Genomic DNA, 55,714 nt, shown 5'->3' with positions numbered 1-55,714 from the left:
GTACGTGCTGGCCGAGGCGTTCGACGACGATCCGTTCCTGGTGCTGGCCTGGCGCGGCCGGGACCGTGACCAGCTGCTCGACGCGCTGCGCGGCACCCCGGAGCCGGACGAGGACGCGATCGACCCGTTCGCGGTGGACGAGGAGCCGCTGGACGCCCGGCTCGCCGACTACTACGTGCCGGCGATCAGCCTGGGCCGGTTGCGGGAGCGCCCGGCGCGCGGCGCCACCCCGCCGGAGCTGCTGCTGCGCGCGCTCGACCCGCCGCCGGTGAAGGTCCGGCACATCCCGCTGGTCGACGTGCTCCGGTCGGCCTATCGCGACCTGGGCAAAACGGACGATTGAGGCAGGGCCGCGTCCATCGTGAACCGATCGTGGGCGAGTCCACGATGGACGCGGCGGGATGCACGCTACCCGGAATCGGCCGGTTTCGCCTACCCCAGAGTTTCCGCGCACTTGCTCGGAGTGACGGGCATAGGGTCAGGACATGAGTGAGATGAGCTACCGCCGGCTGGGCGACTCGGGCCTCGTGGTGTCCGTGGTCGGGATCGGCTGCAACAACTTCGGCCGCAAACTGGACGCTGACGGAACCCGCGAGGTCGTGGACGCCGCCATCGACGCCGGCATCACGCTTTTCGACACCGCCGACATCTACGGCACCCCGCACGGGACCTCGGAGGAACTGCTCGGCGCCGCGCTCAAGGGCCGCCGCGACGAGGTGGTGCTGGCCTCCAAGTTCGGGATGGACATGGAGGGCCTCAACGGTCGCGACTTCGGCGCCCGCGGCTCGCGGCGCTACATCACGCGCGCCGTCGAGGCCTCGCTGCGGCGGCTGGAGACCGATCACATCGACCTCTACCAGATGCACGAGCCGGATCCGGCCACACCGATCGACGAGACCCTGGCCGCGCTGGACGATCTCGTCCGCTCCGGCAAGGTGCGCTACCTGGGCAACTCGAACTTCTCGGGATGGCAGATCGCGGACGCGGACTGGACCGCCCGGACCGGCGGCCAGGCGCGGTTCATCAGCGCGCAGAATCAGTACAGCCTGCTCCACCGGCAGGTCGAGGCCGAGGTGATCCCGGCCTGCGAGCAGTTCGGCCTCGGGTTCCTGCCGTTCTTCCCGCTCGACTCGGGCCTGCTCACCGGAAAGTACCGGCGCGGCGAGAAGCCGGCCGCCGGCACCCGGCTCGCCCAGGACCGCTACCAGCGCTGGCTGGACGCTGCCGACTGGGACACCATCGAGGCGCTGACCGCGTTCGGCCGCGAGCGCGGCCACAGCCTGCTCGACGTCGCCATCAGCGGCCTGGCCTCCCGCCCGGGCGTGACCAGCGTGATCGCCGGCGCGACCAGCGCGGAGCAGGTCCAGGCGAACGTGGCGGCCGGCTCCTGGGAGCTGAACGCGGCCGACATCGCCGCGCTGGACACGCTCCTCGACGGCTGAGAAGGGATCACTCGACGACGGTCACGATCCGGCGGCGGCGAGCCATTCGGTACGCCAGAGCGCCCAGGCCGAGCAGCATCGCGCCCACGCCCGCGACCAGCCCGGCCGGCGCACCGGTGATCGGCAGGCCGCCGCCGGCGCCACCCGCGGCCACCTCGACCGTGACCGCTGCCGTGTCGTTGCCGCTACGGTCGTCCTGTACGCCCCCGTCGACCGTGACCTTGCCGCCGCCGTGCTCCCCGTCGAGGATCTCGCCGGTGAAGGCGAACAGCTCCTGCCCGCCCTTGGCCAGCTCGCTGAAGAGGATGCAGACGTACTCGCGTCCGGCCGGCGCCCCGATGTCGCCGTCCAGGACGTCGTAGGGAGACGTACCGGGGACACATCGCTCGTCGATGCTGGTCAGCTCGATCCCGGCCGGAATGCGCACCCGCACGTACGGCAGGTTGTCCAGGCTGGGCGGAACCATGCCGGTCGGGCCGAGGTTGCGCGCGCCCACCCGGGCGGTAGCCCGCTCGCCAACCGCTCCCCGGAAGGACCCGCCCACGGCGGCGCTGTCCGCCGCCGACCTGGGCACCGCGACCGTGAAGTCGGTGAAGTTGTCGTCCTCGTTGAGGTCGGGAACCGCATCCGGTTCGGCGGCGGCCGCCGTGGTGGCGAGCGCCTGCAGCTTGAGCGCCGAGCCCTTGGCGCCGGCAGTGCGGGCCGCGAAGTCGAAGACGTACCGGTCGGTGAGCCCGACAGCCGCGGCGATCACCGGGTACTCGAAGGGTCCGGCCGCGTCCGGGGCCACCCGTACCCGAAGCGGCGTGGCCTCCGGCAGTGCGAAGCTGCCGCCGGCCGCCAGCGGCTCGTTGAACACGCACACGACCCCGCCGAAGTCCTCGTCGGTGTCGCAGTTGCGGTAGTCGAGGAGCGGGGTCACCGCGCCGTGACCGGAAAGGACCACCAGGCCGACGGCCTTCACGGCCTCGTTGCCGGTGTTGCGGACGACGAACGGCACGTCGGCGGTGTCGCCGCGGCCCAGCTTCAGGTTCTTGATGTCGCCCATCTCGAGGTCGGCGCCACCCTTGGCGGTACGCACGATCGCCGCCGAGGTGGTGAAGTTCACCACGCCGCCGACGACGGTCGTCAGCGCCAGCTCCGCTGCCGGCGATGTCCCCGCCGGCTTGACCGTGAAGCGAAGGGCACGCCGCTCGCCCGCCTTCAGGGCGCCGATCGCACAGGTGGCGCCGGAGCACCCGTCCGGAGCGGTGAAGCCCAGGTCGGCCGGCACCGGGTGCTTCTCATCGCCGAACCGCAGCACGACGTCCTCGGCCGCGCCACCGATGTTGACCACCTCGACCTTGACCGTCTTCGACCGGCCGTCGATCACGGTCACCGTCTCCGGGGCCAGGACGGCGACGAACGGCGTGTCGAGCAGCGGCTCGTCCGCTCGCGCGGGCAGAGCCGGCCAGGTGAGGGCGAGACCGGCGGCCACCGCGGACACGGTGACACGGCGGAGGAACGGACGCAGACGCATGGGTACCGACTTCGGTTCGGGGAAAGTCCGGGCAGCCTAAGTGCTGCTCTCGGCAAGATCGAACCGGTCGAACGGCCAGTCAGACGTCGGCGAACAGCGGGCCCTCGTCGGGCAGAGCGGGCACCTCACCCCGGTCCGCCGCGCGCCGGGCGAACTCCCGGACACCGGCGATCTGCCGCTCGCCGAGCGAGAAGTCCAGGGCCCGGAAGTAGTTGGCGAGCGTGGCCGCGTCGAACGGCTCCCATCGGGCCGCCGCCTCGGCCACCTCGTCCAACTCGCCGAGGCAGAGGTCGCGGGAGCGCTGGAACGCCTCGTGCACGTCCTTTACCAGGCCGGGGTGCGCGGCGGCGAACTCCCGGCGCACCGCCCACACGGCGAACACCATCGGCAGGCCGGTCCACTCCTTCCACGCCTCGGCCAGGTCGATCACCTGCAGGCCGAGGGCGGGTGCCTCATACATCGCCCGCAACGCCGGGTCGCCGATCAGCACACCGGCGTCGGCCTCCATCAGCATCTGCGACAGGTCGGGTGGGCAGCGGAAATACTGGGGCTCCGCGCCATATCTCTCGGCGAGCAGCATCTGCGCCAGCATCACCCCGGTCCGCGACGTGGACCCGAGCGCGACCGGCCGCCCGTCCAGCTCCGCCGGCGGCCGCGTCGACACCAGGTTGACCGACAGCACCGGCCCGTCACTGCCGACCGCCAGATCCGGAAGAAGCAGCAGTTCCTCGCTGTGCCGCAGGTACTCCACCAGCGTGATCGGCCCGATGTCCAGGTCACCCGCCACCAGCGACGCACTGAGCCGCTCCGGCGTGTCCTTGTACAGATCGACGTCGAGCAGAGCACCCGACCGCATCAGCCCCCAGTAGATGGGCAGGCAGTTGAGGAACTGAATATGCCCGACCCGGGGCCGACGGACGCTGTCGCTCATGCAGCGACGGTATCTCCGCCCCACCAAACCCGCTGGTCCGAGCCCCCCAACGTGGCTTACGTCGCAGTCCGCAGACGTTCCACGGGCTGCCCGGTGACCTCGGCGATGAGGTCGAAGTCCTTGTCGAGGTGGAGCACCGCGAGACCCGCGCACTCGGCAGCAGCCGCGATCAACAGGTCAGGTATCGACGGAGCACGATGGCGGCCTTGATCGGCCAGGATCATCTGCACCTCCACGGCCCGTTGCTCAGCCGCGGGGGTGAGAAACTCGACCGGCATCATCGCCAGCGGCGGCCGGCGGGAGGCGGTGCGCAGCTCCGGGCCGGACCGAGCCGAATATCCGACCTCGAGCAGCGTCATGCTGGTGACACGCACCAGCCCTCGCCCGATCCGAGCCGCCCACTCCTCCGCGTCCACGCAAGTGGAGAGCCGAGCCAGGGCCGACTTGTCGATCAGCCAGCCGGTCAGCGCCACGCCTCGTCCATGAGGTCCTCGTCGGCCAACCCGGGGAAGTCCGTTTCGAATCGCGCCAGGTCAGCGACCGTGACTTCGCGGCTCTCGCGGGGAAACGCCTGGGCGAGCCGGCGCCGCAGGTACTCGCTGCGGGAGAGCCCGAGCCGCCGGGCTTCGGCGTCCAGCGCCGCGACGACCTCTTCGGGAACGTCGCGAATCAGCAGGTCCATACGCATGCCTCCTTGATATCGCATGATATCTGCGACTGGCGGACCCGAGGTGTGCCGTTAATTCGGTGGACAGGGGGTGACGGGGGCGTAGCGTGGAGGGTCGCTCTTGACGGCCGTGGTGAGCATGCACCGCAGCGGACGTTCCCGCGCCGCGTGGCGGCCTAACCGCCTCTCGGATACGCGAGCAGCAGCCTTCGATCAGCCTGTTGGGGATGAGCCGTGCCCGTATCGGATCTGGACACCGAGTTAGCCGCCGAACGCAATCACCTCCACGAGTCACGGGCCGCGCTGCGCCGGATGCGCGACCGGGCCCAGTCGCTCTTCGCCACCGGTGACAAGGTCGCCGGGGACGCGTACACCGCTGAGCAGCTGGGCCGGCACATGGCCCGCCGGGTCAAGGAGCTGGCCGACGACCCGGACACGCCGCTGTTCTTCGGGCGCCTCGACATCGAGGAGATCGCCTATCACGTGGGGCGCCGGCACGTCACCGACGACGCCGGCGAGCCGATGGTGCTCGACTGGCGTGCACCGCTGTCGCGCTCGTTCTACCGGGCCAGCGTGCGTGACCCGCAGGGCGTCGCCACCCGGCGCCGGTTCGGGTTCGTCAAGGGTGAGCTGACCAGCTTCGAGGACGAACATCTGGATCGCGGCGAGGAGCTGGGCACCAGCAGCCGCATCCTGACCGCGGAGATCGAGCGGCCGCGCGTCGGGCCGATGCGGGACATCGTCGCGACCATTCAGCCGGAGCAGGACGAGCTGGTCCGGGCCGAGCTGGCCGATTCGATCTGTGTGCAGGGCGCGCCGGGCACCGGTAAGACGGCGGTGGGCCTGCACCGCGCCGCGTACCTGCTGTATCTGCACCGGGAGCGGCTGCGCCGGTCGGGCGTGCTGATCGTCGGGCCGAACACGGCGTTCCTCTCCTACATCTCCGCGGTGCTTCCCACGCTCGGCGAGGTCGAGGTGCAGCAGTCCACGCTGGAGGAGTTGGTCGGCCGGGTGCCGGTCAAGGCCGCCGACACGGCGCCGGCTGCGTTCGTCAAACATGATGTACGCATGGCGCAGGTGCTGCGAAAAGCCCTGTGGAACCGGATCGGGAAGCCGGCCGAGCCGATCATGGTGTCGGACGGTTCATACCGGTGGCGGATCGACACCGAGCCGCTGCGGCGAATCGTCGACGAGGCAAGGCGCGAGGGCCTGCCGTACTCGGTCGGCCGTGATCGCGTCCGCGCCCGCGTCGTGGGCCTGCTGCAGCGCCAGTCGGAGTACCGGACCGGCAACTCACCGAGCGAGTCCTGGCTGCGCAAAATGAGCAAGATCGCGCCGGTGACCGAGTTCCTTGACGCCGCCTGGCCGGCCGTCACACCCGAGTCGCTGGTCGCGGACGTGCTGACCGATCCGTCGGTGGCCGGCGACCTGCTCACCGACGAGGAGCAGGAGGCGATCCGCTGGGTGCGGCCGCCGAAGACGGTGAAGTCGGCGAAATTCACCACGGCCGACCTGCTGCTGCTCGACGAGGCGGCCGGGCTACTGGAGCGGGAGAACAGTTTCGGTCACGTCGTGGTCGACGAGGCGCAGGATCTGTCACCCATGCAGGCGCGCGCCCTGGCCCGGCGCAGCGAGCACGGCTCGATCACGCTGCTCGGTGACCTGGCTCAGGGCACCGCGCCGTGGGCCACCACGGACTGGCGGGAGATCCTCGGTCATCTCGGCAAGCCGGACGCCTCGGTCGTGCCGCTGACCGTCGGTTTTCGCGTACCCGAGGCTGTTGTGACCCTGGCCAACCGCCTGCTGCCGGCTCTCGGTGTGAACGTGCCCGAGGCCGTCTCCCTGCGTCGCGACGGTGATCTCGCCGTCGTCGGTGTGCCGGATCCCGCCGACCTGGACGCCCGGACGCTGGCCGAGGTAACCGCCGCGCTGGGGCACGAGGGTTCGGTCGCGGTGATCGCGGCGGACACCGCGGTGGACCGGCTGCGTGGTCACCTCACGGCCGCCGGGATCGAGCACGCGACGCCGGACGACGTCGAGGCCGAGGCGCGGGTCATGGTGGTGCCCGCCACCATCGTCAAAGGCCTTGAGTACGACCATGTCATCGTCCATGAGCCGTCCGACATCGTGGCGGCCGAGCCGAAGGGCCTGAACCGCCTTTACGTGGTACTCACGCGCGCCGTCACCAGGCTTTCGGTATTGCACTCCAAGCCGTTGCCGGACGCCCTTACGATCTCTTGATGCCACGTATCGGAGTGATGTTCGACCGCGACATTTCCCCTGAAGAGCTCCCCGGTTTCGCCGCCGCCGTGGAGGAGGCGGGCGCGGACGATCTGTGGGTGGTGGAGGACCTCGGCTGGACCGGCGGGGTCAGCGCCGCCGCGGTCGCCCTGGCCGCCACCTCCCGGCTGCGCGTCGGCATCGGCATCGCGCCGGCACCGCTCCGCAGCCCCGCCCTGTACGCCATGGAGATCGCCACGCTGGCCCGGCTGTATCCGGGTCGGGTGGTGGCCGGTCTCGGTCATGGCGTGCCGGACTGGATGCGCCAGGTCGGCGTCGCGGCGAAGTCACCGCTGTCCCTGTTGGAGGAGACCGTGACCGTCGTCCGCGGCCTGCTGCGCGGCGAGACCGTCACCGTCGTGGGACGCGAGGTGCAGGTCGAGGGGGTACGTCTCGTGCACCCGCCCGAGGTGATCCCGCCGGTCGTCACCGGTGTGGTGCGCCCGCGCTCGCTGGAACTCTCCGGCCGCGCCGCCGACGGCACGATCCTCGTCGAGGGTCTCAGCCCGGCCCAGATCACCGAGGCGATCGGGCACCTGCGCCGCGGCGGCGCCGGTGACGAGCACGAGGTGATCAGCTTCGCGTTCCTGCACATCGACGACGACCCGGACCGCGCCGCGAAGACCAGCCGCGAGGCTCTGGCCATCCAGTCAGGCTTCCTGGGCGTGCCGATCGAGGAGGTTTTCGCCCTGGTCGGCGCCGCCTCCGACATCCCCGCCAAGGTCGAGACCCTCGTCGAGACGGGGGTGCACACGGTCGTCCTGCGGCCGTTCGGCACCGACCTGCTCGGCCAGGTGCGCACGGCGCTCGCCGCCCTGCGCCGCTGACCACATCTCTCCGCGCGCGGTCACTGGGTCAGACCGGTGACCAGCGCGATCAGCTCCTTCAGGATGCCGATGACGCCGCTGACCACGCCGACCATGACGGCGATGTTCTGCAGGCTCCACCGGCCGGGCGTCGCCGGCACGGCCGAAGCCGTGGCGACCGCGGCCTCGGCCGGCCGGCCCTCCGAGGACGCGACAGGCGAGGGAGCAGCAGGCGAGGGAGCAGCAGGCGGAGGTGAGGCCTGCGGAGGCGCGGCAGGCGGAGGTGCGGCCTGCGGAGGTGCGGCCTGCGGAGGCGGGACCGGCCGGGACTCGGTTTCGGGTTCCGGTGATGCCGATGGTGGAGAAGGGGTCGGGTCGGCGCCGGGTGGAGCGGGCTCGGTCGGTGGGGAGGTGCGGCGGAACAGGGTCCAGCCGGCCACGCCGAGGGAGCCGAGCGCTCCACCGGCCACGCTGAGCCAGACCAGGACGCGGTGGGCGGTCGTGCCGTAGACCGGGAAGTTGCGATATCCGACATATGCCGTTACGACGGCTCCCGCCGCTGCGGCCAGGGCCACGAGCCAGCCCGGACGCAGCACCGCCAAGCCGCAGACCAGGGCCAGGGACGCGCAGGCTGTGGAGAAGACCTCCAGGACGTCGTGTTCCGTGCTGCCGAACCCGAACACCGTCGTCCATGTCATGACGAGTGTGATCATGGCGAGCAGCCCGAATGCTCCGGCCAGGGCGGCCAGGTGGAACCCGCCGCCGACAACCAGGGCCAGCAATCCCGCGGCGGCCGCGATCAGCAGGGCCCGGTCGACGGCCGGGGACCAGGCGCTGGGCAGGACGTACTTGATGTCCTGCCACTGGTAGATCGCGAAACCCAGAGCAGCGACCAGGGCACCGGTCAGGCGCAGAGCGAGCGGGCCGAGCCCGTGCGAGGCGACGAGCAGGGCGCCGGTGATCAGCAGCACGGTGATCGCCGCCGCCAGGCCGTTGTCGGCACCCGCGTCCTCCAGCCGCTGCAACAGGACGAGCAGGATGAGCCCGGCGACCAACCCGGCCGTTCCCACTTTCACCTGCCGCCCCACCGGTTCAGGATGACCGGCGTCCGCGAGTGATCACATCGGACGATCGGGGTGGAGGGGCTTCACCCAGCGGGACCAATCGGGCTGGCGGCGATAGCCGTGCGCGGCCCAGATGCGGTGTGCGGCCTCGTTCTCGTCGAGGACCATCGCGTCCGCCCGGGTGCCGCCGAACCGGCGGAACCGCTCCTCGGCCGCCGCGATCAGCAGGCCGCCGATGCCCTCGCGGCGGCGAGCCGGTGCGACCGCAAGCCGGTAGAGGTGGCAGCGCCAGCCGTCCCACCCCGCGATGACCGTGCCCACGATCTCGTCGCCGTCGACCGCGACGATCAGCGAGTCGGGATCCCGACCGTGCAGGGCGGAGATCGCCGCCGTGGTGTCCGCGGGACGGCTGTCGTTCTCCGCCGCCACCTGCCAGAACTCGAGAATCGCGGTGAGTTCGCCCGCCGTCGCCGCCCGCAAGATCACGCCTGCAGCCTAGTGCCGACTAACTTTATGGCACAAAGTTCTTTGACTTTGCGTCGTAAAGTCGAGTCATGACATCGACCGACGACGACTCCGCGTTCGACGATCCCGCCGAGGCGCTGCGTGTGATCCAGCGCGAGCAGACCAATGTGGAGCGCGAGCTCACCCCCGACCCCCGGTTGACGTATTGGCCGTGGGGCATCGCCTGGCTCGTCGGGTCCGGGCTGCTCTTCCTGCGGTACGGCCCGGACGGCCGCGTCCTCGTCGACATGCCCGACTGGCTGCCGCTGCTGGTCTTCTCCAGCCTGTTGATCGCCGCTGGCGTGATCACCGGCGTCGTCGGCGCCCGATCCGGCCGTCAGGTCACCGGCCCGTCCAGCCGTCAGGGCACGATGTACGGCTTTGCCTGGTCAGCAGGATTCACCGGGCTGGCCATCTCGTTCTCCCGGCTCAGCGACGTGGTGCCGGACGAGATGCAGGGCATCCTCTGGGGCGGCGGCATGGCCGCGTTCGTCGGTGCCATGTTCATGGCCGGCGCCGCGGTGTGGAACGACCGGACGATGTTCGTGCTCGGCGCCTGGATCAGCGTGGTCAACATCGTCGGCGTCCTCTTCGGACCCGGATGGCACGCGCTGGTCGTATCGGTCGCCGGTGGCGGCGGTCTGCTGGTCGCCGGTTTCGTGGCCAGGGCGCGGCTTCGGTGAGCGACGAGACGCTGCCGGACCTCGATCCGGTGATCCACGCCCAGGCCCGGCTGCGCGTCGTCTCCGCCCTCTCACAGCTGGGCGACGGCGACCGGATCGCCTTCCCTCGGCTCCAGGAGATCCTGCGGATGACCGCCGGCAACCTCTCGGTCCACCTCCGCAAGCTCGAGGAGGCCGGATACGTCGAGGTCACCAAGACACACCGCGGACGCACCCCGGCGACCCTGGTCCGCCTCACCCGGCGCGGCCGGCTCGCCTTCGACGACTACGTGATCGCCCTGCGCACCCTGCTGGAACCGAGCGAGACACCGGGAGAGACATCGTGATCAAGGCCCGCGCCGAGAACGTGACGCGCCGTTACGGCGACACCCTCGCCCTCGACGGCGTCGACCTCGACGTGCGCGCCGGCGAGCTGGTCGGCCTGCTCGGCCCGAACGGCGCCGGCAAGAGCACCCTGGTCAGCCTGCTGACCGGCAACCGCCGGCCGACCTCCGGCCGGGTCGAGCTCTGCGGTGGGGATCCGCGCGATCCGGCCAGCCGCCGCACGCTGGGCGTCACACCCCAGGAGACCGGGCTGCCCGCCTCGCTGCGCGTCGGCGAGGTCGTCGATTTCGTACGCGCCCACTACCCCAACCCCCTCGACCGGGACGAACTGCTCGACCGTTTCGGACTGACCGACCTGATCCGGCGACAGACCGGCGGTCTCTCCGGCGGTCAGAAGCGCCGCCTCGCGGTCGCGCTCGCCTTCGCCGGCCGCCCCGAGATCGTTTTCCTCGACGAGCCGACCACCGGCTTGGACGTCGAGGCCCGCCGCGCCCTGTGGGACGGGGTGCGCGCCTTCCACGACGAGGGCGGCACCGTCGTCCTGACCAGCCACTACCTCGAGGAGATCGAGGCGCTGGCCCGTCGCGTGGTGGTGCTGGCCGGCGGGCGGGTGCTCGCCGACGACACCGTCACCTCGGTACGCGGACTGGTCGGCATGCGCCGGGTCAGCCTGACGCTAGCCGTACCGTTGCCTGATCTTGAAGGTCTGGTGAGCACGGACCGTGAGGGTGATCGCCTGCATCTCCTCACCGCGGATGCGGATCTTCTCGTCCGTGCGCTCGTCGCGCAGGACGTCGCCTTCCGTGACCTGGAGGTTCGCCCCACCTCGCTGGAAGAGGCGTTCCTGGCCCTGACCCGCTCCCCCGCCGCAGCCTGAAACGGAGCGTCATGTCATCTCTCGCCCTGACCCATGCCAAGTTCCAGATCCTCGAGGTCTTCCGGATCCCGATCGCGGTGATCGGCAGCGCGTTCTGGCCGGCCGCCTCGATGGCCGCGTTCGTGGTGCCGTTCACCCGGGACAGTCCGGAGGCCGCCACCTATGCGACCGCCTCGATGCTGACGTTCGCGGTGATGAGCACCAACCTTTTCCAGTACGGAATCGGCGTCTCCGAGGACCGCGCGCAACCCTGGGATCCATTCGTCCGCACGCTGCCCGCCGGCGCGGCACCCCGCTTCATCGGCCGGATCCTGGCCGGGCTCCTGATGATGGCGGTGTCGCTGACCCCGGTCGTGCTGATCGCGAAGCTGTTCACCGAAGCCTCCCTGCCCCCGGCCGAGTTCCTGGTGATCGCGCTCATCTCGCTGCCGTTCATCCTGATGGGCCTGGCGATCGGCTACTCGCTGCCGCAGAAGGCGGCGATCGTGGTCGCCCAGGTGCTGTTCCTGCCGCTCGCGTTCGGCGGCGGACTGATGACACCGCCGGGTGGCGCGCCCGGATTCGTCGAGGACATCGCGCCTTTCCTGCCCACCGGCGGGGCGGTGCGCCTGATGTGGTCCGCCGTCGGCGGTTACGCTCCGGAGTTCTGGCCGACCGTCGCGCTGGCCGGGTGGACCGCGGTGTTCGCCACCTTCGCGGTGTGGGCCTACCGGCGGGACGAGGGTCGTCGGTTCGGCTAGAACAATGACAGTTTCATTCGGTCCGGGGCATGTAAATGCGACGATGCGACCATGACCGTTCGTTCGCCCGGCGAGGCCAACTGGGTGGATCTGGCCACCGCCGATCTCGACGGGGCCATCCGGTTCTACACGACGTTGTTCGGGTGGACCGCTGAGGTCTCCGGCGACGACTTCGGCGGTTACACAACGTTCATGCTCCGTGGGCTGCCCGTGGCCGGCGCGGGCCCGCTGTTCGGCGAGGGCCAGCCAACCGCGTGGAGCACCTACTTCGCCGCCGACGACGCGGACCGGGTCGCCGGCCGCGTCGAGGCCGCCGCGGGGAAGGTGCTGGTTCCGCCGTTCGACGTGATGGACCAGGGGCGGATGTCGGCGTTCCTGGACCCGGCCGGTGCGCCGTTCAGCGCCTGGGAGCCGGGGATGATGCGGGGCGCGGAGATCTTCGACGTGCCCGGCGCGCTGACCTGGGCCGAGCTGAACACCCGTGACCTTGAGGGCGCCATCGGGTTCTATGGCGCGGTGTTCGGCTGGACGTTCCGGGAGGCGCACGTCAGCGGGTACCCGTACGTGATCTGTGACGGAAACCGCAGCTCGGTGGCCGGCATCCAGCTGATGGTCGGCGGCGCCTGGCCGGACGATCTGCCGGCGCACTGGCTGATCTATTTCGCGGTGGCGGACTGCGACGCGGCGGCGGAGCACGCCTATGCGCTCGGCGGCCGGATCGTGCGGCCACCCACGATGATCTCGGTGGGCTGCTACGCGCTGATCGAGGATCCGCAGGGCGGCCGGTTCGCAATCCTGGCCCCCGCACGCTGAAAAGGCCGCCCCGGAGGGCGGCCCTTTTCGTCAGCGTTCGTCAGCTTGTCGTCAGCCCAGGAGGGTGGGCAGCTTCTCGAACAGCTGCGTGGTGTACGTGATCATCTCCCGCAGCATCCAGTTGCCGGTCAGCAGCAGCGCCGCACCGATCGCCACCGCCTTCGGGACGAACGAGAGCGTCGCCTCCTGGATCTGGGTCACCGACTGGAACAGAGAGATCGCGAAACCAACCGCCAGAGCGGTCAGCAGCACCGGCGCCGACATCTTCGCCGCGATGCTCATGGCCTGCAGTCCGAGCTCCACCACCATCGTGTCCGTCATGCCAGTCAGTTCGGGGACTTGAGAAATCCGCGGAGTGCTAAACGGGCGCATGCCGGTTGCCGTCAGGTTGCCGGGATCATCCCCGGACCGCGACGACCAGCGGGCCGTGATCACCAGCGATCACCCGGACCTTGACCCGGTAGTGCTCCGCCAGGATCTCCTCGGTGAGCACCTCGGCCGGCGCGCCCGCCGCGACCACTCGGCCGCCGGCCAGCAGGACCATGCGGTCGGCGTACTCACCGGCGGTGGAGAGGTCGTGCATGGTGGCGAGCACGGTCAGTCCGCGTTCGGTGCGCAGGTGGTCGACGAGCTCCAGCACCTCCTGCTGGTGGCCGATGTCCAGTGCGCTGGTCGGCTCGTCCAGCAGCAGGACACCGGCTCCCTGCGCGAGGGCGCGTGCCAGGAAGACCCGCTGGCGTTCACCGCCGGAGAGCGTGTCGAGACGGCGGCCGGCGAACGGGCTGAGATCGAGCGCGGCCAGCACCTCGTCGACGGCGTCCAGGTCGGTGGCCGACTCGCGGCCGAGTGCCGGGATGTACGGGGTACGCCCCAGCAGCACGTAGTCGAAGACCAGCATCCCCGGCGGCACGACCGGTGACTGCATCACGGTGGCGACGGCCTTGGCGCGTTCCCGCCGGTGCATCCGGTCGACCGGGAGGCCCTGCAGGCGGATCGTCCCCTCGAACGGCAGCAGACCGCCGATCGCCCGCAGCGCGGTGGACTTGCCGGCGCCGTTCGGCCCGATGACCGTGACCCACTCACCGTCGGCGACGTCGAGATCGACCCCGTCGACGATGAGCGACCCGTCGAGCCGCACGGTCAGGCCCTCGACAGTGATGGTCACGTCGGCACCGCCCGGCTCGTGCGAAGAACAAGGATGAAGAACGGTGCGCCCAGGAACGCCGTGACCACCCCGATCGGGATCTCCGCGTCGCCGCCGGCCGTCCGCGCCAGCAGGTCGGTCAGGGCCAGGAACGCCGCGCCGAACAGCAGCGACAACGGCAGCAGCGACCGATAGCTCGGCCCGGTCAGCAGCCGGATCGTGTGCGGCACGATGATCCCGACGAACCCGATCAGCCCGGAGACCGAGACCGCGGCCGCGGTGCCCAGGGACGCCGCGATGATCAGCAGGTACCGGCTGCGCTGCGGATGCAGGCCCAGGCTGGTGGCCTCGGCGTCACCGACGGCCAGGACGTCGAGCTCGCGCCGCTGGGTCAGGACGATCGCGCCGGTGATCACCGCGTACGGGAGGATCACCAGCACGTCGTGCCAGCCCGCGGTGGCGAGCCGGCCGAGCAGCCACGAGTACACCTGCTGCAGCGACTCCATGTGCCGCTGCAGCAGGAACGTCTGCGCGGCGGAGAGGAACGCGGAGACCGCCACCCCGGCCAGGATCAGCGAGGCGGGCGAGCGCTCGCGACCCCCGGCAGCACCGAGCAGCCAGGTGAGCAGGACCGCGCCGACCGCACCGGCGAAGGCGGCCACCGGTACGCCGATCGGCAACTCGGTGGTGCCCGGTGCGGCGAGCACGATCACCGCCGTCACGCCCAGCCCCGCACCGGCCGCCACGCCGAGCAGGTGCGGGTCGGCGAGCGGGTTGCGGAAAGCGCCCTGGTAGGCGGCGCCGGCCAGGGCCAGCATCGCTCCGACCAGCAGCCCCAGGACCACGCGCGGCAGCCTGAGCTGGACGAGGATCGCGACCTCACGTTCGGACAGGCCGCTTTCCAGGCGTACCCCCGGAATGAGATTTAAGATCTCCACCGCGACGCTGCCGGGCGGCAGCGAGACCGAGCCGAACGCCAGGCCGGCGATCGCCGCGACGACCACGGAGATCACGCCTGCCGCCAGCCAGGCCGGGCGCAGGCCCGCCGGCCCGCGCCGATCGGTCATGCTGGGACCTTGCCCACCGCGTCCGCGACCGACTGCACAAGATCAACGGTACGGGGACCCCAGCGCGACGCGATGTCGTCGTCGAGCGGGTAGGTCTGCCCCTTCTGCACGGCGGTGACCGCCGACCAGCCGCTGCGGGCCTTCACGGTCTCGGCCGACTGCTGGCAGCACTTGGCGTCGGCCAGGAAGATCGTGTCCGGGTTCGCCTTGACCAGCGCCTCCTGCGTCATCTGCGGATATCCGCCGAGCTTGCCGTCCGGGTCCGCGGTGTCGGCGACGTTGGTCATGCCGAACAGCGAGAAGACCGAGCCGATGAACGTCTTCGAGGTGGCCGTGTAGAGGTCCGGGCTCAGCTCGTAGAAGTAGGTGAGCGGCTTGCCACGCGCCGGCACCGTCTTGACGATCCCGTCGATCTTCGCGGCCATGTCCGTGCTGACCTGCTGCGCCTCGGTGCGGTGACCGGTGAGCGTGCCGAGGTCGCCGATCTGCTTGTACGTGTCGTCCAGCGTCTGCGCGGCCGGCGCCTGGAAGACCGGGATGTCCAGCTTGTCGAGCTGGGCCAGGATGTTCTCGGTGTCGTGCGAGAGCACCACGAGGTCCGGGTTCTTGGCCGCGATCGCCTCGGCGTTCGGCTTGAAGCTGGACAGGTCCGTCTTCGGCGCCTCCGCCGGGTAGTTGGACTGGTCGTCGACCGCGATCACCTGCGACCCCGCCCCGATCGCGAAGAGCATCTCGGTCGTGGTCGGGCTGAGCGAGACGATCTTCTCGGGCCGGGCGTCGAGGGTGAGCGTCCCGACGGTGACCGGGAACGACGCGGCGGCGCTCGGGGTGGTGGCGGCCGGCTGCTCGGTGGTGTCGGCGCATCCGCCGATCAGCAGTGCGGTCGCCGCGAAGACGGCAGTGAGCAGGCGTTTCATGAAATCCTCCTGTCGGCCCGGCAGCTGGTGCTTCGCCGACAGGGGCCATCGGCCCGCCGCCCGCGAGGCGCCCCTCCCCGGGAGCGCTGAATCGCGACCGACGCCCAGGCGACCTGGCTAGACCTCACGAGTGGAGGGATCACAGTTGCGGGACAGCTCCGGTTTCTCACCGGCTTCGCTGCGGCGCGGTCGTTGAAACGCTAACTCACGAGCAGCCCGAGGCGATATCTGCCCGTCCCGGCATCTCTCAGCCGAGTAGCACGATTCGCCCTTGGACGGAATCCCGACGGAACGTGCCCCACTCGCGCGAATCGGCGGAAATGGTCCGATTGTCGCCCAGCACGTAGATCGTCCCATCGGCCACCGTGACCGGATCACAATCGGTCTTCGTGCCGGCTCGCAGGTAGGGCTCGTCGACCGGCGCGCCGTCCCGGAACACGCGGCCGTCGCGGCACTCGATCCGGTCGCCGTCCAGACCGATCACGCGCCGCTCGGTGCTCTGGTCGGGCGCGCCCGGGATCGGCAGCACGACGATGTCGCCACGGTCGACGCCGGTCACCCGGAAGGCGACGCGATCAGTCACATATCGGCTGGTCACGGCCATGGTGGGTTCCATGCCCAGGCTGGGCACATAGGTCAGGGTCAGCGCGAACTGGTTCACCGCGACGGCTGCGGCAAGGACGCATGCGGCAAGAGCGAAGACCTTTTTATGCGTACGGGAGGACGCGCGCTGTTCGCGATAGGCCACCCGCAGGCCGCCGGCGGTCCACACCAGCGCCGCCCACATCCCCATCGTCTGATCGAACTCGGCCAGGATCGCCTCGCCCCAGGGGCCGCCGTGGTCCCGGCGCCCGCGGACGGCGAGGGTCAGCAGCCGATGCGCCGCGGTCCTGATCACACCGGTCTCACTCTCGCGGCCTCACGGGCCCGGCGATCCTTCGCGGCGGCGTCGGCCAGACGGGTCGTGGCGAGTGCGATCCCGTCACCGGTCAGGCGATAGGTGTGCCGCGGTGGGCGTCCGGGCTGGTCGGACGGCTCCCAGCCGGCCTCCAGGAGCCCCTGCTCGGTCAGCCGCATGAGGATCGGATAGAGCGTGCCGGAGGCCAGGCCGGTCTCGCGGCTCAGGTCGTAGCCATATCGCCGGGTCGCGGGCTCCTTGAGCAGCGCCTCGAAGAGCCGCAGGGTCTGCGGGGAGGCGTGTGGTGTCCGCGGCATGGCCGAAAGTCTACTTAACTCGGCTCTTCGTTTCCTACTGCTGTACCCGGTTCTTTGTCTTCTTGCCGCTGTCCTCGGCGACGACCCGGTCGCCGGCGGCGGCCGCGTCCTCGTCGCCGGCCAGCGCGGACCGCAGGCGGCTCTTCTCGGCCGTGCGGCGGGCCGCGATCTCGCCGAACTGCTCGGCCGTCTCGTCGCGCTGCCGGCGCAGCAGCAGGAGCGACAGCGCGGCCGAGGCGACGAACGCGACCATCATCTTCACCAGCAGGTTCAGCGGCACCGGGAGCAGCGCGGTGAAGCAGATCGCGAACAGGCCGAGCCGGGCAAGTGTGTACTTGACGACGGGACTCATGAATCTCTCTCCTCAGCCGGACCGATGGCGCAGCCACCGGAGGCCGTAGAACCAGACCAGGCAATACACGACCGTACCGGTAGCGGCTCCGGCGGCGCCGCTGACCAGTGACGGCACGAAGCCGGCGATGAGGCCGGCGGCCGTCATCCCGGCGGCCACGCCGAACCCGGCGCCGAGCACCGTCACGATCGCGCGGTGGGCGCCGAAGCCCTCGGCCCGGTACTCCTCGGTGAAGAGCCAGACCGGCAGGATCACCGCCAGCCAGCCGTTGGTGTCGCCGAACGTGCTGATCCCGGCGAGCGACACGATCGCCTCGAAGACGAGCAGCACGGCCAGGCCGGCTGCCAGTCCGGCGAACGCGGCGCCGAGCAGGTCACCGATGGTGGCGAGCCGCCCGCCGGGGTCCCGGCGCAGCCCGCGCACATTCCTCTGCTGGGTCATCGCTCAGGCCCATACCTGCTGGGGCTCGCTGCGGCGGTCGGCCAGCGACGGTGCCTTCTCGTATTCGCGCACTACCTCATAACGAGTGTTGCGCTCGACCGGCTGGAAACCGGCGTCCCAGATCAGGTGAAGCAGGTCGTCGCGGTGCATCGTGTGGGGTGTCCCATACGAGTCGGCGTCGTGGGTGATCTTGTATTCCACGACCGAGCCGTCGAGGTCGTCGGCACCGAAGTTCAGCGAGAGCTGCGCGACGGAGAGCCCGTGCATGACCCAGAAGCACTTCACGTGCGGCACGTTGTCGAACAGCAGGCGGGAGACGGCGAACGTCTTCAGCGACTCGGCCGGCGCCGCCATCGTGGTGCGCTCCTGGATCCGGTTGCGGACCTTGCCGTCCTGCGAGTCGACGAAGTCGTGCTGGTAGCGCAGCGGGATGAAGACGGCGAAGCCGCCGGTCTCGTCCTGCAGCTCACGCAGCCGCAGCACGTGATCGACGCGGTGACGCGGCTCCTCGATGTGGCCGTAGAGCATGGTCGACGGCGTCCGCATGCCCTTGGAGTGGGCCAGCCGGTGGATCCGCGACCAGTCCTCCCAGTGGCAGTTGTGGTCGACGATGTGCTGCCGGACCTCCCAGTCGAAGATCTCGGCGCCACCACCGGTCAGCGACTCCAGCCCGGCGTCCATCAGCTCGTCGAGGATCTCGTCGGCCGACAGCCCACTGATCTTCTCGAACCACTGCACCTCGGTCGCGGTGAAGCACTTGAGCTTCACGTTCGGCAGAGCGGCCTTCAGCTCGCGCAGCACTTTCGGGTAGTAGCGCCACGGCAGGGTTGGGTGCAGACCGTTGACGATGTGCAGCTCGGTGAGCTGCTCGTCCTCCATCTCCTTGGCCTTGCGGACCGCCTCGTCGATCCGCATCGTGTACGCGTCCTTCTCCCCCGGCTTGCGCTGGAAGGAGCAATACGCACAACTGGCCGAGCAGACGTTGGTCAGGTTGAGGTGCCGGTTGACGTTGAACATCACCCGGTCACCGTTCATCTCGGTGCGCTTGTGATGAGCCAGCCGGCCGAGCCACGCCAGATCGTCCGACTCGTAGAGCGCGATGCCGTCCTCACGGGTCAGCCGCTCACCGGCGTAGACCTTGGCCTCGAGCTCACGCTTGCGCCCGGCGTCCATGCGCGCCCCTCTCCTCGTTCGCCGTCGAGCGTACGTGCCGGGTCCGACATCGGACACGCGGCGGGCACCGCACCGGGAAGTCGAGAAATTCTCAGCGTCCTTTCACCTTCATTCGATCGACACCGGTAGTGCGCTTGGGGTAAGAACCTTAGGGAACGACTAGCGACGGTCCGGGCCGACGCGGACGGGGAGCTCATGACCAAGGCAGTGCGGCAAGGGTTCTCAAAACCTCAACGCTTTGCATCGTCATGGCTTCGCCCTGTCGTTCTCTCGACTGCCACCGCGATCGCCATCGGCGCCCTGTTCCAGCCGATCCCTGCGATGGCCGCGCCGACCACCCCGCCCTCACCTGCGGTTCCGGTCGCGCCCGCGGTCGTTCCCGGCACCGGGACCGTGGCCTCCGTGCCGGATGCGGGCGCACGCCCGGTGCAGACCGGCGCCCTGACGCTCCCCGGCACACCGGCCCGCCCGTCGGCCTACACGCCGCCGGTCACCACTCCCGGCGGAGTGGTGAGCCCGGTCGTCCAGCAGATCGAGAAGGGCCGGGCGGAAATCGCCTCGCTCGGCGACCAACTGATCCGGATCGGTCAGGACCGCGACATCGCGCAGACCCAGTCGACGACCGCCACCCAGCGGATCGCCGACGCTGAGCAGGCGTTGCAGCTCGCGCAGACCGATGTGAAAGAGGCGGCGAACGCGGCGATCGAGCAGGCGGCCGCGATGCCGCCCGGCACGCTCGACTCCGGCCTGAGCGACCTGGAGGCGCTCTCCCGGCTCCAGCGCGGCGACATCCCGCCGGACGAGGGCGCCGCACGCCGGCTGAAGGCCGCCGAGGCCACCCTGGCGACCGCACGCGCCGACCAGACCTCCGCGAGCCTGCAGTTCAGCACGCTCTCCGCGCAGTACAAGCAGGTCAACAACCAGATCACGGCGAAGCAGACGGCGCAGGGGAAACTCGAGCAGAAGCACGCGGCCGAGCTCAGCGCGTCGGAGACCATCGAGACCGCCGCCGACCAGCAGCTCGGCGCGGAATACCTGGCCGGCGAGGCGGACGGCCGCAGCGCCGACCCGCGCGCCATCCAGGCCCTGCAGTTCGCCCTGGCCCAGCGCGGCGATCCGTACGTGTGGTCCGAAGAGGGCCCGGATCAGTACGACTGCTCCGGCCTGATGTACGCGGCGTACCGTTCGGTCAACTTCCCGCTCGTCCGCGTGTCCCGCGATCAGTACTACCAGACACGCAACAAGGTCGTGGACCGCTACTCGCTGCTCCCCGGCGACCTGCTCTTCTTCAGCTCCTCCAACAGCTGGACCGGCATCCACCACGTCGCGATGTACGCGGGTAGCGGCATGATGGTCGAGGCGCCGCGCACCGGGTTGAACGTCCGGCTCGTGCCGGTCCGGTGGACCCGCCTCTTCCAGGCCACGCGCATCTTCGGCTCGGTCGAGGGCGACGCGGTGAACCCGGTTCTCGGCGCACCGGACGCCGAGGAGCAGCCGGGCCGGCCGGCCACGACGCCGCCCACGACCTCGCCGACCCCGACGCCGAGCAAGACCACGACGAAGCCGCCGGTCAACCCGTCCACCTCGACGACACCGCCGGTGAACCCGAGCACCAGCTCGACCACGACGCCGCCGGTGACCGAGCCGACGACCACGACGCCGACGACCGACCCGACCACGGATCCGACGACCGAGCCGACCACGCAGCCGACGCCGGTGGAGACGACCACGACGCCGGAAACCGAGGAGACGACGTCGGCCCCGACCGGCTCCACCTCGTCGTCAACCGCGGCCGAGGCGACCGTCACCGCGTCGTCCGAGTCGAAGTCGCCCTCCGAGTCCGTTTCGCCCAGCGGCGGCTAGGACCGGAACGGCCACCGCGCCTGAGTCCGATGCCGGGTGTGTTCACACCGGCTGATGTGGCACGGTTAAGGTCAGCGACCGACGTCCGAACCGTCGGCAGCGGTGGTCGGGAGGACCTAGATGGACGAGCAGCAGGCGACCCGGGACGGCGAGATCGGAACGCCGTCCGCCGCGCGGCCGCCCGCGGGTGATGGCGAGGGGTTCAGTCCGCCGCCGCCCCCTGCTCCGGGAGCGCTGTGGGCAGCGCCGTCCTCGTCCCCTTCGTCCCCGGCCCCTTCGGTCTCACCCTCCTCGTCCTCCTCGTCCGCCTCGCCCTCCTCCGACCCCGACGCCTCCGACGCCTCCGACCCGGACGTCTCCGACCCGGACGTCTCCCCCTCTGACACGGACGGCCCTCCTTCGGATGCGCCGGTTTCCGGCGTTCCCGCGCCGGCCAAGTCCTCCGCCAGCGAGAACGGCGGTTCGGCTCGGCCTGTTTCCGCTGCTCCCGGCCCTAACGCGGCGCGCGCTTCGGTGCCCGCTCCGGTCTCGGGGTCCGCTCCGGTGTCGGGGTCCGCTCCGGTGTCGGCGTCCGCGTCGGTCAAGCCGCTGGCTGGTGGCGGGTCCGCCCGCCCGGTTTCGGCTGCCCCGGGAGCCGGTGCCGCGCGTGCCTCGGTGCCCGGTTCGATCAAGCCCACTTCCGGCGAGGTGCACGTCAGTGGCAAGCCGACCGTTTACGGCGCCGCCGCCGAGCCGAAGCCTGCGGAGCCCTCGAAGCCCTCGGATCCAGCGAAGCTTTCCGATCCAGCGAAGCTGTCGGATCCAGCGAAGCTTTCGGATCCAGCGAAGCTTTCGGATCCCTCGGAGCCCGAGAAGCCAGAACCCGCCGACCCGTCCGAGCCGGAACCGGCCAAGCCCGAACCCTCCAAGCCCGAACCGTCGAAGCCCGAGCCCGAGCCCGACGAGCCGGAGCCGCAGCCGGTGCCCGGCCGGCCCGCCCCGCCGAAGCCCGCCGAGCCGGAACCCGGCACGCCCGAGCCGATCAAGCCACCGGCGCCGCCGTTCCCCGAGCCGCCGGGCCCGTTCCCGACGCCGGCCCCGGAACCCGCGCCCTCCCCGATCCCGCCAGGTCCCGGTCCAAGCCCCGTCCCGCCAGGCCCTGGACCGAGCCCGGTTCCGCCCGGCCCCGGACCGAGCCCCGTCCCGCCTGGCCCGGGTCCGGTTCCGCCTGGGCCGAGTCCTGTCCCGCCCGGGCCGGTTCCGCCGGGTCCGGGTCCCAGCCCGGTGCCGCCAGGACCGGGTCCCAGTCCGATCCCGCCGGGCCCGGGCCCGAATCCCGTGCCGCCCGGACCCGGTCCCAGCCCGGTGCCTCCCGGACCGGGTCCGAGTCCCGTTCCCGGCCCGCCCGGACCGGGTCCCGTGGCGCCGCCGATCGTCCCGCCGCCCCCGGTCATCGGGAGTCGGAGCGGGAGCGGCCTGCCGTCGTACACCCTGCCGCCCAGCGCCGGGCCCGCCGGTCTGCCGCCCACGTCGTTCGGCAGGCCGCCGGCGACCTACTCCTCGCCGCCGGAGAACATCGACATGACGCAGCCGGTGCCCTCCGGGCATTCGAGCCCCTACGCCCACCCAGCCGCGCCGACCACCCCGGTCAGCCCGGTTCCGGGCGGGGTGCCGCAGCAGCGCGGGCAGGGGACGGTTTACAGCACTGGCGGATATCCGTCGATTCCGGCGCCCACGCCCAGCCCGTCGATCGACATGACCATGCCGGTTTCCGACCCGTTGGAGAACTCCGGGTCGCTGACCGGTCACATCCTCGCGCAAGGCTGGCACGACGCGCCCGTCGAGCAACGCCGAAGTAATCTCAAGGTGGTCGTCGCCATGTTGGCCGTCCTGGCCCTGCTGGTCACGGTCAGCCTGATCTTCGTGTTCACGGCCGGTGACACCTTCACCGATATGATCAATAACCTCACCAGCTGATCCGCGGCTGACCGGACGGGCTAATCCGTGCGGTGACGCGCGCGTTTTGCCCGGACAGGCCGCAGACCCTAAGCTGGCGAGGTTGCGCTCCGAGGTGAGCCTGCCCACTACCCGCCGGGAATGCGGTCGGCGGTGCAGACGTTCACCCGTACACTGATGGTAGTTATTGACGCGGCGTGCCCACCCGGTGCACGCCACGGGCGTTCTTGCGGGCATTTCAGCGAGCGGTCCTCAACGGCCGCGGCGGGCCAATTCACGCGAGCGTGCGCCCCCGTAGAGAGGTTCTCTTGACCACTTTCGCTGATCCCAGCACGTTCCCGTCCGTACTCGAGACCCCCACCACCGAAACCCCGGAGCCGGAGACCACGGCCGCACCCACCGCCCCGGTGAGCAGCTTCGCCGACCTCGGCCTCCCCGCCGAGATCGTCCGCGTGCTCAACCGCGAGGGCATCACCACCCCGTTCGAGATCCAGGCCGCCACCGTTCCGGATGCACTGGCCGGCCGTGACGTGCTCGGCCGCGGCCAGACCGGCTCCGGCAAGACCCTCGCCTTCGGCCTGCCTGTTCTGGCCCGGACGGCTCAGGGCGGCAAGGCCCGCCCGCACCACCCGAAGGCTCTGATCCTGGTGCCCACCCGCGAGCTGGCGATGCAGGTCGCCGACTCGCTCATGCCGATCGGCCGTTCCGTCGGCGTGTTCCTGAAGACCGCCGTCGGCGGCGTGCCGTACGACCGGCAGATGGACGCTCTGCGCCGCGGCGTCGAGGTCATCGTCGCGACCCCGGGCCGGCTCGCCGACCTGATCGAGCGTGGCGCCTGCAAGCTCGACGACGTCGAGGTCACGGTGCTCGACGAGGCTGACCAGATGGCCGACATGGGCTTCCTGCCCGAGGTCACCGAGCTGCTGGCCAAGACCCCGGAGAACGCGCAGCGGCTGCTCTTCTCGGCCACTCTGGACGGTGACGTCGACACGCTGGTCAAGCGCTTCATGCACGACCCGGTGACGCACTCCACGGCTCCCGCCGAGGCGAGCGTGTCCACGATGGATCACCACCTGCTGCTGATCCCGCCGGCCGACAAGTTCCCGATCACCGCGTCGATCGCCAACCGGGAGGGCAAGACCATCGTCTTCGCCCGGACCCAGATGGGCGTGGACCGGCTGGTCGAGCAGCTGGCAGCGGTCGGCGTCCGGGCCGGCGCGCTGCACGGCGGCAAGACGCAGCGAGTGCGTACTCGTACGTTGGCGGAGTTCAAGGAAGGCCGGACCAACGTCCTGGTCGCCACCGACGTCGCCGCGCGCGGCATCCACGTCGACGGCATCTCCCTGGTCGTCCACGTCGACCCGCCGAAGGACCCGAAGGACTACCTGCACCGTGCGGGGCGTACTGCGCGGGCCGGCGAGTCCGGTGCGGTCGTCACGCTGGTGCTGCCGAAGCAGCGCCGCACCACGCAGGCCATGATGGCCAAGGCCGGGGTCGCCCCCGCCGAGGTCCGGGTCCGCCTGGGCGACGAGAAGCTGGCCGACGTCACCGGCGCCCGCGAGCCCAGCGGTGTCCCGGTCGTCGACGAGCCGGAGCCGCGCCGCGAGCGCGGGGATCGTCCGCGCCGCTTCGGTGACCGCCCGCGGGGTGGCTTCGGCGACCGGCCGCAGCGCTCCTACGGTGACCGGCCGCAGCGTTCGTTCGGCGACCGCGACCGCAACGACCGTGACCGCAACGACCGTGGTGGCTTCGGCGACCGGTCGCGCGGCGGCTACGGCGACCGGCCGCAGCGTTCCTTCGGCGACCGCCAGGACCGTTCCTTCGGCGACCGTCCCGAGCGCTCGTTCGGCGACCGCCAGGAGCGTTCGTTCGGCGACCGCGACCGTCCGGCTCGCACCGAGCGCACCGGCGGCGACCGGCACTTCGCCGACCGCCACTTCGGTGACCGCCCGGCCCGCACCGGCGACCGGCCCTCCGGCCAGCGCCGCGACGGCAACCGGACCGACCGCCGCGAGGGCCCCTCGGGCCGCTTCGGCTCGTCCCGCCCGGCCCGCTCGTACTGATCCGATAGGAGACCCCGGCACAGGGTGTGCCGGGGTCTTTCCGTCGTAAAGGTACGGAAACCGGGTACGTTACCCGCATGCCGCTGCCCACCGCGCTGTTCTGGGAGCGCCGCGATGTCTCCGGCGCCGAGCACACCCTCCTCGAGTCCCGCACCGGGCTCTACGCCCACGGCACCGCACTGGCCGCCGCCCCCGTGCCCTACGCCTGCCACTACGAGTTGCAGACCGACCCGGACTGGGTGACCACCCGGCTGGACGTCCGCGCCGAGGGCGCCGGCTGGGCCCGAAGCGTCCGGCTGGAGTTGGCAGCGGGCCGCTGGCGGATCACCGCTTCCGAGCAGGGTGACCTCGACGCCGCCCTGGTCGCCGCCGGGCACGCCCGCGCCGGCCTGCCCGGCAGCGAGGACCCCGATCTGCTGTACGGCGCGTTCGACGCCGACCTGGGCGGCTCACCGCTCACCAACACGCTGCCGATCCGCCGCCTGGACCTGCTGAAGGCCGAGACCGGTGTGGCGCATCGGCTCAACGTGGCCTGGGTGCTGGTGCCGAGCCTGGAGGTGGTGCAGGCGGATCAGATCTACACACCGCTCGGCGGCGACCGGGTGCGGTTCGCCAGCGAGACCTTCAGCGCCGATCTGACCGTCGACGACGAGGGGTTCGTCGTCGACTACCCGGGGCTGGCCCGGCGGGTCACACTCGGCTCTTGATCCAGCTCAGGCAGGCCTTGTCGACCGTCTTGAACGGCTTTCCGAACGCCTGTGGCGACGCCTCGGCCGGTTTGATGCCTTTGCGCAGGACCAGGTCGGCGAAGGACATCAGCTTCGCCTCGCCGTACTGGGCGGCCATGCACGCGCTCGCGTAGTGGCCCATGGCGTACAGGGTGGAGACGGTGAGGTCGCCGGCGTTCTCGGTCAGGGACGGCACCGCGATGCTCTTGGGCGCGCCACGCTTGCGGAACGAGTCCTGGAGCACGTACCGGCTGTAGGTGTTCTGCGGCTTCTTCGGGTAGGCGCCGATGTACTCGGCGATGCCCTCCACCAGCCACTGGTCGTCGTCGGTGTCCCGGGTGCTGAGCCCGGCCAGGGTGACCACGTGGGCGAGCTCGTGCTGGACGACCATGGACACGTCCTGCTCCTGCAGCACCTTGCGGGTACGCAGCACGACATCGGTTCCGGCCGAGTTGAGCGGGATGGCGTAACCGATGGCGTATCCGATCGAGTTGCCGCCGTACCAGGACTTCCACGCCTTGTCGTCGGCCAGGTAGATCCGGTATCGGCTGCCCTGCTTGTTGCCGACCAGACCGGCGTAGCGGTCGGTGACCACGGCCGCTTTCTCGGCGATCTTGAGGATCGTCTTCAGGTGTTTCTTCTGGCTGCTGGGTCCGGCGACGACGACCCGCTTCCCGGTCGCGAAGCTGAGCGTCTGCGAGGCCCACGGCGGTGTCATGAGCGGGCTGTTGTCCCCGTTGTAGGTCATCCCGGTGATCACGTATCCGTCGCCGCGCCGGCTGAGCGTCAGGTTCTGGTCCAGTTTTGGCTGACCCTGGCTGTACGAGGCTCTCCAGCCCGGACAGGCACCACCCTTGAAGCAGTATCCGAGGCTGGCGCTGAGGACGACCTTGGCCGCTGTCGACCTGTCGTCCGGGTCGGCGTGGTACTCGGCGTGCCCGACACCCAGCGCCCGCAGGTTCCGGAAGATCATGCGGTATCGCGTCACCAGCTTGGGCTGCTTGGGGTCGACCAGTGCCAGCCAGCCCTTCTCGTCGCCCCCGGAAAGGGCCTCCGCCTGCGTCTGGAGCAGTGCGAGCGACTCCTCGAAGGGTGTCGGCGGACGGGTCGGCGCGGACTCCGGGACAGCGGTTGCGGGCTTCTCCCGCTCGGGCCAGAAGATCACCGCCGCGACGCCGCCGGCGACCATGACCACGGCGGCCACGAGGGCGGCGATGACGGCCTTTCCCGACTTGCGGGCGGGCGCCACGTCGAGAGAGGGCGAGTGATCTTCCACGACCGGGAATCTAATCACGGTCGGTCGATACGAGCTATCCCGGCCAGCTGCCGTCTCGCAGGAACCGCTGAACGACCTCGGAATACGGCTTCAGGTCCAGATTCTGCCCGGCCACCCAGTCGTCGGAGTAGTACGTGTGCGCGTACCTCTCTCCACCGTCGCAGATGAGGGTGACCACCGACCCGTTGCGCCCGGCCGCCAGCATCTCGCCGATCACCCGGAACGCGCCCCACAGGTTGGTGCCGGTCGAGCCGCCGAGCCGGCGGCCCAGCACCTCCGACGCCGCCCGCATGGTGGCCAGCGACGCCGCGTCGGGCACCTGCATCATCCGGTCCACCACACCCGGCTGGAACGACGGCTCCACGCGTGGCCGGCCGATCCCCTCGATGCGGGAACCCTTGCCGGTCACGACGGTCCAGTCGCCGGCGAGATAAGCCTGCCAGAACGCCGAGCCCTCGGGGTCGACAACGCAGAGCTTGGTGGGGAATCGGCGATACCGTGCGTAGCGGCCGATCGTCGCGCTCGTACCGCCGGTCCCGGCCCCGACAACGATCCAGGCCGGCACGGGATGCCGCTCCAGCCTCAGCTGGCTGTAGATCGACTCCGCGATGTTGTTGTTGCCGCGCCAGTCGGTGGCCCGCTCGGCGTGCGTGAACTGGTCCATGAAGTGCCCGCCGAGATCGGCCGCGAGCCGCCGGGCCTCGGACACCACCTGGGTCGCGTCCGCCACCAGATGGCACTTGCCGCCCTGGAACTCGATCAGCGAGATCTTCTCCGTGGACGTGGCGGCCGGCATGACCGCGATGAACGGCAGACCGAGCATTCGGGCGAAATATGCCTCGCTGACCGCAGTCGATCCGGATGAGGCTTCCACGATCGTCGTGCGCGGACCGATCCAGCCGTTACAGAGGGCGTAGAGGAATAGCGACCGTGCCAGGCGATGCTTGAGTGAACCAGTGGGATGAGACGACTCGTCCTTGAGGTAGAGGTCGATCCCCCACGACCGCGGCAGCGGGAACGGCAGCAGGTGCGTGTCGGCGGATCGGTTCGCGTCCGCCTCGACCATGGCGATCGCGTTGCGCGCCCAGTCCCGGGCGACGCTGTCCGAGCGGTCCAGTTTGGTGGGCTCCATGTCAGCCGAGGCCCGGCTGCGGCCGGTGTTCCCACTTCGTGGAGAGGGCGATCGCGGTCCGCGTCGATGCGACCCCCGGCGTCCGATTGATCCGCACTATCAGCTGCTCCAGTTCCGCGATGGTGCCGACCCGCACGATGAGCTGGTAAGACTCCACGCCGGCCATGAAATAGCAGCTCTCCACCTCGGGCATGGCGCGGACGGCGGCGAGCACGTCGTCGGTGTCCGCCCCGGAGTCCTCGATGATGCCGATCAGCGCGGTGACGCCGAGACCGATCGCCTCGTGGTCGATGTCGGCACGGTAGCCGCGGATCGTTCCGGCGGTCTCGAGCTTACCGACTCGCTCGTGCACGGCGGGGGCGGAGAGCCCGACCTTGCGAGCGAGTTCGGCGTACGACGAGCGAGCGTTCTCTCGTAGCAGGTCGATCAGCCGGAGGTCGATGGAGTCCATGGTTCAAACCCTAATCGGGTGGCGCTCCCACCTTCACGCCCGGTAGCGGCGAATGGGCGGCAGGATAATGACCACTGTCGCAATCGGGGCTTTTTCCGCATTTCACGGACTTGGTTCAGGGGCGGTGCTCTAATGGCTTTACGTCCAGATCGAGCACGCCGACACTCACCGTGACCACGGCCGCTCCAGATACCAAACCGAGGAGGGGGTTGTGGACACTGGAGATCGTCTGCTGACACCGGGCGAGGTGGCCGCGCTGTTCCGCGTCGACCCCAAGACGGTGACGCGCTGGGCCGCGGCCGGGCGCATCGGCAGCATCCGTACTCCGGGTGGACACCGCCGATTCCGCGAGTCCGAGGTACGCGCCCTGCTGGAGGGCGATGGCGTGATCGAGGAAATGCGCGAGGACGACGCCGCCAACAAGCCGCGTAACAACGGCCCCAGCAACCCCGGTGCGGGCTACGGCCCACCCAACGGGTTGCGCTGACTGCGTCCCTCACCCAGATCGCCGGTCCATCTCCGGAAAAGCGTGTGGGGTACGCCCAAAGCGTCCACCACTTTCCCGGCCACGAAGTCGATCAGCTGTTGTGCTGTCGCGTCCGCCCCCGAGCCGTAAAAGCCCGGACTGGCCGGCAGCACCACCGCCCCGGCGTCGTGGAGGGCGATCAGGTGCTCCAGGTGGCTTCGCGTCACCGGAGTCTCGCGGGGAACCACGACCGTACGCCGCCGCTCCTTCAGATTCACCTCGGCCGCGCGTTGCAGCAGGTCCTTGGAGAGCCCGATGGCTATCCCGGCACACGCTGCGGTACTCGCCGGCACCACCGCCATGCCACGGGCCGGGTACGAGCCGCTGCTCGGCCCGGCCGCCAGGTCCCCGGCAGGCCAATAGGCCAGGTCGCCGAGGTCCCGGCCCAGCCAGACGGCGACGTCGTCCTTCCAGTGCGCGTCGCGGATCGTCGCGCCGGTCTCGTCCAGCAGCGTCAGCCGGGCGGCCCGGGAGACGACCAGGTCGACCGACTCGCCGGCGTCCAGCAGAGCGGTCAGCACCGCCTTCGCATACGGGGTGCCGGACGCTCCGGAGACGCCGACGATCCAGGGTTCGCGCATGCCTTCCAGTGTGCCGTCACCCGACGGTCAGCTGCGCGGACGCCGGTACGGCCTGGTTCACCGGAACTGTGGTGTCCACCACCGTGACGCCCTCGACGGCTCGACGCAGCTCGTCCGCCGGTCCGCCCGAGGCTTCGATCAACGTCCGCGCGTCCGGCAGCCACCGCTGGCAGCGCGGCCCGTCGGTCCCCGTCGCCTCGCACCTCACCTCGATGTGGGTCTGTGCCTGACGGGAAGGCACCCTCACCACCGCGATCTCCACCCGCGGATGCCCGTTGCGCAGGTTCTTCGGAGTGATCCGGTCCGGCGCGGCCATCCGCGCCTCAGCCACCGCGGTCTCCTCGAAGCCGAGCACGGACACCTCCACACCGTTCTGAGCACTCGTCAGCCGGTAACCTGCGGGCGCGTACGCCACTACGAAACCTACGGACATCGGCCGGAACGTCCCCACGTGCAGTGCCTCGGCCACCTGCCGCATCTCGGTCCGGGTCATCGCCTTCTGGCCCGGGCCCACCGGGGATGTCTGGATCCAGGCGCGGGCGCCGTCCGCGTACTCCCAGGTGAGCACCCGCCCGCCGTCGTCCGTGTCGAGAAAGTACGCCGGCCGGTCGCTGATCGGGTCGGTGGCCACGCGCTTGCCGTCCAGTGACCCCGGTAGCTCCACACCGGGCCGCAGAACGGTCAGGACGCACACTTCGTCACACCCGCTGATGTCCGCTGACGCGTGTCCCAGCCCGACCGTGTTCGGATCCTTGACCTGGAACCGTCCGGCCGCGTACGCGGTGAAGGTCGTCTCGAACGGCAGCAGCTGCGGCGCGTTCTGTTCCAGGACCGGCGGCTGCCGGTGCTCACTCCCGCCGGTGAGCTGCGGTATCGCGACCACCGCCGCCACCGCGATCGCCACGCCGGCCGCCCACGCCGTCTGGCGGCGGCGCCGCATCCGCCTCCCGAACGTGATCACATCGTCGACGCCGTACCGCGGCGGTGGCGCGCCCTCCCGGACCTCGCGCAGGTCAGACAGCCGCATGACGTTCCTCCAGGTCGACACCCAGGATCCGGCGAAGCGTGTCGAGGCCACGCGCGGTGTAAACCTTCACGGTCCCCTCGGGGCAGCGCAGCGCCGCCGCGGTCTGCTGCACGCTGAGCCCTTCGAGGTATCGCAGTACCAGCACTGCGCGGTGGCGCGGCGGCACCCGCAACAGCGCCCGGTGGAGCTCGAGCCGGTCGTGCACCGCCCCCGTCTGGTCGGGCACGACCGGCTCAGGCAGAGGGGCCCCGCCCCACCGCTCACGACGCCACCAGGGGCGCCGGGTCTCGTCGATCGCGGCCCGGACGACAGCGGCACGTGCGTAAGCGGGCAGATTGTCGATCCGGTGCCACTTCGCATAGAGCCGGGCCAGGACGGTGAGGGTCACGTCCTCCGCCGTCTGCCAGTCGCCGCACGCGAGATAGGCGAGGCCGCGCAGCGGTTCCAGCTGCGCGGCCACGAACTCGCGGTACTCGGCCTCACGATCGCTCACGATCACTAGACGAGATCCGGCACGACCCGGGTTACATCTATTTCGTCGGCTGCAGCCGCGCGCTCGCCGGGAAGGCCTCGTCGGCCGGGTACCAACTGGCCGGGTCCGCCGGGTCGGCCTGCAGGACCGACTCGAACACCTGACGAAGCTCCTCGGCGGGGACGCCTTTGCCGGTGACCTCCAGCGCGTACTTGCCGCCGCCGGCGAGCATCGAGCACTCCTCGGCCGTGCACTTCGGCTGCTCCCCCACGGAGGGCACGTTCTCCACCGGTGTCATCCGGACGGCGATCACATTTTTAACGACGCCCGTGTCGAGGGACCGCAGCGGATCCGTCAGCAGCTCGGCGGCCACCGCCTCCGGCAGGAGCTGGGCGAGCGACTGGGCCGGATCCGGCTCCCGCGTGTTCATCACGGTCACCAGGCGGTACCCGTCCGGCACGTAGCCGACGCGGAACCCCAGCCGGGCCGGCTGCCCGTCGCCGGGCACGAACTTCGTGGCGAGCCCGCGGAGAAGCTCACGGTTCCCGCCGATGGGCAATTCGATCACGGCGAGGGCACCGGTCGTGTACTCCCAGGCCAGCGAATCGATCGTGGACCCGTTGGGCTGCCAGAACGCCGGCCGGCCGTTGATGGGCTCGGTCGCCGAGGCGGTCTCCGGGTAGATGTCGGGGAGTTCGGTCCCCGGCGGGTAGAGGGTCAGCGATCCCAGCCGGATCCCGTCCCGGACGATCGTCGCGGTGGCCCAGCCCGGCCGCAGGGTGCTCGGGTCGGAGATCTGGTAATCGCCGACGGAGTAGCCGTGGAACGGGAGGACGAACGAGTAGTAGCTGGTCGACGGGGTCGCCGGCAGCACCGGCTCGTCGGTGCGGTCCAGCAACCGGGGCACACCGAGAACGAGCGCCACCACCAACGCCACGGCCGTGAACGCCCACTCGGTGTTCCGGCGGCGCACCCGGCGCCGGCCCGCGGCGACCAGGTCGTCGACGTCGAGGCGTGGCGGTGGCGCGTCCGCCTTGGCCTCCCGCAACAGGTCAGACAGTTGCTTCATCACGGGCCTCCAGCTCGATGCCGAGAATCTGGCGGAGCGTGCCGAGACCGCGCGCGGTGTAGACCTTCACGGTGCCCTCGGGGCAGCGCAGCGCCTCCGCGGTCTGCTGAACGCTGAGCCCCTCCAGGAAGCGCAGCACCAGCACCGCCCGCTGCCGCGCCGGCAGTCCGGCCAGGGCCTCGCGCATCCGCAGCCGCTCGTCGACGGCGTGGGTGTCGTCGGGCAGTGCGGGATCGGGCATGGCGTGACTGCGTGACTGTTCGCGGCGCCACCATGGTCGCCGGGTCTCGTCGATGGCCGCGCGGACCACCGCCGTGCGCGCGTACGCCTCCGGACTGTCGACGCGGTTCCACTTGGCGTACAGCCGCGCGAGGGCGGACAGCACGGCGTCCTCGGCCACCTGCCAGTCCCCGCACGTGAGATACGCCAGACCGCGCAGCGACTCCATCCGCGCGCCGACGAACTCGCGGAACTCGGCCTCTCGATCGCTCACGGCGGTTAGACGGAGGACTCGGGCGGATCGGTTACAGCAGAATCAGATCGAGAAGCGCGAAAACGAAGAGCGCGATCGCGATGAATCCGTTCGCGGTGAAGAACGCCCGGTTGACCTTGGACAGATCGTTCTCGGTCACCACGACGTGTTGATAGACGAGCCCGGCACCGGTGACCGCCAGGCCCAGCCACCACAGCCAGCCGAGCCCCGCCAGCTGCCCGAACCAGACGAAGAGCGCGAACGCGGCGACGTGCGTGGCGGTCGAGATGTGCAGTGCGGTACGCACACCGAAGCGCGCCGGCGTCGAGTGCACCCCGATCCGGCGGTCCACCTCGACATCCTGGCAGGCGTAGATGATGTCAAAGCCGCCGATCCAGAGGCCGACCGCGACGCCGAGCACCCAGGCCGGGAAGGAGCCGCTGAACGTGCCGGTGATCGCGAGCCAGGCGCCGACCGGTGCCACGGCCTGCGCCAGCGCCAGGACGTAGTGCGGGAAGTTGGTGAACCGCTTGGCGTACGGGTAGACGACCAGCGGGATCACGGCGAGCGGGGAGAGCGCCAGGCAGAGCGGGTTGAGCAGGCCGGCCGCCACGACCAGGATCGCCAGCGAGACCAGGGCGCCGGTCCAGGCCGTCCGTACGCTGACCGCGCCGGTGACCAGCTCCCGGTTCTGGGTCCGCGGGTTGAGCGCGTCGATCTTGCGGTCCAGGATGCGGTTGGCCGCCATCGCGAAGGTCCGCCCGGACACCATGGCGACGGTGATCAGCACCAGGTCACCCCAGTGCCGCCCGGTGCCGTCCCGATCGATGGCGATGAGCGCCGAGAGGTACGCGAACGGCAGCGCGAACACCGAGTGCTCGATCATGACGAGCCGCAGGAAGGACTTGACCTTCCCGGGCTTTTCCCCGACGGCTGTCACAACCCGTACTCCTTCCACCGCTTGTCGACCAGCGACACGACCTCCGGCGACATCTCCATCGCCTCCGGCCAGCCTCGGGTGTATCCCTCGGCGGGCAGCTTACGGGTGGCGTCGACGCCCGCCTTCCCGCCCCAGAACTGCTGGTAGGACGAGTGGTCCAGGTGGTCCACCGGCCCCTCGGTGAGCAGCAGGTCGCGGGCGTAGTCGACGTTGCCGAAGGCACGGAACGCGACCTCGGAGTAGTCGTGCACGTCGCAGTCCTCGTCCACCACCACGATCAGCTTGGTGAGCGACATCAGGTGCGCGCCCCAGATCGCGTTCATCACCTTCTGCGCGTGCTTCGGGTAGCGCTTGCGGATCGACACGATGAGGCAGTTGTGGAAGACACCCTCGGCCGGCATGTCGTAGTCGACGATGTCCGGGATCAGCATCTTGGCCAGCGGCAGGAAGATCCGCTCGGTGGCCTTGCCCAGACCGTGGTCCTCCTGCGGCGGCTGGGACGTGATGATCGAGTGGTAGACCGGCTTCTTCCGCATGGTCATGCACTCGATGTGCAGCACCGGGAACGGCTCGACCGGGGTGTAGTAGCCGGTGTGGTCGCCGAACGGGCCCTCCGGCAGCCGCTCGCCCGGCTCCAGGTAGCCCTCCAGGACGATCTGCGACTCGGCGGGGACCTGCAGCGGCACGGTCAGGCAGTCCACCATTTCGACCCGCTCGCCGCGCATGTAACCCGCGAACAGGTATTCGTCGATGTCGGAGGGCAGCGGCGCGCTGGCCGCGTAGCAGACCACCGGGTCGGCGCCGATCGCGATGGCCACCGGCAGGCGCTGGCCGAGCCGCTCGGCGACCGCGTGGTGCGCGGTGGAGTCCTTGTGGATCTGCCAGTGCATGCCGAGCGTGTTCTTGGAGTGCTGCTGCAACCGGTACAGCCCGAGGTTGCGCTTGCCGGTCTCCGGGTGCTTGGTGTGCGTCAGCCCGAAGTTGTGGAAGATCCCGCCGTCACCGGGCCAGACCTGCAGGCCCGGCAGCCTGTTGAGGTCGACCTCGTCGCCCTTGAGCACGACCTCCTGGCAGGGCGCGGTCTTGACCTTCTTCGGCGGCAGCGACTTGAGCTGCAGGACCTTGCCGATGCCCTCGCGGATGCCGGACCAGCCCACCGGCAACTCAGGCTTGATCATGGCGCCGATCCGCTCGCCGACCTCGTCCAGCCGGTCGACGCCGAGCGCCATGGCCATCCGCTTCTCGGTGCCGAACAGGTTGATCGCCAGCGGCATGTCACCGCGCGTCGGGTTCTCGAACAGCAGCGCCGGCCCACCGGCCCGCACGGTCCGGGTCACCACCTCGCTGATCTCCAGCGTCGGGTCCACCGGCACGGTGACGCGCCGCAGCTCACCGGCCTCCTCGAGGGCGGCGAGGAAACTCTGCAGATCGGCATGGGGGAATCCACGGGACGCCATGGCACCCAGTTTGGCACCGGAGCGTGCCCGCGCTCCGCGCAGGCCCGTCACTCGTGATCGGTTTCTCGCGTTGACCGAGACGTGAGACTCCGTAACGTGGCCCGGTGGTTCGCCGCGACCGGGCTCGTCGCCGGGCTCGCGGTCGCGGCGCCGGCGATCTCGGCCCGGTCGCGTCTGCCGGAGTGCGCCCCCGGCCCGAAGTCGACGCGGCCACCTGCCGGGCCCGCCGGGCCGAAAACCCCCGGTGCGTGCCGGGCCGCGGGTCGCATTCTGGAATCAGGCGTACGCCTGAAGCGTCCCGCCGCCTTCACCCCGAGCGGATACCACCACCTCGGCGCCGGCACGAGCGGCGAGTGGAGTGGCGTGTCCGGCCGCTTCTCGATCGTCGACGGCTCGGTGCGCCCCCAGACGTACGACTTCGTGGCCGGCCGCTTCATGGCGAAACGGGACATGGGCCGGGGCCGGATCTCCTGGCTCGAGGCGGGCTGGGCGGAGACCGGCTGGGCCACTCCCGGCCGCCAGCACATCTACACCTTCAACACGAACACCAACGTCTGGCAGTTCTACGACCAGTACACGGTCCGCCCCGGCGACCAGGTCTGGCTCGACGTGAACTCCGACGCGAACAGCGTCTGGCGAGCCTGGCTCTGGTGGAACAACCGATGGAACCTGCTGACCACGCAGAAGCTGCCCATCGGCACCACCGCGAAGATCGAGCAGTACGTCGAGGTACACGTCGACGCCAGCAAGCCCACCCAGATCGACGTGCCGAAGGTAACCGTCGACAACGTCCAGTTACGCCCCGCCGGCGGCGGCCCGGCCCGCTACTGGCGCGAGGACGTGGCCACCCTGACCGGCACCGAGGCCGGCCAGCAACAACGCCGAGGCGGCTTCTGCCTCGACTGGCTCACCCGCTACGACACCTGGACCGCCGGCGACTGCACCCCCAGCTGAGCCGACGAGAAGCAGCGTTCAGGGCGCGAGCTGCTCGATCGTCATGCCGACGTCACTGAGGATGCCCCGCAGCGTGCCCTTGGCGACGTCGCGGTTGCCGTGCACCGGGACCGTGGTGCCGCGTCCATCCGGGTGTCTCATGATGTGATGGCTGCCGGCAACTCTGGCCACCTTGAAGCCGTGCCGCTCAAGGGCGCGGACGATCCGGCTGCCGGAGACTGACGGAAGCGGAGGCATCAAGCGGCGACGGTGACGGAGAGCTCGCGAGGAACGCCGAACTCCTCGATGAGGCCGGTCAGTGCCTCGCGGAGATCATCGAGCGCGGCTTCCTCGGTTTCACCCTCACCGTGCGCTCCCAAACCGGGGCGCAGTTGAGCGTGGGCGCACCACACGCCGTCCTCGTCGCGTTCCACGACGACCGGCACCGTTACCGTGCGAGATTCGGCCACATCGTCACCATAGCGCGGTTCAGGCACCAGCGATCCGCATGATCAGCCGGCGTTGGCGTACGAGTGGAGGCCCTCGAAGAACAGGTTCACGCCGAACAGGTTCATCAGCATGGTCACGAAGCCGGCCAGGGCGATCCACGTCGCGGTCGTGCGCTTGACGCTGGGGGTGGCGCGGGCGTGCAGGTAGGCGGCGTACACGATCCAGGAGATGAAGGCCCAGACCTCCTTGGGGTCCCAGCCCCAGTAGCGGCCCCAGGACGCCTCGGCCCACAGCGGGCCGGCGATCAGCGCGCCGAACGTGAACAGCGGGAACGCGAAGGCGTGCAGGCGGAACGTCAGCCGCTCCAGCATGCCCGCGTCCGGCACGCGCTTGCCGAGCGTGTACGGGAAACGGCGCTTGCCCTCGTCGTACCCGTTCTTGATCAGGAACATCACGGCCGGGACCGCACCGATCAGGAAGATGCCGGACGAGATGATGATCGTCGAGACGTGGAAGATGAACCAGTACGAGTTCAGCGCGGGCACCAGCGGGCCGACCGGGGTGTACGCGATCAGGCTGGCCGCGCCGAGCAGGACCACCAGGCTCAGCGAGGCGAACAGGCCCAGGTGACGGACGGCCGGCATGCGCAGCAGCACACCCACCCAGACCGCGGAGCCGACAAGCGCGGCCGAGAGGATGTACTCGTACATGTTGCCCCAGGGCATCCGGTCGGCGGCGATGCCGCGAGTGACCGTGGCGCCCAGGTGCAGGGCCAGAGCGACGATGTTGAGCACCACCGCGATCCGGCCGGCGAGTTCGCCCTTGCCCGGCGGCGGTGCGGCAGCGACCTTCTCGACCGGGGCGTCGATCGGCGCGCCCGCGCCCACCAACTGCCGCGACGCCGCCTTGCCGATCCGGCTGCGCTGCCCGAACGCGTACTCCCCGGCGTAGCAGACCATGGCCGCCAGATAGGCCAGCACGGTCAGCGCCATCAGCTGGTTCGACAACTCCGCCATCAGGGCGTCCCTTTCATCACAGCACGGGTCAGCGCGGCGAACTCGTCACCGAACCCGGGATAGTCGGTGCGGGGCAGACCACCGGCCTCGATCACGCTACTCCCCGCGTCCGGCCCGTCCGCCGGAAGCACCCGGAACCAGACACGGCGCCGGTGCACGAAAAGCGACAGCATCAGTCCGATGAGGCCGAGCACGGATCCGACCAGCAGCAACACCTGGGTCGGATCGTGCCGGATGGACAGCGTCGCCACGTTGCGGGTGCCGAGGAACTCCAGCGTGCTCCCGTCGTCCAGCGTCCACTTCTCCCCGGGCCGCAGCGGGTACGGCCGCTCGCCGCCGATCTTCTTCAGCTGACCGTTGGCGATCTGGCCGCGGTCCAGCGCGTAGACCGATCCCGGGATCCCGGCGTCGAGTCCCAGGTTGCCCCGGTAGGCGGTCAGGTAGACCACCGGGTTGTTCTCGGCCGGGAACTGCGACGCCGCGCCCCCGTCGGTCCCGCCGGTCGGCAGGTAGACGCCCTCGAACCCCATCTGCAGGCTGTCGTCGCGCTTGTTCGTCGCCGGGTCGATGTTGACGTCCGGGAACTGGACGACGCCCTCGCTGGTCAGCATCCCGTCGGTCGGCAGGAACGGAACGATCTTGGTTTGCTGCACGCCGTACCGGTCGGTGAACCGCAGGATCGGCGCGTAGCCCTGTCCGATCAGGTGGACGCTGGCGCCGTCGAGCCGCAGCGGGTCGTTCACGGTGAACGAGCGGATCTCGTCCGGGCCGCCGTCCTCGCTGACGGCCACCGTCGCCAGGAACGACTTCGGCTGGCCGGTGGTCTGGTAGGTCGCGTCGAAATCGGTCAGCTTCAGGCAGAAGTTGGGAAGGTCGGCGGCCGACACCCGCGGGCCGAGCGTGGAGTCGTCGAACTGCGGCAGCGCGTTGCAGAAGCCCTGTTCCGAGCCGGCCACCAGGAGGCGGTTCGCGTGCCAGCCGTACCAATGACCGAATCCGACCCCGATCAGCACGGCCAGCATGGCGAAGTGGAAGAGCAGGTTGCCGGTCTCCTTCAGATAGCCCTTCTCGGCCGCGACGCTCCAGCCACCGTCCGGAAGCTCACGCACGCGGGTGCGATAACGGCGACGTCGGAGGTGCCGGGAGAGCTGGTCGGCCGCCTCGGCCGGATCGGTCGGGGACGCGGCCGGTGCGGCATGCTGCGGCAGGCGGTCCATCCGCTTCGGAACATCAGGGGGTACGGCCAAAAGCGCCCGAATATGATCGCGCAGTCGTGGCAGCACGCAGCCGACCAACGACGTGAACAGCAGCAGGTAGATCGCCGCGAACCACGGTGACGCGTACACGTCGAAGGCGCCGAACCGGTCGATCGCCGGTGCCAGATCGGGGTGTGCGGCGAAGTACTCCCGGACGTTCTCCCGGTTCACCGACCGCTGCGGGAACACCGAGCCCGGCACCGCCGCCACCGCCAGCAGGAACAGCAGCACCAGTGCCGTACGCATGCTGGTGAGCTGCCGCCAGCTGTTGCGCAGCAGCTCCCACAGCCGGTTTCCGCGGCGGGGCGGCGGCGCCTCGGGTGCCACGGGCCGGTCCTCGACGACGGTCACAGATACAGCTCCCCACCGAAGTTCAGGGTGGTCATGAGCCATGCCAGGAAGTAGTTCCACTGGCCGCTGACCAGCGCCACACCGATGACGATCAGCAGGACGCCGCCGACCCGGGTGACCCACCGGCTGTTGCGGCGGATGGCCTTGAAGACGCCGAGCAGCCGGCGGAAGAAGAGCCCGAAGAGGATGAACGGGATACCGAGGCCGAGGCTGAAGGCGAGCGCGAGAATCACCGCACGGTCGGTCCGCCCGGAGGTCGTCGCGAGCGCCGTGACGGCGGCCAGGGTCGGGCCCACGCAGGGGATCCAGGAGACCGCGAAGATCGCCCCGAAGACCGGCGCGCCGAGCAGCCCGGCGGCCGGCAGCTTGCTGATCCGGGCCTCCTGCTGGAAGCCCGGGATCCAGCCCAGGTAACCGAGGCCGAGCACGATGACCAGGACGCCGAGCACGATGTTCAGCGTGTCGCGGTGGGTCAGCAGCGTGAAGCCGATGTTGGCGACGAGCGTGGTGAGCAGCGTGAAGACGACCGCGAAGCCGAGCACGAACAGGCTGCTGCCGAGCAGGACCCGGCCCTTGAGTGCCAGTGCCCGCGACCGGGTCACCGTCGCGACCGCGCCCGGCTCGCCGTCCTTCTTGGCCGCCGTGGTGCCGATCGCCGCTTCCAGATCAGAACCGGCCAGCCCGGTCACATAAGACAGGTAGCCCGGAACCAACGGCAGGACGCATGGGGAGAGGATGCTGACCAGCCCGGCGATCAAGGCCGCGCCGATCGCCAGCAGCAGCGGCCCGTTCAAGGCCGTGTTCTGGAAGGCCTCACCCATCAGACGTTCTCCTCTGCCACCCGTTCGACCAGTGGTTGGAGCTCGCCGGCCGTGGTGGCGCGGCGCAGGGCGTACGCGATCCGGCCCTCGCGGTCCAGGATCAGTGTCGCCGGGGTGCTGGTCTGCGTCACGTCGAACTTCAGCGCGACCTTGGAATCGGCGTCGAAGATGCTCGGGTACGTGATCCGGCCGCGCTCGAAGTTGATCGCCGCGTCCCGGTCGTCCCGCGAGTTGACCCCAATGAACGCGACGCCCTTGTCCTTCGTAGCCTGGTACGTCTTCTCCAGGTCGTCCGCCTCGGCGCGGCACGGCGCGCACCACGAACCCCAGAAGTTGACCACGACGACCTTGCCCTTGTCCGTGGCGAGGTCGTAGCTGCCGCCGTCCAGCAGCTCCCCGGTCACCCCGGCCACCTGCGGCCGGTCCGCCGTCGCGCACTCCACCACCAGGTCCTTGGTGGTCTCGCACTTCTTCGCCCAGTTCTCCTCGCCACCGCCGCAACCGGCCACAAGGCCGGCGACGGCAGCCGCGGCGACGGCGGCGGTGACCAGGCGGCGCACGGTCAGGCCCCCTTGGCGGTCTTGGCGGTCGCGGAGAGGGCAACCAGGTGCGCGGCCGGCTCGGAGTAGTCGATTCCGACCACCTTGGAGCCCTCGAACCGGAACGAGGTGAGGCTGGCCAGCCCGCACTCGCGCTTGCGCGGGTCGTGCCAGAGGCGCTTGCCCTCCACGTACCGTCGCAGTGTCCAGATCGGAAGCTGGTGGGAGACGCAGACCGCCTCGTGCCCCTCGGCGGCGACCCGGGCGGCCTGCACGGCGGCGAACATCCGCTGCGCGATCACCAGGTACGCCTCGCCCCAGGACGGGGTGATCGGGTCGCGCAGCACCCACCAGTGCCTCGGGTTGCTGAACGCGCCGTCACCGACCGAGACCTTCTTGCCCTCGAAGTAGTTCGAGCTCTCGATCAGCCGGACGTCGCTCGCCGTCTCCAGCTTGAACTCGGCGGAGATCGGCGCGGCCGTCTCCTGAGCACGCTCGAGCGGACTCGCGACCACATGGGTGATGTCCCGGCCGGCCAGTGTCTCGGCCGCGGCCTTCGCCATCTGGTGCCCGAGTTCGGAGAGGTGGAAATCGGGCAACCGGCCGTAAAGGATCTTGTCGGGGTTGTACACCTCACCGTGCCGGAACACGTGAACAGTGGTCTTGGAACTGGACAAACTCATACCCCCGCTGCCGCTCTGGCCGCCGGCCCCACCGCCGCGGCGATCTGCTCCAGCGCCGCGTCGTCCAACGCGGTCGACACGAACCACGACTCGAAGGCGCTCGGCGGAAGGTACACACCGTGCGACAGCATCGCGTGGAAGAAGGCCTTGAACGCCGCGGCGTCCTGGGTCTTCGCGGAGTCGTAGTCGACGACCTCCGCCTCGGTGAAGAAGATCGAGAACATGTTGCCTGCGTACGAGAGCCGGTGCGGCACACCCGCCGCGCTGAGGGCGTCGGAGGCGAGCGAGCCGACCGTGGTGGCCAGGTCGTCGAGCCGCTTGTAGACCGCCTCGTCGGCGAGCCGCAGCGAGGTCAGCCCGGCCGCGCAGGCCAGCGGGTTACCGGAGAGGGTGCCGGCCTGGTAGACCGGCCCGGCCGGGGCGAGCCGGGACATGATCTCGCGACGGCCGCCGAACGCCGCCGCGGGCAGCCCGCCGCCCATCACCTTGCCGAAGGTGAACAGGTCCGCGTCGACCGGGTGCAACCCGGCCCAGCCGCCGGCCGAGACCCGGAATCCGGTCATCACCTCGTCGACGATCAGCAGCGCGCCGTGCGCGTGGGCGATCGCGGCGAGGCGGCCGTTGAAGTCGTCCCGGGGCGCGACCACGCCCATGTTGCCCGGTGCCGCCTCGGTGATGATCGCCGCGATCTCGCCGCCTTCCGCCGCGAAGGCGGCCTCGACCGCGGCGACGTCGTTGTACGGCAGGACGATCGTCTCGGACGCCGCCGCACCCGTGACACCGGGCGAGTCGGGAAGCCCGAGGGTCGCCACACCGGAGCCGGCCGCGGCGAGCAGCGCGTCCACGTGACCGTGGTAGCAGCCGGCGAACTTCACCACCTTCGACCGGCCGGTGAAGCCGCGGGCCAGCCGGATCGCCGTCATGGTCGCCTCGGTGCCGGAGTTGACCAGGCGCACCTCGTCGACGGGTGTACGCCGGACGATCTCCTCGGCCAGGTCCACCTCGCCGGCCGTGGGCGTACCGAAGCTGGTGCCGAGTGCAGCGGCGCGCTGCACCGCCTCGATGATCTCCGGGTGCGCGTGCCCGTGGATCAGCGGGCCCCACGAGCAGACCAGGTCGACGTAGCGCCGACCGTCGGCGTCGGTCAGCCACGGACCGTTGCCGGACGCCATGAATCGGGGCGTGCCGCCGACCGCTCGGAACGCACGCACAGGTGAATTGACCCCGCCCGGCACGATGGCCTGGGCGCGGTCGAACAGGGCCTGGGAGACCGGGGCGTCCTCCGGGTACGGAAGTCCCGCGGTGGGATATGTCGTGGTCACAGCGGTTCCCATTCTGTCAGCGGCGTACGGCAAGCGTTCCCGGAGGGTTCTTCACGTCCCTGGATGATCTCCCTGGGCGCCCGGCCGGAACGCGCCTGACAGGCCGATTCGCCCTGAAGAGGATAGGCTGAGCCGCGTGGAGCGACCGGAGCTGTCCATCGCGGTTCAGCGTGCGCCCGACGAGGTAGTGATCCAACTCGCCGGGGAAATCGACGTGCTCACGGTCGCCGAGTTGTCCACGGTCGTCAACGACCTGCTGCCCGAGCCGCCGACCCGGATCGTGCTCGACATGGCCGGTGTGACGTTCTGCGACTCGCAGGGTCTCGGCACTCTCGTGGTGCTCAGCCGCAAGGCGCAACACGCGCAGTCCGTGCTCTCGTTGACCAACGTCGGCGAGTTCCTGATGCGGGTGCTGGACATCACCGGCCTGCGCAGCGCGCTGATGATCAGCAGCACCGCCTGAGCGGGTCGAGCCTGGCATATCGGCGATGCTGCCACACGCCGACTGACCGCTTCCTGTGAGAGTTGCGTCGGCTGTGGACCCGTCCGACCACCCCACCGCCACCCTGAACCGGACTGAAGGCTGCCTAGCTGAAGTTGCCCATGACGGTGACATTCGCCCCGACCGCTGTGGTGACGGTCGCGTCGTAGACGTCCGGCCGCGCGTCCCGTCCACCCTCCGCGAAGGTGTACCGGGCGAAGAACGAGTACGTCCCCGGTTCCACGGTGTCACCCGACGAGAGCACGAACCGGTAGACCAGCGCGCCCGGCTCCTCGGTGACCGTGCTGGTCACGCTCGCTCCGGGCACCTGCTGGCTGCCGCCGCGGGAGACCAGCTCCGGCGTACGCGCCACCCGGATCGTCACCTCGAGCGCGGTGAGCGGCTCACTGGTCCTGATCGTCACGACGCTGCTGCCCTGGGTGTCGCCGTCCGGCACGACCGACCCGTCCGACCAGAGCGGTCCCCGCGCCGCCGGGTCCGCCGGAGGCGGCGCACTGGTCACCGGCGCGGAGGGTGGCGCGGCCTTCGACGGCCGTCGGGCAGTGGGTGACTTCAGGCTGGTGGCGCTCGACGACGAGGGTGTCGTCGGTGATGCGGACGGCCCGGGATCGCTCGGCGCGGGGCTGATCGGCACCACCGTGGGCGCCGGCGGCTCGGGCCGGGGGTCGCTGTCGCCGGCCAGGGCCCACTGGGCGAACCCGCCGCCACCGAGCAGCGCGGCCACGGCGACCGCCGCGCCGGCGATCCGGACCCGCGGCGCGCGCCGGTCCGCGGTGAGGTGGCGGCGCACAGCCGTCTGAGTGATCCGGTCGAGCATGGCCTCACGGTCCGGCCGGTGCGCCGCCGCCTCGGCGCGCAGTGCCGCGCGCAGCTCTGTGTCGATGAGCGTCATCGCGCCGCCTCCCAACCGTCGATCCGTGCCATGGCGGCGTCACTGCCGCCGAGGAGTTCCGCGAGTTGCCTGGCCCCTCGCGAGGTCGCGCTCTTCACCGCGCCGATCGAGATGTTCAGTGCCGCGGCCACCTCACGCTCGGACATGTCGAACGCGTACCGCAGCACCACGCACGCCCGCCGCCGGTGCGGCAGCCGCCGTAGTGCGGTCCGGACGTCCAGCACCGCCGGCACGTCCGGGTCGGCCGGGCGCCGGAACGGTTCTAGCGACAGCAGCCGCTCCCGGCTCCGGCGCCGGATCCAGTTGCGGGCCAGGTTCATCACGATGCCGTGCCCGTACGCCACCGGGTCGTCGGCCGCGTTGACCCGTTCCCAGTGCCGCCACACCTCGGTCAGCGCGTCCGCCGCCAGGTCGTCGGCGACCTCCGCCTCCCCGGTCATCAGGTACGCCAGACGTGCCATCGAGACATGGTGCTGCTCGAAGTACGTATGGAAGGCGGCGTCGCGCATCGACCCTCTTCTCGGCAAGGGTGCCGTGGCCGCCGGGGTCCCGTCCGGCGGCCACGGTCGAATCACTGGAAGGTGATGTCGGACTCGGTGTACTTGCAGTACGTCCCGTCCGGTCCAGTGCCGATCTTGGTCGGCTCCTTACCGCTGTCGTTGCCGGTGAACCGGACGCAGATGTCCAGGCTCTTCTTGCCCACCACGGTGATCTTGGACAGGGTGGCCGTGTCACCGTAGTTCTGGTTGATGCCGACCAGGCTGCTCGCCGGTGCGGTGGCCACCACGTTCTGCACGACGACCGCCCGCTTGTGCTGAGTGGAGCAGTTGCCGCACGACCGGTACAGCTTGCCGAAGTCCGAGACCTGGAAGTTCTTGATGGTCAGCGTGCCGCCGCCGTTGTGCTGGAAGACCTTGTCGTCGGCACCCTTGGCACCGCCGCCGTCGACGGTGTACGTCGCCGAGGTGCCGCCCTTGAAGGTGGCCGCGTCCTCGCCGACGTTCTCCCACCACACGTTGATCAGCGTGCAGGAGCCGGAGCAGTGCACGCCGTCCGCGGCCGGCGCACCCAGGATCACGTTCTTCAGCACCGCGCCGTCGGCGAGCTTGAACAGCGGGTCCTGACCCTCGTCCTGCGAGTCGTCGCCGAGCGCGCCGCTGCCGAAGTAGCGGACGTTGCCGCCGTCGAGCGTGCCGGAGACCGCGATGGTCGCCGTGACCGCCTTCTCCCCGGTCGCCGCCGGCCAGGCCGTCGCCGAACCGGTAGCGGTAGGAGTGGGAGTGGGAGTGGCCGTCTTAGTGGGAGTGGCCGTCGCGGTGGGGGTCGCGCTGGCGGTCTTGGTCGGGGAAGCGGAGGCGGTGGGCGAAACGGAGGCGGTGGGTGACACCGAAACCGACGGCGACACCGGCACCGAGGTTGACGGAGTCACCGAGACGTCGTCGAACTCCGCCGACGCGTAGCTGGTGACCAGCGCGATCCGCCCGGATCCGGCCAGCGCACCGGCCCCCGAGGCGACCTTCACGCCGTCCAGGTACCCGGTGATCGTGCTCCCGGACACGTCCACCTTCAGGGTGTGCCAGGAGGTGAGGTTCGCGACCGCCGCCGACCCGAGGGCGGTGACCGTGCTGCCCTTGACCGCCTGCAGCTCGGCCCTACCCGCCGACGTCAGAGCCAGCCGGTACATGGTCGAGGAGCCGCTCGCCCGGGCCGCGACGCCGGCCAGGCCGGTGCCGAGGCTGAGCGGCTTGACCTTCGCCTCGACCGAATAGTCGGTCCACGAGGTCTCGCCGGCGAAGACGCGGGCGAGCTCACTCTCGGCCTTGGCCTGCTTGTAGACCTTGGAGCCGTCGGAGACCACGGACCAGGTGCCGCCGGACTTGGACCAGCTGTTCGCGCCGCTCTCGAAGTCGTCGCTGAACAGGGTGCTCGCGGAGGCCGAGGGGACGAGGACGGCGACCAGTGCGGTGACGGCGCCGGCCGCGCCTGCCGCGCCGAGACCGGTGACCAGGCGACGGCGCCGCCTCGGGTTTGCGCTGGGCATTGCGTGCCGCATGTTGCTCCTACTCGGGGATCGAGGACCGCATGATCAAGCGATCACGCCCCGGTAGTGGTGCGACTGCACGGCAAGGTTGTCCGGCGTGACCCAGGTCACACCTAGCGAGTCTCAGCTACCCCAGCGAGCCTTCTCCAGCAGGTCCAGCGCGTCGGCCGCCGCGTCCTCGCCGCCGGCCCGCAGGACACGCGCCGCCTCGTCCACGGTCTCGGTGAGCCGCTGCCACTGCGCCTCACGCTCCCGCGACGCCTCGGCCTGGGCCTTCAACTGCTGGTTCTTGGTCCACAGCTCGACGAAGATCGACACCTTGGCACGAAGCACCCAGGGGTCGAACGGCTTGGTCAGGTAATCGACGGCGCCCACCGCGTACCCGCGCAGGGCCAGTTGGGCGTCCCGGTCGGCCGCGGTGAGGAACAGGATCGGCACGTGCCGGGTCCGCTCGCGCCGCTTGATGTGGCTGGCCGTCTCGAAACCGTCCATGTTGGGCATGTGGGCGTCGAGCAGGATCACCGCGAAGTCGTCGGTGAGCAGCTGTTTGAGGGCCGCCTCACCGCTCTCCACGGCGACGGCCGTCACCGGCAGGCCTTGGAGGATCGCCTCCAGGGCCAGCAGGTTGTCCTTGCGGTCGTCGACCAGCAGCGCCTTGGCGCGCTCACCCACGCGTACTCACCTCACTCACCTTCTGCCCTCTCCCCGTCCACCCAGCGGGCCATGAGTTCGATCAGTTCATCCAGATCGACCGGCTTGGTGATGTAGTCACTCGCGCCGGCGGCAAGTGCCGACTCCCGGTCGCCCGGCATCGCCTTCGCCGTCAGGAACACTACCGGTAGGTCCCGGAAACGCTGATTGCGCCGGATTCCCCGGGTCGTCTCGTACCCGTCCTGGTCGGGCATCATGGCGTCCATCAGCACGATGTCCACCTCCGGATGCTCGGCCAGGATCCGCACGCCGTCCACCCCGTTGTCCGAGTAGAGGACGTTGAGCCCGTGCATCTCCAGGGCGCTGGTCAGGGCGAAGACGTTCCGCACGTCGTCATCGATGATGAGTACGGTTGAGCCCTCCAGCTTGCGCCCGGCCGGCAGCACCGGCTGCTCCTCCTGACGCGGCGTGACCAGCGGTGACATTTCCATGAGCGGCATGTCCAGCGACGCCGCCGGCCGCACCGACACCGCCTTGGCCGGCACCGGTGGCAGCACCGGCATCGGGATGGCGTCCGGCGTCAGTGCCTCGGGCATGTAGAGGGTGAAGGTCGAGCCACCACCCGGGACCGAGGCCACCGTGATCGTGCCGCCGAGCAGCGCGGCGAACTCCCGGCTGATCGACAGGCCAAGGCCGGTGCCGCCGTACTTGCGGGTGGTGGTGCCGTCGGCCTGCTGGAACGGCTCGAAGATCAGCGCCAGCTTCTCGTCCGAGATGCCGATGCCGGTGTCGGTCACCGCGAAACCGATCACCTGGCGGGCCGTGAGCAGCGTCGGCGCCTCCAGATCCGGGTCCGGCATCGCCGGGAAGATGCTCAGCGTGACCGAGCCGGTGTCGGTGAACTTGACCGCGTTCGACAGCAGGTTGCGCAGGATCTGCTGGAGCCGCTGCGGGTCGGTGACGATCGAGTCGGGCAGTTCGGGTGCAACGTCGACCCGGAACTCCAGGCCCTTCTCATCGGCCTGCGGCACGAACGCCTGCTCGACGTAGCTGCGGATGCCGTCGAAGTCGACCACGTCGGTCTCGACGTCCATCCGGCCGGCCTCGATCTTCGACAGGTCGAGGATGTCGTCGATCAGCGACAGCAGGTCCGAACCCGCACTGTGGATGGTCCGGGCGAACTCGATCTGCTTCCCGGAGAGGTTCTGCTCGGTGTTGTCCGCGAGCAGCCGCGCCAGCAGCAGCAGCGAGTTGAGCGGCGTCCGCAGCTCGTGGCTCATGTTCGCCAGGAACTCGGACTTGTACGTGTTCGCCCGCGACAACTGCTGCGCCTTCTCCTCCAGGCCGAGCCGGGCGAGCTCGATCTCCCGGTTCTTCAGCTCGATGTTGGCCTTCTGGTCGCTCAGCAGCTTGGCCTTGTCCTCGAGCTCCGCGTTCGTCCGCTGCAACTCGGCCGACTGGTCCTGCATCTCGCGGGCCAGGCGCTGCGACTGTGCCAGCAACTCCTCGGTACGCCGGTTCGCCTGGATGGTGTTGAGAGCCACCCCGATCGTGGCGACCAGCCGCTCCAGGAACGTCAGATGCAACCCGGAGAACGCCGCCACCGACGCGAACTCGATGACGCCCAGCATCTCGCCCTCGAACAGGACCGGCAGCACGACCAGATCGTTCGGCGGCATCGCGAGAAGACCGGAGCGCATCGTCAGTATTCCGTCGTGCGTCGCGCGTACCCGAATGGTCCTTCGTGACACCGCGGCCTGGCCGACCAGGCCCTCGCCCGGCCCGAAGGTGACCTCGTAGTCGCGCGCGACGTATCCGTACGCGGCGGCCAGCCGCAGGCGGGTGACCGCCTCCTCGTTGTCCACCAGGAAGAACGCGCCGAGCTGCGCGTCCACCAGCGGCGTCACCTCAGTCATGATCATGCGGCAGACCTCGCCGACGTCCCGCTGGCCCTGCAGAAGGCCACCGATCCGGGCCAGGTTGGAGTCGAGCCAGCCCTGCTCCGCGTTCGCCTTCGTGGTGTCGCGGAGCGTGACGATCATCCGGTTGATGTTGTCCTTGAGCTCGGCCACCTCGCCCATCGCCTCGACCGCGACGCTCTGGGTCAGGTCACCGCGGGTCACGGCGGTGGACACCTCGGCGATGGCGCGCAGCTGGATGGTCAGCGTGGAAGCGAGCTGGTTGACGTTGTCGGTGAGGTCTCGCCACGTACCGGAAACGCCCTTGACCTGGGCCTGACCGCCCAGCTTGCCCTCCCGGCCGACCTCGCGTGCCACCCGGGTCACCTCGTCAGCGAACGAGGAGAGCTGGTCCACCATGGTGTTCACGGTGTTCTTCAGCTCCAGGATCTCGCCCCGGGCGTCGACCGTGATCTTCTGGCCGAGATCGCCCTTCGCCACGGCCGTGGTGACCGAGGCGATGTTCCGCACCTGGGCGGTGAGGTTGGAGGCCATGTAGTTCACGTTGTCGGTGAGGTCGCGCCAGGTGCCGGCCACGCCACGGACCTGGGCCTGACCGCCGAGCTTGCCCTCCGAGCCCACCTCGCGTGCGACTCGGGTCACCTCGTCGGCGAACGAGGAGAGCTGGTCCACCATGGTGTTCACGGTGTTCTTCAGCTCCAGGATCTCGCCCTGCGCGTCGACCGTGATCTTCTGGGAGAGGTCACCCTTGGCCACCGCGGTGGAGACCTGGGCGATGTTACGCACCTGACTGGTCAGGTTCGACGCCATCGAGTTGACGTTGTCGGTGAGGTCGCGCCAGGTGCCGGCCACGCCACGGACCTGGGCCTGTCCGCCGAGCTTGCCCTCGGTGCCCACCTCGCGGGCCACCCGGGTCACCTCGTCGGCGAACGACGACAACTGGTCCACCATCGTGTTCACTGTGGACTTGAGCTCCAGGATCTCACCACGCGCGTCGACCGTGATCTTCTGCGACAGGTCACCCTTCGCCACGGCCGTGGTGACCGAGGCGATGTTCCGCACCTGACTCGTCAGGTTCGACGCCATGTAGTTCACGTTGTCGGTGAGGTCGCGCCACGTACCAGAAACGCCCTTGACCTGGGCCTGACCGCCCAGCTTGCCCTCCGAGCCCACCTCGCGCGCGACCCGGGTCACCTCGTCGGCGAACGAGGAGAGCTGGTCCACCATGGTGTTAACGGTGTTCTTCAGCTCCAGGATCTCGCCCCGCGCGTCGACCGTGATCTTCTGCGACAGGTCACCCTTCGCGACCGCGGTGGAGACCTGCGAGATGTTCCGGACCTGGGCCGTGAGGTTCGCGGCGAGCTGGTTGACGTTCTCGGTGAGGTCGCGCCACGTACCGGAAACGCCTCGGACCTGGGCCTGACCGCCCAGCCGGCCCTCGGTGCCCACCTCGCGGGCCACACGCGTGACCTCGTCGGCGAACGACGACAGCTGGTCCACCATCGTGTTCACGGTGTCCTTGAGTTCCAGGATCTCGCCCTGCGCGGCCACCGTGATCTTCTGCGACAGGTCACCCTTGGCCACCGCGGTGGAGACCTGGGCGATGTTACGCACCTGACTGGTCAGGTTGGACGCCATCGAGTTCACCGAGTCGGTGAGGTCCTTCCAGGTGCCGGCGACGTTCGGCACCTCGGCCTGGCCGCCCAGCTTGCCCTCGGTGCCCACCTCGCGGGCCACCCGGGTCACCTGCTCGGCGAAGAGGCGCAGCGTATCGGTGAGCCCGTTCATGGTGTCGGCCAGTTCGGCGACCTCGCCGCGGGCCGACACGGTGATCTTCTGGGACAGGTCGCCGCGGGCCATCGCGGTCGCCACCTGCGAGATCGAGCGCACCTGGTGCGTCAGGTTCGACGCCATGGTGTTCACCGAGTCGGTGAGGTCCTTCCAGGTACCGGCGACGCCGCGGACGTCGGCCTGGCCGCCCAGCTCGCCCTCGGTGCCCACCTCGCGGGCCACCCGGGTCACCTCGTCGGCGAACGACGACAGCTGATCGACCATCGTGTTCACCGTCCGGCCGATCCGGAGGAATTCACCCCGTAGCGGTCGGCCGTCCATCTCCAGCGCCATGTGCTGAGAGAGGTCACCCTCCGCAACCGCGACGATGACCCGGGAGATCTCCGTCGTCGGTCGCGCGAGATCGTCGATCAACGAGTTCACCGAGCGGACACTGTCCGCCCAGGAGCCGTCCAGGCCCTCCTCGTCGAGACGCTCGGTCAGCCGGCCGTCCCGTCCGACGATCCGGCTTATCCGCCGCATGTCCAGGTTCTGCCGTTCCTGCAGGGAGACGACCTCGTTGAAGGCCTCCGCCACCGCGCCGGCCATGCCGCCCCGGCGAGGCAGCCGAACCTTGAGATCGCCACGGCGCACCCGTCGCAGGGCGTCGGCGAGCTCACCGAGCAGAACGGTCTCGTCGGGCACGCCGACGCTGGCCTCTTTAGCCGCTGTCATGCTGTCCTCACTCGCTGTCCAACTGCCGGGGGTTCCCTATCCTCTCTCGCCCAACCGGGTCAATGCGAGAGACGACTTTGTGCATACACCCGTCCACGGGAGAGGATGCATGGGTGCCAGCCGAGGTCGGAACCAGGACGAGCATCCCATCGGGGGCTCCGTCCGAGGCTCTCGTGCGCCGGACCCGGTTGCCCAACGACCGACGGACCCCCGCGGCGGCCCGTGCTCTGGTCCGGTCCGTGCTGGAGGAGACCGGTCTCGTCGGCCTGCTCAACGAGGCTCTCCTGCTCACCACCGAGTTGTCCACCAACGCCGTGGTGCACGCCAACACCGAGCTGGAGATAGAGGTCACGGCCGATCCGAGCGGCCTGACCGTCACCGTCACCGACTTCGCCCCCGGCCCGGTCGAGCAGCTCGCTGTCGGGCCGCGCAACGAGACCGCGGACATCGGCGAGGTGGCCGAGCGGGGCCGGGGCCTGCTGCTCGTCGACCACTTCGCCAGCCGCTGGGGCACTGTGCACGAGGGTGACGGCAAGGGCGTGTGGTTCCGGCTCGACCAGCGCGAGGGCGGCGAGGGCGGCACGCCGGTCCGGGTGCCGACCCAGTCCGAGACGCCCAGCCTCGGCGCGCTCACCGGCCTGTTGCGCAGCGGCGCCGACCGGCACTCCGACGAGGGTCTCGCCGAACTCGCCGCCGACCTGCTGTCCCGCCTGGCCCGGCTGACCGGCGCGGCCGGCGGCGTGATCCGGGTCGACCGCGGCGACGGCACGGGCCGGCAACTGCTCGCGCGGTACGGTCGCGCGCCCCGTGACAACGCGGACACCATCCGGGTCCCCCTGACCACCCAGCGCCCCTACTCCGGCGAGCTGGAGCTGGACGCCTCCCCGGTCGGGTACGCCCAGGCCCTCGCCATCATGGTCGCCGAGCGGTTCTCCCTGCACCTGGAGAACGACCGGCTCCGCCGCGCCGACATCCGCCGGCAGACCTGGATCACCTTCCTCGCCGAGGCCAGCGAACTGCTCGCACAGTCCCTCGACGTCAACCTCACGATGGCGCTGATCCCGCAGCTCGTGGTGCCGCGTCTCGGCCAGTGGTGCGCGGTGCACACCACGGACGCGTGGGGGCGCCTGCAGCTCGCCGCCGCCACCCACGCCGAGGAGTCGGTGCTGGCCCAGCTGCACGGCCAGCTCGCCGAGTCGGGGCCGGAGTCGATACTGGCCCGGCTCGAGGAGGCGTCCCGGCTCGGCACCCAGGTGATGTTCGGGGCGCCGCTGGAGGGTTACGCCGTACCGCTCGTGGCCCGGGGCGCCCGGCTGGGCACGCTGGCGGTCGGACGGCACCCGAAGCACCGGCACGACGCCGACGAGGTCGCGGTCCTGGAGGACGTGGCCCGGCGCGCGGCGCTCGCCATCGACAACGCGCGGATCCACGACGAACGGCGCTCGGTCGCGCGCACCCTGCAGGCCTCGCTGCTGCCCCCGGCCCTGCCGCACGTCGAGGGCATCGGTTTCGCCGCCGAGTACGTACCGACCGGTTCCGAGGTCGGCGGCGACTTCTACGACGTGGTCCCGTTCGGCGAGGAGCAGTGGCTCGTCGTGGTCGGTGACGTCTCCGGCAAGGGCGTGCAGGCGGCCACCGTGACCGGCCTGGTCCGCGACGTGATCCGCATCCTGGTCGACGACGGCAAGGCGCTCGGCGAGATCCTCTGGCGGGTCAACCGCACGCTGGTGCAGCGCGGCGGCGGGCGGTACTGCACGCTCGCCATGGCCTCGGTCACCCGCAAGGGCAACAACCAGCTCAGCGTCTGCCTGCACCTCGCCGGGCACGACCGGGCGGTGCTGGTCCGGGCCGACGGCAAGACCGGTTTCGTCGGCGAGGGCGGCACCGCGCTGGGCCTGCTGGAGACCATCACCTCGCCGGACGTCGTGGTCACGCTGGGGCCCGGCGACTCGCTCATCTTCTACACCGACGGCGTCACCGAGCGGCGGCGCGGGCGCGAGCTGTTCGGGCCCAGCCGGCTGCGTGACGCCGCCGCGCCGCTGGCCGGTTACCCGGCGGACGTCATGGCCGCCCGCCTGCGCTCCACCACGATCAACTTCTCGGTGGAGGAGCCGCGCGACGACATCGCCATCATGGTGCTGCGCAACGACGCATAAGAATCGATCCGTCTTTTTTGTCGGCTCTGGCGTGGCATGGTGTGTGTTATGGCGAAGACGCAGTACTACACCGCCACCAGCATCGACGGCTTCACCGCCGACAAGCGCAACTCGCTGGACTGGCTCTTCGAGGTCGACGAGGGCACCGAGAACCCGTTCGGCGAGTTCTTCGAGGGCGTGGGCGCGTTCGCCATGGGCGCGAGGACATACGAGTGGGTGCTGGAGAACGACAACCTCCTCGAGGAGCCGCAGAACTGGCACGACATGTACGGCGACGTGCCCTGCTGGGTCTTCACCCATCGAGACCTGCCCCCGGTCCAGGACGCCAACGTGTTCATGATCAGCGGCGACGTCCGGCGGGTGCACGAGGCGATGGTGGTCGCCGCGCAGGGCAAGAACGTCTGGCTCGCCGGCGGCGGTGACCTGGTCAGCCAGTTCGTCGCCGAGGGGCTGCTCGACGAGATCATCCTCGGCATCGCACCGGCGATCCTCGGCGAGGGCGTCCCCCTGCTGCGCCGCCGAGTCCACGTGGACGACCTGATCCTCACCGGCGTCCGCGAGGTCGGCCAGTTCGCCTACCTCACCTACGCCGTAGGCGACGTCGCCCGCCTCGGCCGCCACCTGGCCACCGAATCAGTCGCCACCATCCCGTCTTTCCAGTAATCGCCGCCGGTCAGAACAGTTCGCGGCGGCCGGCCATCCCGATCTCCGAGGCCAGCGCGGCCGGCGCCGACACCACCGCCAGCTTCCCGCGCCGCGCGAGCAGGACCTGGCGCACGGCCTCGACGATCTCGGTGACCCGCACCGCGGTGAGCCCTCGGGGCAGCACCGCGTGCACCGTGCCCACGCCCGCCGAACCGCGGATCGGCACCACCGCGCCCGTGCTGTCCCGCAGCGCCAGGGCCACCGCCGTGAGATCCCGCGGCCGCACCGAGATCCGCAGCACCACGTCCTCACGCCCGAACGGATAGCGCCCCCACCACAGCGGCGCCGCCGGCGCGATCACCGACTCGCCGCCCCACACCTGGGCGATCTTCTCGGCGCTCGCTCTCGCCTCGTCCGCCCCGCCCTCCAGGAGCAGCGCCAGCATCCCGCCACCGGTGCCCGGCAGGTCGACCTCGATCGCGCTCGGCTCCTGCTCCTGCAGGACGACCTGCGCGACCAGCTCGCTGGCCTCGGCCGGCGTCGTCACCGGGCGGCCGACCCAGAGGCGCGCCGCGGGCAGCGGCTCCAGCCGCATCACCGCCGACGTGATCACACCGTCGATCTCGGCGAGGCCCGGACGGCCGTCCTCACCGTCGGACTCGGCCGTGACGCCGTCGGCCGACACGTACTCCACACTGACGGTCTGTGTCGCCGCGCTGCCGAATCGGTGCCGCAGCGGCCCGGACTCGTTGGTCGCGAGCATCCCGCCGACCGTGGCGCTCGCCGACGGCGGGTCGACCGCCAGACGACGGCCGCGCAGCGCGAGAGCGGCCTGCACCGCCGAGACCGGGGTGCCGGCGGCCAGGACGGCGGTGGCGCCGGAATGGTTCCACATGCCGTTCAGCCGCCCGGTGTCCAGGATCAGATTCAGGGTCGCGGGCGGCGTACCCCAATCGATCTTGCTGCCGGAACCGCGCGCGCGAAAGCTCAGCTCCCGCTCGGCCGCGAGCCGCAGGCTCTCGGCGACCGCGCCCGTCGTCGCCGGCACCGCGACCAGCTCGGCTCGCCGGCCCGCCACCTGGTCCGTCGCACGCCCCGGGCGCGCCAGACCGGGCCCGCAGATGTCCACGAACGCGTCGAGAAGGGAATCACCCACGTCCGAAGCCTCCCCACAAGATCGGACCCAGCAGATCGGAACCAGTCGAATCGGAGCATTGAGATCCCTGAAGATCGTCCACTCTGGCATATCGTACACATGTTCGAATGACCGAGGTGGGCGTGTGTAAGAAACTCATTGCGGACCAATGGGCCGGTAACGTGGTCCCGTGACGATTGAAGGTCCACCCACCGCTCACCAGAAGCACGCCGAGCGCACGTTCCACGGCGACACGGTCACCGATGAGTACGCCTGGTTGATGGAGAAGGAGGACCCGGCGACCATCGCCTATCTGGAGGCGGAGAACGCGTGGACCGAGCAGGCCACGGCACATCTGGAGAGCCTGCGTCAGACCGCGTTCCAGGAGATCCGGAGCCGCACGCAGGAGACCGACCTTTCGGTGCCCAGCCGCAAGGGCGCGTTCTGGTATTACACGAGGACCGTCGAGGGCAAGCAGTACGGGATCCAGTGCCGCGTCCCGGTGCGCCCGGGCGAGACCGCGCCGCCGATGGACGAGGAGAAGCCGGGCGAGGAGATCCTGCTCGACGGCAACCAGCTGGCCGAGGGCAAGGACTTCTTCGCGCTGGGCACGTTCGACGTCAGCCCCGACGGCAACTGGTTGGCGTATTCGACGGATTTCGACGGCGACGAGCGCTTCACGCTGCGGGTGAAGGATCTGCGCACCGGTGAGGTGCTCGCCGACGAGGTGACCGACACGTTCTACGGAAGCGCCTGGTCGGCCGACGGCAGCGTGCTTTTCTACATCACCGTCGACGAGGCCTGGCGGCCCTACCGGGTGTGGCGGCACACCGTCGGCACGACCGAGAACACGCTGGTCTACGAGGAGCCGGACGAGCGCTTCTGGGTCGGCGTCGAGCTCACCCGCAGCGAGAAGTTCATCGTCGTCGACACCCAAAGCAAGATC

At 70.1% G+C, this 55,714-nt stretch carries 59 protein-coding genes (2 of these 59 running past the window's edge); 19 read left to right on the top strand and 40 right to left on the bottom strand.

Features of this window, described 5'->3' with window-relative positions; translation table 11 throughout:
* Together AB0M02_RS37160 and AB0M02_RS37155 are read left to right on the top strand one after the other, a co-directional pair.
* Positions 1–343, top strand: partial view of an SWIM zinc finger family protein gene (locus AB0M02_RS37160; protein ID WP_364235844.1) — the 3' portion only. The gene continues 476 nt to the left of window position 1, outside the view; 343 of the gene's 819 nt are visible here — the last part of the coding sequence; its start codon lies beyond the left edge, outside the window; its stop codon occupies positions 341–343.
* 142 nt (positions 344–485) lie between these two features.
* Complete coding sequence (locus AB0M02_RS37155) at positions 486–1,442, top strand: aldo/keto reductase (RefSeq protein ID WP_364235841.1); 957 nt, start codon at positions 486–488, stop codon at positions 1,440–1,442.
* Positions 1,443–1,449: 7 nt separating this feature from the next.
* On the opposite strand, the gene AB0M02_RS37150 is transcribed toward AB0M02_RS37155, so the two are convergent.
* The 4 genes from AB0M02_RS37150 to AB0M02_RS37135 form a co-directional block, all read right to left on the bottom strand.
* Entirely contained in the window at positions 1,450–2,961 is a 1,512-nt protein-coding gene (locus tag AB0M02_RS37150) for a hypothetical protein (RefSeq protein WP_364235839.1), read from the bottom strand.
* A 79-nt stretch (positions 2,962–3,040) separates the two neighbouring features.
* Positions 3,041–3,892 (bottom strand): menaquinone biosynthesis protein, encoded by an 852-nt coding sequence (locus AB0M02_RS37145; RefSeq protein WP_364235837.1) that lies wholly within the window; start codon positions 3,890–3,892, stop codon positions 3,041–3,043.
* 56 nt (positions 3,893–3,948) lie between these two features.
* Entirely contained in the window at positions 3,949–4,365 is a 417-nt protein-coding gene (locus AB0M02_RS37140; protein ID WP_364235836.1) for a PIN domain-containing protein, read from the bottom strand.
* A complete protein-coding gene (locus AB0M02_RS37135; protein WP_364235833.1) occupies positions 4,356–4,574 on the bottom strand; it encodes a ribbon-helix-helix protein, CopG family in 219 nt (72 codons plus the stop codon). The genes AB0M02_RS37140 and AB0M02_RS37135 overlap by 10 nt, the downstream gene beginning before the upstream one ends.
* Before the next feature lie 219 nt (positions 4,575–4,793).
* On the opposite strand from AB0M02_RS37135, the gene AB0M02_RS37130 reads away from it, so the two are divergent.
* Both AB0M02_RS37130 and AB0M02_RS37125 read left to right on the top strand, forming a co-directional pair.
* Positions 4,794–6,800: an AAA family ATPase gene (locus AB0M02_RS37130; protein ID WP_364235831.1), complete on the top strand. Its 2,007-nt coding sequence runs from the start codon at positions 4,794–4,796 to the stop codon at positions 6,798–6,800.
* On the top strand, positions 6,800–7,666 hold the full coding sequence (locus tag AB0M02_RS37125; protein ID WP_364235828.1) for an LLM class flavin-dependent oxidoreductase: 867 nt from the start codon (positions 6,800–6,802) through the stop codon (positions 7,664–7,666). The genes AB0M02_RS37130 and AB0M02_RS37125 overlap by 1 nt, the downstream gene beginning before the upstream one ends.
* 20 nt (positions 7,667–7,686) lie before the next feature.
* Here AB0M02_RS37125 and AB0M02_RS37120 read toward each other — a convergent pair whose 3' ends face one another.
* Together AB0M02_RS37120 and AB0M02_RS37115 are read right to left on the bottom strand one after the other, a co-directional pair.
* Positions 7,687–8,721: a hypothetical protein gene (locus AB0M02_RS37120; protein WP_364235825.1), complete on the bottom strand. Its 1,035-nt coding sequence runs from the start codon at positions 8,719–8,721 to the stop codon at positions 7,687–7,689.
* A gap of 42 nt (positions 8,722–8,763) precedes the next feature.
* Positions 8,764–9,195 carry a GNAT family N-acetyltransferase gene (locus tag AB0M02_RS37115; RefSeq protein ID WP_364235823.1) on the bottom strand — a complete coding sequence of 144 codons (432 nt, stop codon included), beginning with the start codon at positions 9,193–9,195 and terminating at the stop codon, positions 8,764–8,766.
* 68 nt (positions 9,196–9,263) lie between these two features.
* Here AB0M02_RS37115 and AB0M02_RS37110 point away from each other — a divergent pair, with 68 nt between their 5' ends.
* The 5 genes from AB0M02_RS37110 to AB0M02_RS37090 are packed head-to-tail and all read left to right on the top strand — an operon-like array spanning position 9,264 to position 12,650.
* A complete protein-coding gene (locus tag AB0M02_RS37110) occupies positions 9,264–9,896 on the top strand; it encodes a transporter (RefSeq protein WP_364235821.1) in 633 nt (210 codons plus the stop codon).
* Positions 9,893–10,222, top strand: coding sequence for a transcriptional regulator (locus AB0M02_RS37105; RefSeq protein WP_364235819.1), 330 nt, complete (start codon positions 9,893–9,895; stop codon positions 10,220–10,222). The genes AB0M02_RS37110 and AB0M02_RS37105 overlap by 4 nt, the downstream gene beginning before the upstream one ends.
* Positions 10,219–11,097 carry an ABC transporter ATP-binding protein gene (locus tag AB0M02_RS37100; RefSeq protein WP_364235817.1) on the top strand — a complete coding sequence of 293 codons (879 nt, stop codon included), beginning with the start codon at positions 10,219–10,221 and terminating at the stop codon, positions 11,095–11,097. Before AB0M02_RS37105 ends, AB0M02_RS37100 begins: the two co-directional genes overlap by 4 nt.
* Before the next feature lie 11 nt (positions 11,098–11,108).
* Complete coding sequence (locus AB0M02_RS37095; protein ID WP_364235816.1) at positions 11,109–11,837, top strand: ABC transporter permease; 729 nt, start codon at positions 11,109–11,111, stop codon at positions 11,835–11,837.
* Between the two features lie 51 nt (positions 11,838–11,888).
* The gene (locus tag AB0M02_RS37090; protein WP_364235814.1) at positions 11,889–12,650 is read left to right on the top strand and encodes a VOC family protein; all 762 of its coding nucleotides are present in this window, start codon (positions 11,889–11,891) and stop codon (positions 12,648–12,650) included.
* 51 nt (positions 12,651–12,701) lie between these two features.
* Here the strand turns inward: AB0M02_RS37090 and fliQ are convergent, their stop codons facing one another.
* From fliQ to mqnE, 9 genes are all read right to left on the bottom strand, one after another.
* On the bottom strand, positions 12,702–12,971 hold the full coding sequence (gene fliQ, locus AB0M02_RS37085) for a flagellar biosynthesis protein FliQ (RefSeq protein ID WP_364235811.1): 270 nt from the start codon (positions 12,969–12,971) through the stop codon (positions 12,702–12,704).
* Positions 12,972–13,047: 76 nt separating this feature from the next.
* The gene (locus AB0M02_RS37080; RefSeq protein WP_364235988.1) at positions 13,048–13,809 is read right to left on the bottom strand and encodes an ABC transporter ATP-binding protein; all 762 of its coding nucleotides are present in this window, start codon (positions 13,807–13,809) and stop codon (positions 13,048–13,050) included.
* 2 nt (positions 13,810–13,811) lie between these two features.
* Complete coding sequence (locus AB0M02_RS37075) at positions 13,812–14,861, bottom strand: iron ABC transporter permease (RefSeq protein WP_364235808.1); 1,050 nt, start codon at positions 14,859–14,861, stop codon at positions 13,812–13,814.
* A complete protein-coding gene (locus tag AB0M02_RS37070; RefSeq protein WP_364235805.1) occupies positions 14,858–15,778 on the bottom strand; it encodes an ABC transporter substrate-binding protein in 921 nt (306 codons plus the stop codon). The genes AB0M02_RS37075 and AB0M02_RS37070 overlap by 4 nt, the downstream gene beginning before the upstream one ends.
* A 247-nt stretch (positions 15,779–16,025) precedes the next feature.
* On the bottom strand, positions 16,026–16,676 hold the full coding sequence (gene lepB, locus AB0M02_RS37065) for a signal peptidase I (RefSeq protein ID WP_364235802.1): 651 nt from the start codon (positions 16,674–16,676) through the stop codon (positions 16,026–16,028).
* Positions 16,673–16,993, bottom strand: coding sequence for a PadR family transcriptional regulator (locus AB0M02_RS37060; RefSeq protein WP_364235800.1), 321 nt, complete (start codon positions 16,991–16,993; stop codon positions 16,673–16,675). The genes lepB and AB0M02_RS37060 overlap by 4 nt, the downstream gene beginning before the upstream one ends.
* Before the next feature lie 34 nt (positions 16,994–17,027).
* Positions 17,028–17,345, bottom strand: a complete 318-nt coding sequence (locus tag AB0M02_RS37055; RefSeq protein ID WP_364235799.1) for a DUF4229 domain-containing protein — start codon at positions 17,343–17,345, stop codon at positions 17,028–17,030.
* 12 nt (positions 17,346–17,357) lie between these two features.
* Positions 17,358–17,786: a hypothetical protein gene (locus AB0M02_RS37050; RefSeq protein ID WP_364235797.1), complete on the bottom strand. Its 429-nt coding sequence runs from the start codon at positions 17,784–17,786 to the stop codon at positions 17,358–17,360.
* 3 nt (positions 17,787–17,789) lie between these two features.
* Positions 17,790–18,959 (bottom strand): aminofutalosine synthase MqnE, encoded by a 1,170-nt coding sequence (gene mqnE / locus AB0M02_RS37045; RefSeq protein WP_364235795.1) that lies wholly within the window; start codon positions 18,957–18,959, stop codon positions 17,790–17,792.
* Between the two features lie 321 nt (positions 18,960–19,280).
* Between mqnE and AB0M02_RS37040 the strand changes: the two genes are divergently transcribed.
* Positions 19,281–20,822 carry an NlpC/P60 family protein gene (locus tag AB0M02_RS37040; protein WP_364235793.1) on the top strand — a complete coding sequence of 514 codons (1,542 nt, stop codon included), beginning with the start codon at positions 19,281–19,283 and terminating at the stop codon, positions 20,820–20,822.
* Between the two features lie 116 nt (positions 20,823–20,938).
* On the opposite strand, the gene AB0M02_RS37035 is transcribed toward AB0M02_RS37040, so the two are convergent.
* On the bottom strand, positions 20,939–21,208 hold the full coding sequence (locus AB0M02_RS37035; protein WP_364235792.1) for a hypothetical protein: 270 nt from the start codon (positions 21,206–21,208) through the stop codon (positions 20,939–20,941).
* Positions 21,209–22,382: 1,174 nt separating this feature from the next.
* Here AB0M02_RS37035 and AB0M02_RS37030 point away from each other — a divergent pair.
* The 3 genes from AB0M02_RS37030 to AB0M02_RS37020 all read left to right on the top strand — a co-directional run bounded on the left by AB0M02_RS37030 (position 22,383) and on the right by AB0M02_RS37020 (position 25,527).
* Entirely contained in the window at positions 22,383–22,778 is a 396-nt protein-coding gene (locus AB0M02_RS37030) for a hypothetical protein (RefSeq protein WP_364235790.1), read from the top strand.
* Positions 22,779–23,065: 287 nt separating this feature from the next.
* Positions 23,066–24,820 carry a DEAD/DEAH box helicase gene (locus AB0M02_RS37025; RefSeq protein ID WP_364235789.1) on the top strand — a complete coding sequence of 585 codons (1,755 nt, stop codon included), beginning with the start codon at positions 23,066–23,068 and terminating at the stop codon, positions 24,818–24,820.
* Between the two features lie 77 nt (positions 24,821–24,897).
* On the top strand, positions 24,898–25,527 hold the full coding sequence (locus tag AB0M02_RS37020; protein ID WP_364235787.1) for a putative glycolipid-binding domain-containing protein: 630 nt from the start codon (positions 24,898–24,900) through the stop codon (positions 25,525–25,527).
* Here the strand turns inward: AB0M02_RS37020 and AB0M02_RS37015 are convergent.
* From AB0M02_RS37015 to AB0M02_RS37005, 3 genes are read right to left on the bottom strand one after another with little or no spacing between them, the layout of a single operon-like run.
* Positions 25,511–26,824 carry a hypothetical protein gene (locus AB0M02_RS37015; RefSeq protein ID WP_364235786.1) on the bottom strand — a complete coding sequence of 438 codons (1,314 nt, stop codon included), beginning with the start codon at positions 26,822–26,824 and terminating at the stop codon, positions 25,511–25,513. The genes AB0M02_RS37020 and AB0M02_RS37015 overlap by 17 nt on opposite strands.
* Before the next feature lie 34 nt (positions 26,825–26,858).
* Entirely contained in the window at positions 26,859–27,956 is a 1,098-nt protein-coding gene (locus AB0M02_RS37010; protein WP_364235784.1) for a PLP-dependent cysteine synthase family protein, read from the bottom strand.
* Between the two features lies 1 nt (position 27,957).
* Positions 27,958–28,407: an Lrp/AsnC family transcriptional regulator gene (locus tag AB0M02_RS37005; protein WP_196417080.1), complete on the bottom strand. Its 450-nt coding sequence runs from the start codon at positions 28,405–28,407 to the stop codon at positions 27,958–27,960.
* A gap of 211 nt (positions 28,408–28,618) precedes the next feature.
* Between AB0M02_RS37005 and AB0M02_RS37000 the strand changes: the two genes are divergently transcribed.
* Entirely contained in the window at positions 28,619–28,894 is a 276-nt protein-coding gene (locus AB0M02_RS37000; protein ID WP_045740459.1) for a BldC family transcriptional regulator, read from the top strand.
* On the opposite strand, the gene AB0M02_RS36995 is transcribed toward AB0M02_RS37000, so the two are convergent.
* The 7 genes from AB0M02_RS36995 to AB0M02_RS36965 are packed head-to-tail and all read right to left on the bottom strand — an operon-like array spanning position 28,867 to position 34,951.
* Entirely contained in the window at positions 28,867–29,514 is a 648-nt protein-coding gene (locus AB0M02_RS36995) for a UbiX family flavin prenyltransferase (RefSeq protein WP_364235781.1), read from the bottom strand. The genes AB0M02_RS37000 and AB0M02_RS36995 overlap by 28 nt on opposite strands.
* A 16-nt stretch (positions 29,515–29,530) precedes the next feature.
* On the bottom strand, positions 29,531–30,541 hold the full coding sequence (locus tag AB0M02_RS36990) for a hypothetical protein (RefSeq protein ID WP_364235779.1): 1,011 nt from the start codon (positions 30,539–30,541) through the stop codon (positions 29,531–29,533).
* Positions 30,528–31,034 carry a sigma-70 family RNA polymerase sigma factor gene (locus tag AB0M02_RS36985; RefSeq protein WP_364235776.1) on the bottom strand — a complete coding sequence of 169 codons (507 nt, stop codon included), beginning with the start codon at positions 31,032–31,034 and terminating at the stop codon, positions 30,528–30,530. The genes AB0M02_RS36990 and AB0M02_RS36985 overlap by 14 nt, the downstream gene beginning before the upstream one ends.
* Positions 31,035–31,071: 37 nt before the next feature.
* On the bottom strand, positions 31,072–32,082 hold the full coding sequence (locus AB0M02_RS36980) for a hypothetical protein (RefSeq protein WP_364235773.1): 1,011 nt from the start codon (positions 32,080–32,082) through the stop codon (positions 31,072–31,074).
* Positions 32,066–32,575 (bottom strand): SigE family RNA polymerase sigma factor, encoded by a 510-nt coding sequence (locus AB0M02_RS36975; RefSeq protein ID WP_364235770.1) that lies wholly within the window; start codon positions 32,573–32,575, stop codon positions 32,066–32,068. The genes AB0M02_RS36980 and AB0M02_RS36975 overlap by 17 nt, the downstream gene beginning before the upstream one ends.
* Before the next feature lie 31 nt (positions 32,576–32,606).
* Positions 32,607–33,494 carry a menaquinone biosynthesis prenyltransferase MqnP gene (mqnP, locus tag AB0M02_RS36970; protein WP_364235768.1) on the bottom strand — a complete coding sequence of 296 codons (888 nt, stop codon included), beginning with the start codon at positions 33,492–33,494 and terminating at the stop codon, positions 32,607–32,609.
* Entirely contained in the window at positions 33,491–34,951 is a 1,461-nt protein-coding gene (locus tag AB0M02_RS36965; protein WP_364235766.1) for a menaquinone biosynthesis decarboxylase, read from the bottom strand. The genes mqnP and AB0M02_RS36965 overlap by 4 nt, the downstream gene beginning before the upstream one ends.
* Positions 34,952–35,047: 96 nt before the next feature.
* Between AB0M02_RS36965 and AB0M02_RS36960 the strand changes: the two genes are divergently transcribed.
* Complete coding sequence (locus AB0M02_RS36960) at positions 35,048–35,905, top strand: hypothetical protein (RefSeq protein ID WP_364235764.1); 858 nt, start codon at positions 35,048–35,050, stop codon at positions 35,903–35,905.
* An 18-nt stretch (positions 35,906–35,923) separates the two neighbouring features.
* Here the strand turns inward: AB0M02_RS36960 and AB0M02_RS36955 are convergent, their stop codons facing one another.
* The 8 genes from AB0M02_RS36955 to hemL are packed head-to-tail and all read right to left on the bottom strand — an operon-like array spanning position 35,924 to position 42,334.
* The gene (locus AB0M02_RS36955; protein ID WP_364235985.1) at positions 35,924–36,142 is read right to left on the bottom strand and encodes a type II toxin-antitoxin system HicA family toxin; all 219 of its coding nucleotides are present in this window, start codon (positions 36,140–36,142) and stop codon (positions 35,924–35,926) included.
* Positions 36,142–36,381, bottom strand: a complete 240-nt coding sequence (locus tag AB0M02_RS36950; protein ID WP_364235762.1) for a hypothetical protein — start codon at positions 36,379–36,381, stop codon at positions 36,142–36,144. The genes AB0M02_RS36955 and AB0M02_RS36950 overlap by 1 nt, the downstream gene beginning before the upstream one ends.
* A 15-nt stretch (positions 36,382–36,396) precedes the next feature.
* Entirely contained in the window at positions 36,397–37,350 is a 954-nt protein-coding gene (gene ccsB / locus AB0M02_RS36945; protein WP_364235761.1) for a c-type cytochrome biogenesis protein CcsB, read from the bottom strand.
* Positions 37,350–38,957, bottom strand: coding sequence for a cytochrome c biogenesis protein ResB (locus AB0M02_RS36940; protein WP_364235759.1), 1,608 nt, complete (start codon positions 38,955–38,957; stop codon positions 37,350–37,352). The genes ccsB and AB0M02_RS36940 overlap by 1 nt, the downstream gene beginning before the upstream one ends.
* Positions 38,954–39,778 carry a cytochrome c biogenesis protein CcdA gene (locus AB0M02_RS36935; RefSeq protein WP_364235758.1) on the bottom strand — a complete coding sequence of 275 codons (825 nt, stop codon included), beginning with the start codon at positions 39,776–39,778 and terminating at the stop codon, positions 38,954–38,956. Before AB0M02_RS36935 ends, AB0M02_RS36940 begins: the two co-directional genes overlap by 4 nt.
* A complete protein-coding gene (locus AB0M02_RS36930; RefSeq protein WP_364235983.1) occupies positions 39,778–40,344 on the bottom strand; it encodes a TlpA disulfide reductase family protein in 567 nt (188 codons plus the stop codon). Before AB0M02_RS36930 ends, AB0M02_RS36935 begins: the two co-directional genes overlap by 1 nt.
* Entirely contained in the window at positions 40,341–41,000 is a 660-nt protein-coding gene (locus AB0M02_RS36925; RefSeq protein WP_364235757.1) for a histidine phosphatase family protein, read from the bottom strand. The genes AB0M02_RS36930 and AB0M02_RS36925 overlap by 4 nt, the downstream gene beginning before the upstream one ends.
* On the bottom strand, positions 40,997–42,334 hold the full coding sequence (hemL, locus tag AB0M02_RS36920; RefSeq protein ID WP_364235756.1) for a glutamate-1-semialdehyde 2,1-aminomutase: 1,338 nt from the start codon (positions 42,332–42,334) through the stop codon (positions 40,997–40,999). The genes AB0M02_RS36925 and hemL overlap by 4 nt, the downstream gene beginning before the upstream one ends.
* Before the next feature lie 124 nt (positions 42,335–42,458).
* On the opposite strand from hemL, the gene AB0M02_RS36915 reads away from it, so the two are divergent.
* Entirely contained in the window at positions 42,459–42,785 is a 327-nt protein-coding gene (locus tag AB0M02_RS36915) for an STAS domain-containing protein (RefSeq protein WP_364235753.1), read from the top strand.
* Between the two features lie 124 nt (positions 42,786–42,909).
* Here AB0M02_RS36915 and AB0M02_RS36910 read toward each other — a convergent pair whose 3' ends face one another.
* From AB0M02_RS36910 to AB0M02_RS36890, 5 genes are all read right to left on the bottom strand, one after another.
* Complete coding sequence (locus tag AB0M02_RS36910; protein WP_364235751.1) at positions 42,910–43,716, bottom strand: hypothetical protein; 807 nt, start codon at positions 43,714–43,716, stop codon at positions 42,910–42,912.
* A complete protein-coding gene (locus AB0M02_RS36905) occupies positions 43,713–44,225 on the bottom strand; it encodes a SigE family RNA polymerase sigma factor (RefSeq protein ID WP_364235748.1) in 513 nt (170 codons plus the stop codon). The genes AB0M02_RS36910 and AB0M02_RS36905 overlap by 4 nt, the downstream gene beginning before the upstream one ends.
* Positions 44,226–44,287: 62 nt before the next feature.
* Positions 44,288–45,769: a pectate lyase gene (locus AB0M02_RS36900; protein WP_364235746.1), complete on the bottom strand. Its 1,482-nt coding sequence runs from the start codon at positions 45,767–45,769 to the stop codon at positions 44,288–44,290.
* Between the two features lie 111 nt (positions 45,770–45,880).
* Positions 45,881–46,429 (bottom strand): response regulator, encoded by a 549-nt coding sequence (locus AB0M02_RS36895; RefSeq protein WP_364235745.1) that lies wholly within the window; start codon positions 46,427–46,429, stop codon positions 45,881–45,883.
* Positions 46,430–46,440: 11 nt separating this feature from the next.
* Positions 46,441–50,832, bottom strand: coding sequence for a HAMP domain-containing protein (locus AB0M02_RS36890; RefSeq protein ID WP_364235743.1), 4,392 nt, complete (start codon positions 50,830–50,832; stop codon positions 46,441–46,443).
* A 113-nt stretch (positions 50,833–50,945) separates the two neighbouring features.
* On the opposite strand from AB0M02_RS36890, the gene AB0M02_RS36885 reads away from it, so the two are divergent.
* Positions 50,946–52,988 carry a SpoIIE family protein phosphatase gene (locus AB0M02_RS36885; RefSeq protein WP_364235742.1) on the top strand — a complete coding sequence of 681 codons (2,043 nt, stop codon included), beginning with the start codon at positions 50,946–50,948 and terminating at the stop codon, positions 52,986–52,988.
* A 48-nt stretch (positions 52,989–53,036) separates the two neighbouring features.
* A complete protein-coding gene (locus AB0M02_RS36880; protein WP_364235741.1) occupies positions 53,037–53,651 on the top strand; it encodes a dihydrofolate reductase family protein in 615 nt (204 codons plus the stop codon).
* A 10-nt stretch (positions 53,652–53,661) separates the two neighbouring features.
* Here AB0M02_RS36880 and AB0M02_RS36875 read toward each other — a convergent pair whose 3' ends face one another.
* Positions 53,662–54,789: an FAD-binding oxidoreductase gene (locus AB0M02_RS36875; protein ID WP_364235739.1), complete on the bottom strand. Its 1,128-nt coding sequence runs from the start codon at positions 54,787–54,789 to the stop codon at positions 53,662–53,664.
* Between the two features lie 169 nt (positions 54,790–54,958).
* On the opposite strand from AB0M02_RS36875, the gene AB0M02_RS36870 reads away from it, so the two are divergent.
* On the top strand, positions 54,959–55,714 hold the start of the coding sequence (locus AB0M02_RS36870; RefSeq protein WP_364235736.1) for a S9 family peptidase. The gene runs 1,308 nt beyond the window's last position; only the first 756 of its 2,064 coding nucleotides appear in the window; it begins with the start codon at positions 54,959–54,961; the stop codon falls past the right edge of the window.

Origin of the sequence: Actinoplanes sp. NPDC051861, from assembly GCF_040681145.1 — a bacterium.
Classification (GTDB): domain Bacteria; phylum Actinomycetota; class Actinomycetes; order Mycobacteriales; family Micromonosporaceae; genus Actinoplanes.
Note: the sequence above shows the minus strand (reverse complement) of the source record. Positions and strands in the feature narration are given on the sequence as shown.

Bases quoted from the DNA above. Each gene is read 5' to 3' on its own strand.
- AB0M02_RS37050 (WP_364235797.1), bottom strand. From the start codon at position 17,786: ATGACCCAGCAGAGGAATGTGCGCGGGCTGCGCCGGGACCCCGGCGGG.
- AB0M02_RS36955 (WP_364235985.1), bottom strand. From the start codon at position 36,142: ATGCCTCCGCTTCCGTCAGTCTCCGGCAGCCGGATCGTCCGCGCCCTT.
- AB0M02_RS37070 (WP_364235805.1), bottom strand. From the start codon at position 15,778: ATGAAACGCCTGCTCACTGCCGTCTTCGCGGCGACCGCACTGCTGATC.
- AB0M02_RS36925 (WP_364235757.1), bottom strand. From the start codon at position 41,000: ATGAGTTTGTCCAGTTCCAAGACCACTGTTCACGTGTTCCGGCACGGT.
- AB0M02_RS37055 (WP_364235799.1), bottom strand. From the start codon at position 17,345: ATGAGTCCCGTCGTCAAGTACACACTTGCCCGGCTCGGCCTGTTCGCG.
- AB0M02_RS36995 (WP_364235781.1), bottom strand. From the start codon at position 29,514: ATGCGCGAACCCTGGATCGTCGGCGTCTCCGGAGCGTCCGGCACCCCG.
- AB0M02_RS37150 (WP_364235839.1), bottom strand. From the start codon at position 2,961: ATGCGTCTGCGTCCGTTCCTCCGCCGTGTCACCGTGTCCGCGGTGGCC.
- AB0M02_RS36900 (WP_364235746.1), bottom strand. From the start codon at position 45,769: ATGCGGCACGCAATGCCCAGCGCAAACCCGAGGCGGCGCCGTCGCCTG.
- fliQ (WP_364235811.1), bottom strand. From the start codon at position 12,971: ATGACGGACACGATGGTGGTGGAGCTCGGACTGCAGGCCATGAGCATC.
- ccsB (WP_364235761.1), bottom strand. From the start codon at position 37,350: ATGGCGGAGTTGTCGAACCAGCTGATGGCGCTGACCGTGCTGGCCTAT.
- mqnE (WP_364235795.1), bottom strand. From the start codon at position 18,959: ATGGACGCCGGGCGCAAGCGTGAGCTCGAGGCCAAGGTCTACGCCGGT.
- AB0M02_RS36965 (WP_364235766.1), bottom strand. From the start codon at position 34,951: ATGGCGTCCCGTGGATTCCCCCATGCCGATCTGCAGAGTTTCCTCGCC.
- AB0M02_RS37020 (WP_364235787.1), top strand. From the start codon at position 24,898: ATGCCGCTGCCCACCGCGCTGTTCTGGGAGCGCCGCGATGTCTCCGGC.
- AB0M02_RS36990 (WP_364235779.1), bottom strand. From the start codon at position 30,541: ATGCGGCTGTCTGACCTGCGCGAGGTCCGGGAGGGCGCGCCACCGCCG.
- AB0M02_RS36980 (WP_364235773.1), bottom strand. From the start codon at position 32,082: ATGAAGCAACTGTCTGACCTGTTGCGGGAGGCCAAGGCGGACGCGCCA.
- AB0M02_RS37030 (WP_364235790.1), top strand. From the start codon at position 22,383: ATGACGCAGCCGGTGCCCTCCGGGCATTCGAGCCCCTACGCCCACCCA.
- AB0M02_RS37135 (WP_364235833.1), bottom strand. From the start codon at position 4,574: ATGGACCTGCTGATTCGCGACGTTCCCGAAGAGGTCGTCGCGGCGCTG.
- AB0M02_RS36890 (WP_364235743.1), bottom strand. From the start codon at position 50,832: ATGACAGCGGCTAAAGAGGCCAGCGTCGGCGTGCCCGACGAGACCGTT.
- hemL (WP_364235756.1), bottom strand. From the start codon at position 42,334: ATGGGAACCGCTGTGACCACGACATATCCCACCGCGGGACTTCCGTAC.
- AB0M02_RS36905 (WP_364235748.1), bottom strand. From the start codon at position 44,225: ATGCGCGACGCCGCCTTCCATACGTACTTCGAGCAGCACCATGTCTCG.
- AB0M02_RS37040 (WP_364235793.1), top strand. From the start codon at position 19,281: ATGGCCGCGCCGACCACCCCGCCCTCACCTGCGGTTCCGGTCGCGCCC.
- AB0M02_RS36935 (WP_364235758.1), bottom strand. From the start codon at position 39,778: ATGGGTGAGGCCTTCCAGAACACGGCCTTGAACGGGCCGCTGCTGCTG.
- AB0M02_RS37145 (WP_364235837.1), bottom strand. From the start codon at position 3,892: ATGAGCGACAGCGTCCGTCGGCCCCGGGTCGGGCATATTCAGTTCCTC.
- AB0M02_RS36910 (WP_364235751.1), bottom strand. From the start codon at position 43,716: ATGACGCTCATCGACACAGAGCTGCGCGCGGCACTGCGCGCCGAGGCG.
- AB0M02_RS37125 (WP_364235828.1), top strand. From the start codon at position 6,800: ATGCCACGTATCGGAGTGATGTTCGACCGCGACATTTCCCCTGAAGAG.
- AB0M02_RS37075 (WP_364235808.1), bottom strand. From the start codon at position 14,861: ATGACCGATCGGCGCGGGCCGGCGGGCCTGCGCCCGGCCTGGCTGGCG.
- AB0M02_RS37090 (WP_364235814.1), top strand. From the start codon at position 11,889: ATGACCGTTCGTTCGCCCGGCGAGGCCAACTGGGTGGATCTGGCCACC.
- AB0M02_RS37095 (WP_364235816.1), top strand. From the start codon at position 11,109: ATGTCATCTCTCGCCCTGACCCATGCCAAGTTCCAGATCCTCGAGGTC.
- AB0M02_RS37155 (WP_364235841.1), top strand. From the start codon at position 486: ATGAGTGAGATGAGCTACCGCCGGCTGGGCGACTCGGGCCTCGTGGTG.
- AB0M02_RS37060 (WP_364235800.1), bottom strand. From the start codon at position 16,993: ATGCCGCGGACACCACACGCCTCCCCGCAGACCCTGCGGCTCTTCGAG.
- AB0M02_RS37110 (WP_364235821.1), top strand. From the start codon at position 9,264: ATGACATCGACCGACGACGACTCCGCGTTCGACGATCCCGCCGAGGCG.
- AB0M02_RS36880 (WP_364235741.1), top strand. From the start codon at position 53,037: ATGGCGAAGACGCAGTACTACACCGCCACCAGCATCGACGGCTTCACC.
- AB0M02_RS37005 (WP_196417080.1), bottom strand. From the start codon at position 28,407: ATGGACTCCATCGACCTCCGGCTGATCGACCTGCTACGAGAGAACGCT.
- AB0M02_RS37010 (WP_364235784.1), bottom strand. From the start codon at position 27,956: ATGGAGCCCACCAAACTGGACCGCTCGGACAGCGTCGCCCGGGACTGG.